Below are 57,671 nucleotides of genomic sequence, written 5' to 3'. Positions count from 1 at the left end.
ACGCAGCCAACGACCAGAACCTGGATCCGGACTACGCCATGCTGGACGCCATCGCCAGCTTTATCATTGAAGGTATTTCCGACCGTGAATGGACCGAAAATACCGGCAAGCGTACCCCGATTGGTGGCCTTGGTACCTTCTGGGATGACGCTGCCAAGTCCGGCCCCGCTGTAGACATTAACGATTTGCTGTAACTGTTTTGACTTTTTGCGGCCTTCGGGCCGCTTTTGATTATTTTAATAAGTAGTAACCAGGAGACCGAGCATGCACTATTTCAAGGCATTGGCCACGGCCGCAACTGCGGCGCTGGCTCTGAGTATTTCCCCGGCCCAGGCCGCCGAAAAACGCACCATGTGCGTGTTTGACATCATCGGCGCCAATGGCGACATCTATAACATCATGAAGGACTACAAGACCGCTGCCCTGGGTTGGGGCGTGGACCTTGAGCTCAAGCCCTACACCGATGAAAAAATCGCGTCCGAAGACCTGAAAGCCGGCCAATGCGACGCCGCCGTGCTGACCGGTATTCGTGGCCGCCAGTTCAATAACTACACGGGCAGCATGGATTCCATCGGCGCTATCCCCAGCTATGACGCCATGAAGACCGTGATCACCGTGCTGGCCAGCGGTAACGCTGCCATCAACCAGCATCTGGTTTCTGGCCCCTACGAAATCGGCGGTGTTGCCCCCATGGGTGCCGCCTACCTGTTCGTGAAAGACCGCACCATCGACACTGTCGGGGAACTGTCGGGCAAGTCCATCGCCGTACTGGAATATGATACCGCTCAGGCCAGCATGGCATCGCGAGTGGGCATGTCTCCGGTAATGTCAGACATCACCAACTTCTCCGGCCGTTTCAACAACGGTTCCGTAGACATCTGCTTCGCGCCCATCGCTGCCTACTCAGCGCTGGAACTGTACAAGGGCATGCAGCCGGATGGCGGCATCGTGGATTACGTGCTGGGCCAGCTGACTGCTCAGGTGGTACTGCGCAAGGACAAATTCCCCGCTGACTTCGCTCAACAGTCCCGCACTTACATGCTGGGCCAGTTCGATCGTGCCATGCGCGTGATCGAAAATGCCAACAGCGAAGTGAACAAGAAGTGGTGGATCCGTATCCCCGAGGCCGACAAGCTGCGCTATGACGAAATGATGCGCGAAGCCCGTATCGCCCTCACCAAGGACGGCGTCTATAACAAGGACATGATGACCCTGCTGCGCAAGGTACGCTGCAAGGAAGAGCCCTCCCGCGCCGAGTGCGTGAATCCGGTCGAGTAACCAAATTACAACGATCCAACGGGGCCAATCGGCCCCGTTTTTTCCTAAACTACCTGTTTATGTCAATCCCGGCCAATCCGGCGGGTAGGCAAGGTGTTTTCGCTGTCCTAGAATGCTGGGTTTAAACAAGTCTTACCCCCAGTCTTTCCCGCATTCCAAGGCGGTATAACAACAACCGGGTGCACAATGGACAAACCTTCTAGTTTTACTGTGGCCAATCGCTCCATCGGCGAATGGTTTTCATCGCTTCCCACCCTGATTCTTCTGCTGCTGACCATTTTTCTGTCTTCCGGCGAAGTCATCCATTCCCAGCTGCTGAAAATCGGCGAAAACACCTGGGAGGGTTACTTCCTTCTCCGTGGTGCCGGCATGGTGGAACAACCCACCTGTAACCGTGACCCGGATCTGGACAAGGAACTGGAAGCCGCCGTTGCCAAGAAGAAGCAACAGATGGCGGATGACCCGCTGGCAGGCATCTTCGGCACCGAGGTGGACGAAGGCGCCCTGCGCACCTCGCTGGAGGCATCCCGCGAGATCTGTCGTGACAGGTGGGATCGCTATGAAATGATCCAGGAGAAGGCGACTCCTGGTGTCATTGCCTTCCGCACCCTGGAAGGGGGCGTTGCCAAGATTGTGACCAGCCTGGGCAACTACAAGCGTCTGCTGCTGTGTCTGCTGGTCATCATCTGTGCCGCGACGGCCACCCTGACCCGCCACCATATTTCCCTGCGCCCACCACGCACCCGCAAGGACCACCTGGTAGCCACTGGGGGCCAGCTTGCCGCCAACGTAATGCTGCTGATGTCTGCCTGGATTTATCGCGGCGAAGAAGTCAGCGCCATGGCGGACGGGGTACAGGTCAACCACTTCTACCTGCATCAATTCTGGATTGCTGGCTTCATCATCTTGTCCCTGGCCGCACTGTACCAGCTGGTGCGTCCGCCCAAGGATCTTGAAGAAGGCGGCACCTGGGGCAAAGCCCTGCTGACCATCCCGCTGTACAGCTTCATGTGTCTTACCGCTGGCGCCCAATTTGTTAGCCAGGGTTACTACCACGGTATCAGCGTGTACCTGGGCATGATGATGGAGCTGTCTACCCTGTTCCTGAGCCTGGCCCTGTATATCTGGATCGGTATGATGCTGCGCCAGACCAAGATGGCCCATCTGGTCTTTGATGTGCTGCGTCCGTGGAAAATGTCCCCGGAACTGATGTGCTTTGTGGTACTGGCCGTAGCGGCCGTTCCCACCGCCTACACTGGCGCTTCCGGCATCTTCGTTATTGCCGCCGGTGCCACCATCTACAACGAGCTGGTGCGTGCTGGCGCCCGCAAGCAATTGGCCCTGGCCGCCACCGCCATGTCCGGCTCCATGGGTGTGGTGCTACGCCCCTGTCTGCTGGTGGTTATCATCGCCGCCCTGAACAACAGCGTGACCACCGACGAACTGTTCACCTCCGGCCTGAAGATCTTCTTCCTGTCGCTGGGTCTGTTCTTCCTGTACAGCCAGTTTGCCCGCACCGCCCCGGCGCGAATTGCCCCGTTCTCTGAAGCGGTTCCGGCCAGTATCAAGCGACTGGTACCGCTGCTGCCCTACGTGATCATCATGGGCACAGTGATTGTGGTCTTCCGTGATCTGCTGGACACGCACCTGAACGAAAACTACGCACCGATCATTCTGCCGGTGATGCTGCTGTCGATTCTCGCTTACGAAAAACTCAGCGAAAAAACACTGCACGTCTTCACCCTGATCCTGGTGCCACTGATTATCTACTCCTGCTACAACCTGTGGCTGATCAACGGCGCCCTGAACGCAGGCCACATTCCCACCGGCACTTCCGAAGCCGAGCTGCAAGGCATCATGTGGGGGCTGTTCTGGCGTAATGCGGTGCTGATTGCCGCGATGGTGATCCACTACCTGGTCAAAACCCCGGACATGGATCCGCACTACCAGCCAGAGCCTGGCGTGGGCGAAAAACTGGAAACGTCCCTGCGTTTTGCCACCAATGAGACTACCGGCCACATCGGTGCCCTGCTGATGCTGATGGCCCTGTCCGTGAGTGTGGGCGGCATTATCGAGCGCTCGGGTCTGATGGAAATGCTGCCAGAGACCTTCCCGAACATCTGGATTGCCATGAGCATTCTGGTGGTCACCATGGTCATCATCGGCATGATCATGGACCCCTATGGGGCGGTCATCCTGGTGAACGCCACGATTGCCCAGATCGCCTTTGATAACGGCATTGCACCATTGCACTTCTGGATGATCACGCTGGTGGCCTTCGAGCTGGGGTATCTGTCCCCGCCCGTAGCGTTGAATCACTTGTTAACCCGGCAGGTGGTCGGCGACGAGGAAGTGGAATCTGCCAAGGTTCACGGTGGCAGCTTCTACCGTCGCTATGAGAAATACATTCTGCCCATTGCCGTGATGCTGACCGCTCTGCTGATGGTGTCGTACTTGCCGTTGCTGTCCGACTCCCTGCATGAGTACTTGTTCCAGAAAATCCAGGTAGGCGGCTGATCCATCAGCTGACAATCTGTGACAACGAAGGGGCCGCAAGGCCCCTTTTTTGTGCTCCATCGCAGAGCACCAGGATAAGCGACAGGATCGGACGTCCAAGACCTCGACACACGCTTGTCAGCCCCGTGGCAAACTGCATTGCCCTGACCAGTTAACCCCGGTTCACGAAACATGACAAAAGGGTGTGAACCCGTTCTGTCACACCGGTTTCTTAATGCTGTGGAATAGCGGATACTGTAGTTACTGGCTATTTCAGGGAGCTGGCTGATGAGTGAACACCCACAACCCCAATCACCTCGCGAAACAGAACCACTGCCCACCACAGTGAAACCGGCATTGCGTTTTCTGTTGTTCCTTGCGGGCGTGGTCGGGTTTATTGCCCTGTCTGCCTATGCGGTTGACCGGATGATCTACGGGTAACGCGCATGGCTACCGCAATGGAAAACCGGCGCCACCCCCGCATTCACCGGGAAGAAAGCCTTTCACTCACCCTGCTTCCCAGCGGCTCGCTCTCTGTCAGCCCGGATGACCGCCTTTACCTGACCACCCATGACGTCTCGCTGGCAGGCATCAGCGTGGAACTCCCCGCCCCCATCAAGCCCAATACCGATGTAGAGCTGTGGGTTGCCCTGCTGGAAGAACATGGCACCTACCATCTGTACGGCACAATTGCCTGGTGTGCCGCACCAGAAGGCCAGCTGTTGGCCGGCATTGCACTGGATCTGGAGCGTGCCGACGGCCGTTTGTGGGCGGCTCACTTCGACAACGACGGTTTCTTCAATGACTGATCCCCTGTTTCAACGGGGAATCCAGTATCAGCAATACCGCCCGACCTATCCGCCTTCGCTGTTTCAATGGCTGGCTGACTGCTGCCGTGATGCCTCGCAGGCGCGAGCGCTGGACCTGGGCTGTGGGACAGGACAGGCTGCCCGGGCACTTGAGCCCCACTTCAAACAGGTGATTGGCGCCGATATCAGTCTGAAGCAACTGCAGGCGGCCCCTGCATCGAAAACCCACTTTCTGGCCTGCCAGGCCCATCAACTGCCTCTGGCCGCCAACTCTGTGGCGCTGATTACGGTGGCTCAGGCATTTCACTGGTTTGAGCAGGAAGGCTTCTTCACAGAGGCGGAGCGCTGTCTGCGCCCCGGCGGGGTGCTTGCTCTAATCAGCTATGGGGTCTGTGAGGTCGAGGGGCTGGGAGCACTGATCCGTGACTTTCACGACAGTCTGCTGGCACGCTGGTGGCCTGCCGAACGAACCCAGGTGGTGAGCGGTTATGCCGGCACAGAGCACCACTGGCCAGCCCTGCCCTTTCCTGACGACGCCATTACACGACAATGGTCCGCCACGGACATGCTCGGCTATCTGGATACCTGGTCAGCCTTGGTGAATGCCCGCAAGGCGGGAGAAGACCCGCTTGGGGAATTCCGGGAAACACTGCTCACTGCATGGGGCGAGCAGCAACGTACCGTACGCTGGCCGTTGAGAGTGAAGGCCTGGCGTAAGCCATAGCGCATCAAGCTGTCTCCGAATAACGCCTTGCATGCTCAGTCTTCCAGGGTCACCCCCTCTAGGGCCAAAAGGTAAAGAGGGGCGCACTTTTGAAGGCATGCTGGTTGCCTGTCGAGAAAGTGCAACAACGAGTGTGGATCAGCCTGGAAGACCCGAAGGGCGTGCAAGGCGTTATTCGGAGACACCTAGGGAAAATGCTCTGCCAGCAGGCCAGCCAAGCGATCCAGTTTCTGGCGACGTTTGGCCATGCCGAAAATATTGACCAGCCGGGTGGCCCAGGTGAATGCCGTTGCCAGAGTATCCCCACCCCGCCGGGGTATCACATGCAGATGCACATGGGGAACATGCTGATTGGCTTCCCGGCCATCATTGATGACCAGATTATGGGCCCGCACGGGCAAGCCAGCGCGTTTCTGGGCGCGAATCGTGCGCCGCGCCAGATCCATCAGATGGTAAGACATGGCGTCATCGAGCTGCTCTACCAGTGGCGCATGGGTCTTTGGAATCACCAGACAGTGCCCTTCGCGAACCGGAAACAGATCCAGAATGACCATCGCCTGCTCATCCTCATAGACCACGCTGGCCGGAAGCTTGCCAGCCTGGATCTGACAGAACACACAGTCTTTCATGACTACTGCACCGCAATCTTGCGTCGCTGACGCCAGACTTCCAGGCACGCCACCACCAGCGCCACGGCAAGCATGCCGAGCAAAGGACCGCCCGCGCGCCACAGGCTGATATCTTCCTGGGCGAGACCATCAAACAGGCTGACAACCCAGGCCGGCGCCCATTCATCGTGCTCAGGCGACACAGACCAGGGCGTCACCAGCAAGGCCGCCAGCACGATGCGTAACGGCACCTTGGCCCACACGGCTAACGGGCGGGTCAACCACCACCAGACAAACAGAACACCGGCACAGCCAAGAAGGTAGGCAAACCAGCCCCACAGATATGCATTCGTTGTCACAACGACTCCTGACGACTTTCGGGCAGCACGTTAGTCTACCCAGTGAATAATATGGTCTTCCCAATTGTCTTCGGGTACAAGCTGCTCGGACACCACCTGGCCGGCCACGCTGATCCCTGCCTTGGCGACACTGGCACGATCACCGCTCAGTAGCGGATGCCATTCTGCCAGAGGCAGGCCCAGGGCGCGCAAGCGATAGGCACAGGTTGACGGCAACCAGTCCGTATTGCGGGCAATGTTTTCGGTAACCCGGATACAGTCGGGCACCTTGCTGAAACGGTTGCTGTAAACCCGGCACTGGCATCGTCCGGCATCGAGATACCGGCACGCCAGATTGGTGAACACCAGCTCTTCGGTGTCTTCATCCTGCAATTTGACCAGACAGCACCGCCCGCAACCGTCGCACAGGGCTTCCCACTCCGGCGCCGACAGCTCCGCCAGAGGCAATTCCCAGAAACGGTCACGCAACCCGGCGTCAGGCATCCAGCCCCCGGGGCCGATCCGGATGCCCCTCGGCCAGATACAGGTCTTCATCTGGCGGCGGTGGCATTTGCAGGTAAAAGCCCTGCTCGCGGATCTTGTCCATCACCTGTTGCACATCAGCACGGGCCAGCGGCCGGTCCGGGGAGAGAATCATGTCGTTAACATGGATCGGCGCACCAAACTGCTGCAGCAGTACTTCCGGCAGATCCTTGAGACCTTTCTGGCGGTCGACAAACAGGTACATCCCGGTCTTCTTGCGGGTCTTGTAGATCGAGCAAAACAACTTGCCCTGCAACATCAGAGTAACTCCAGCAACGGCTTGGTAATAATGTCCTCGCGCCAGCCAGTGAGGGGCTCCGGGACGCGCTCCGGGTGACGGATCAGTGCCTCCAGCCAACGCCGGCGCATCAACACATCCGGCTTCAGCCCCACCTGTTCGGCCACCTGCCCCACTTTGCCACGCAGGGTCTTGGCCAGCTTTTTCTCGCGGGCATCCGGCGGCCCGGGCAACGGTGGGGGCGGCGTCACGGTACGCCCCTCTTCCAGCAGGGCCAGCAGGGCATCGCCATCCCGGCGGATGCATTTCGGGTGCAACCCCACGTCCGCCAGCATTCCCCGGTCGGTACGATTGGCACGGGCCAGATCCAACAGCTGGGCATCCTTGATCACGAAGCTCTTGGGCAGGTTGCGCTCGCGGGCCATGCGGTTTCGCCACGGCGCCAGTACTGACAGGGCCGCCCGGGCGTGATCCGGCAATAACGCCGCCCCTTTGACACTGCGCCAGGCTTTTTCCGGCTTTTCTTCCTTGCTGGCCTGTGCCAGCAGGCGATCGCACTCTTCCTGCCACCAGGGCAACCGGCCCAGTTCCGCAAGACGATCATGCAACTGAGCCGCCACCTCCGGCAGGTATTTCACATCATCTTCTGCGTAATGCAGTTGTTCGTCGCTCAGGGGGCGCTTCAGCCAGTTGGTACGGGTGGCGCCTTTCGGCAGCTCAACCCCCATGAGCATCTGGACAATCTTCTGATAGCCCAGCTGCATGTCCTCACCACCAAGGGCAGCAGCGATCTGGGTATCTTCAATGCGGGCGGGATAATGACCGGTAAAGGCCGCCACCGCCTCCAGATCTTCCGAGCAGGCATGCATCACCAGCGTGTGCGCCTGGAACAATGGTGACAGCGCCTCGGCACTGACCCGGGTGGTATCAATGAGACGGATGCTCTGCCCGTCATGCACCTGAACCAGTGCCAACTGGGGCCAGTAAGTCCGCTCACGCATGAATTCGGTGTCCAGATACACCGGGCTGCCCGGGGCCAGATCGGCCAACCAGGAGCGAATTGCGTCGTCTGTGTCACACCAGAGATAAGCCATGAAACCGCCTGAAACTGAATTCGCGACGATTATACGACCTGTGGAACTCAATTTCCCGGCGGTTTTCTGCTACGCTTTGCGCCGCACTGAAAACCCGCACAGGAATGACCGAATGAGCACGAAACTGGTACTGGTCCGCCATGGCCAGAGCGTTTGGAACAAGGAAAACCGCTTTACCGGCTGGAAAGACGTGGATCTGACCGAGCAAGGCCGTGAGGAAGCCCGTACCGCTGGCGAGCTGCTGAAGGAAGCCGGCTTCGAATTCGACGTGGCCTACACCTCCGTGCTCAAGCGCGCTATCCGCACACTGTGGACCATCATGGACACCATGGACCAGATGTGGATCCCGGTCATCCGTGACTACCGCCTCAACGAGCGTCACTACGGCGCCCTGCAGGGCCTGAACAAGGCGGAAACCGCGGCCAAGTACGGTGATGACCAGGTGCATATCTGGCGTCGCAGCTACGACACCCCGCCGCCGAAGATGGAGCGTGATGACGAGCGTTACGCTGGCAACTTCCGTGTCTATCAAGGCCTCAACGAAGAGCAGATTCCGTTGTCCGAAAGCCTCAAGGACACCGTCGACCGCTTCGTGCCCTACTTCGAAAGCGAGATCAAACCGCAAATCGAAGCGGGCAAGCAGGTACTGATCTGCGCCCACGGCAACAGCCTGCGCGCATTGGTGAAGTATCTCGGCGACATCTCCGACGAGGAAATCGTCAAGCTCAACATCCCTACCGGAGTGCCCATGGTCTACGAGCTGGACGACAACCTGAAAGCCGTGAAGAACTACTACCTGGGCGACGCCGAGGCAGTGGCAGCAGCGGCGGAAGCAGTTGCCAACCAGGGCAAGGCATAACAATTAGGCATTGCCTCATCACAAAAAGCCCGCCCCGGGAAGCCGGGGCGGGCTTTTTTGTGGACATCCATCCCTGGCTACCCGAAACGCATTTCGCGTTGCGAAAAATAGCCCAATCCGGCTTTCCGCCACAGAACCGCCTCAAGTCTGCCCGTGCTGAGGCATCTCGCTTTCACTTCCGTGATCCTGATGTCCGGCCTCCCAGGCAGAACGCAGTACCGGGTCATGATAGGGATTACTGGCGCCCCACCAGGCGGTGAGCTGCCCCCGTTCATAGGCCACCTCCACCGTATCCGCTTCCGATGCCTCCGGAGCCTGCCAGCGTGCCATCCAGCGACGCACGGCCACGCGCGCATCATGGCCAATCACTAACAGGCACGGGACCAGCAACAGGCTGACCAGCGTGGCGAACAGCACGCCAAATGCCAACGCCACTGCCATAGGGATCAGAAAGCGGGCCTGCACACTGGTTTCCAGCATCAGTGGCGCGACACCGGCAAACGTGGTGATGGACGTCAACATCACCGGCCGTAAACGGCCACTGACGCCTTCCACCACCGCATCACGCAGTCCCTTGCCCTTTGCCTTGAGCTCATTAATAGCATCAATCAGCACAAGATTGTCGTTGACCACGACCCCGCTCACCGCAATCACGCCCACCAGCGACCACAGGGTAAGGCTGTAACCCAGCAGAAAATGCCCCAGGAAAGCCCCGACCATGCCAAACGGAATCGCTGCCATCACCAGCAGGGGCTGGCCGTAACCGCCAAACAGCACGGTCAGGAGAAAGAAAATCGCCGCCAGGGCAATGACATAACTGATCGACAAATGGTCCAGAAAATCTTTCACCGCCGCCTGTTTGCCTGCCACGGTCCAACCCGCCGCACTGTCGTTAGCCATCATCGGGTCGAGCAAGTTGCCTCTCAGGCGTTGCATGACCAACGCCGGAGAGGTGGTGTGCTCATCGACAAACGCACTGACAGTGGCACTGCGGCGCCCATCGTAGTGACTGATCATGGCCGGCGCCTGACGACGGGACAGGTCTGCCACAGCAGCCAACACCGTCATATCGCCACCGGGCATCTGCACCGGCAGTTTTTCCAGGTCCACCAGATGGCGGCTGTCTGGCTGGGCAAGCCTCAACATGACCGGGACTTCCTGATCCTGTTCAAACCAGCGATCCAGCTCAATCCCGTGAAAGGCATTACGCACCTGCTTGCCTACTTCTTCTGCCCGCAAGCCGGCCTGCTTTCCTGCCTCGTTCAGAGAAATATCCACGATGGTGCGCTTGGCATGAAGGTTATTGGCGACCTCGTGCACCCCCTCCATACGCGCCAGCGCCAGCGCCGCCTGTTCACTCATTTGCTGGAGGGTGGCCAGATCCGGATGGAACAGATTGATATGGATATCCGGTTTGACCTGCATCTGGCTGGCATGGAATTTCACCGACAAGGCATCCGGTATCGCCCCATGGGCATCACGCCATCGGGCGGCCAGTTCCCGCGGCGTCAGCGCGCCAGTATCCCCGCTGATTGCCAGGGTGACCCTGACCCGAAAACGGGCGCCAGGATCACGGGCATTGGACGTTTTCTGGCGTACCCCCTGCTCGGCAAACACCGCATCTATGCTCACCGGAGCACTGGCGTCGTTCAGCCCCTTCGCCAGTTCACGGGCCGAAGATTCCAGCGACTGCACTTCACGAAACAGACGGGCATCGCCGGTGCCTTGCGGAAACACCACTTCGGCCATGACCCGATCACCTTCCACTCGCGAGAACAGCACCATGGTAAGCCAACCGCTGTTCACCAACGTGCAGCAAAACAGGAACAGCCCAACAAACACCACCACCAACACATAGCGCCAATGCAGCGCTTGTCGCAGCAATGGGCGAGCACGGACATCCAGCCACCGTTCCAGGCCAGCATTAATACGGTTAGCCAGTACCTCCGACTTCAACCAGATCCCCCGGGGAGCGCGGCTATGACTAAGGTGCGCCGGCAAAATCCATAGCGATTCCACCAGTGACAACACCAGAATGGCAATGGAGACCACCGGGATCACCCGCATCAAGGCCCCTTCCGGCCCGGGTAGGAACAACAAAGGAGCAAAGGCAAACAAGGTCGTCAGCACGGCAAACAACAGCGGTTTGGCCACGCGCTGAGCCCCGCTAATGGCGGCCTGGGAAGGCGTCATCCCCTGGCGCCGCTGATGGTCGATGCTTTCACCGACAATTACCGCGTCATCCACCACGATGCCGAGCACCAGAATAAAAGCGAACAGGGAAATCGTGTTGAAAGATTCCCCCAATAACGGCAACAGGGCACAGGCCCCGAGCATACAAACCGGGATGCCCAATGCCACCCAACCTGCCAGCCGCAGGGTCAGGAAAATTGCCAGCACGACCGTTAGCAACACCAACCCTTGCAGAGCATTGCGCCACAACAGATTGGAGCGCTCCTGGAATTGACGGGCATCGTCACTCCAGATTCTTACGCTGACCCCCTGGGGCAAGTCCGTGTCATGCATCCACTGCTTCACGGCATCGGCCACCGCAAGCACATTCTGGTCGCCAACCCGGTACACATCCAGAGCTACCGCTGGCTGGCCGTCCAGCCATGCCGCCTGGTTATCCCTCGAGAAACCGTCTTCCACATGGGCGACCTGCCCCAGCCGCAACAAATCCCCCTGATCCGACTGGCGAATCACCAACGCTTCGTAGGCCTGGGCATCGCCCGGCTGTTGTCCAGTCTGTAGCAGCCAGTCGCCACGCTCGCTACGTAGCAACCCTCCCGCCACCCTCTGGACATTCTGCGACGCCGCCACGGCCATCCCTTCCAGGGTCAACTGATAGCGATAGAGATCATCACGAGAGACCTGCAAGGCCATTTCCCGTTCGGGAAGGTTCTCGATATCCACACTGGAAATCGCGTCATGGTTGAGCAATTGGCGCCGGGCCTGCTGGGCCAGCTGATAAATATCCTTGCGTGACAACGATCCACTCATCAGCAACCGCACCACCCGGTTACGCACGATCAGTTCCTGGACACGCGGGCGGTCGGCTCCCTGCGGTAAGCTATCCAGCCCTTCCAGACGAGTGCGAATCTGCTCCAGTACCGTGCGGGTGTCGTGACCCTCCAACACATCCAGTTGCACGGAGCACAAGCCTTCGCGGGATTCACTGATCAGATCGGTGCCGCCCTCCACATCATCAATGGCGGTTTCCACTGGGGTACAAACGAGGGCTTCCACATTTTCAGGCGTGGCCTGGGGCCAGGCCACGTAAATGCCAATGCGATCCAGCGGGACGTTAGGGAGGGTCTCCTGACGGGTGTGGGGGATGGCTAACACCCCCGCCAGCAGCAGGGTCATCATCAACAGGTTGGCGACCGCCCCATTATTGGCAAACCATGCGATCGCGCGGTTCATTGACGCGTCCCATCCACCGTGGCCAGACCCGCCGGCGGTGGATTGGGATGAATACGCATCCCTTCGAGAAGTTGCAGATCGCCCGCCAGTACCGCCTGAGTGTCGGTCGTCACACCATCATGAACATAGAGGCTCTCGTTATCGTAGTGCAGGATCGCCACAGACTGGCGCCGCAGACGCTTCTCGTCATCCAGCACCCAGATACTGTCTTCACCGGCCTGGGCAGACCGTGGCAGCACGGCCACCGCCGAGGTAGGCGCGCCTCGCAACTCTGCCTGCACCAGCACCCCGGGCTCCAACGGCAGATCCTGTTCAAAATTTGCCACCTGGACGATCAGGTGCATCATTTGATTGCGGTTTAGCCCGCCTTCCCGGCGTACCACCTTGCCCTCCCACTGCCCCTGACGGCCGGCAAATCGTCCACTCAACCGGGCGCTCACCGTATCCAGACTGGCATCATCTCCGGGCACAATGCCCAGCAACGCCAGCCAGTCATCGCGCACCGGCAAGCGCACCTCCACGAGATCTTCCTGATACAGCTGCCCCAGTACCGCCCCTGCTTGCAGGTGCTGCCCGGGCATTACCTGAACCCCTTTCAGGCGACCACTGATCGACGCCACCAGTTCGGTCTGTTCGAGTTGACGCTGGGCCTGACGCAGCCCTGCCTGCGCGGCAGCCAACCGGCTACGCGCTTCATCCATCTGCGGCTCGAAGCGACCCAGCGCCGAGGAACGACTGGAGCCCCCCGCCACCCGGGCGCGAGCCTTGGTCTCTGCCACGTGCAAGCGTGCGGCATGGACGGCATTCTGCTGGGAAACCACTTCCAGTTCGAAAGGCTCAGGATCCAGACGAAGCAACACATCACCCGCCATGACCCGGCCGCCATCTGCAAACGCCGGGGACACCTCTTCGACTCGTCCGGAGACTTCCAGACTCAGCGGCAATTCATGTCGCGCCCGCACCATGCCTTGTGTGTGCACGGGGATCACCACGTCGCTCCACTTCACCGACCAGGTATCCAGCGATAGCACATTGTCTTGCTGCCGGATATCCGGCTGGGCGGGTGGCACCATGTACAACGACACCACCGCAAGAACCATGACCCCGGCAGCCACCAGGGCGACCAGCGTTCGCAAACTGAAAGGTACTTTCATGCATCAGCTCCCAGCCAGTTGATCCAGCGTTGCAGGCACTGTTCGGCCTGGGCATGGCCAGCGCCCAGAGAAGGATGAAGTTTCAGTGCCAGACTCATACAACCGTTAACCACGGTCACACCATTGGCGACAGGGTGATTGGGACTACCCGGGCCACAGCAGGCAAACACGGTATCCGGAGCCATGCCTGCCGACATAAAATCCATTTGCCATTCGCCCAGACTGGAAAACGATCCACAATGCTGCGGACCGTTCAGCAACCTGCTGCACACCCAGTTCACTCCGCGCTGACCGATCCAGCGCCCAATACGGGCCAGATGCCAGTAGCGCCAGTGCACGTTGGCTTTCAGGTTCTGGCGTATGGTGCGGTCGATGCGCGAAGGGGTGTCGTTTTCGTCCACGGTTAAATAGAACGCGCTGGAGAGATTCATTTCCTGACGGGGAACAGTGACCGCATTGCGCATGTTCACCGGAAAGCACCAGCTGCCAGGCTGCCCTTTCACCAACAAGGTATCGGAGACTGCACGGTGAAGCGCCAGCAACAGCAAGCTGTTTACCGACACCTTCTGTTGATGCGCACGTTGGTACAGTGCCCGGGTCTGCTGCGGGTTAAGCCATTGCACCAACGGCGCATTGTTCTCGCCATCAGCCACCCCGAAACGCCGCCATTCCAGCACGGCAGGTTCGCGGGATTCAGCCGGTGACTGCCAGCGCTGCCAGAAGGGCGGCGCCTTGCGTCGCTTTCCTGAGGGCACCATGGGCATTCGCATGCCGACCTCCCGGGCCGCCACCAGAATCCCCGCCACGCCATCATAGTCACGATGTCGCAGGGCCACGGTTCGCCGTTGCCCAGAGGCCGGATCGATGAAGATGAACTCGATGCGGTCATCCACGCCCAGACGCGCCCGGGCGCGATACCACATCCCGATATAATCGGTTGCTGCAGCACTCACAGTCGCGCCACCTCGACATACCAGGGGCGGTCACTGTCCAGTTGCTCACGGGGGTCGCCATCAAAGCTCACCAGAAAATGTTCGCTTAGCAACAATCGCCGGCGGTAACGCGCCGGGACCTTCGCCAACGGATCATTGGCAAAAAAACCGCACACCAGGGCATCAAAACGGCCATGGAAAAAACTCACTGCATGATCGAGTAACAACCGCAACAGTTCCGGGTCATCGTTCTCGACGACCAGACTGTGCAGCGTCAGGTAAGACAGCACTCCACCAGGTGCAGGCAAACGCATGCCACCACGCAACATACTGTGCGAGTTATACAAATGACGCATTAGCCCCATGCCTTTGGCATAACCCAGTACACGGGTCTGCTTGATGGCTTTCTGGTCCCAGAAACCCAACAAGCCTTTCAATTCCCCCTTGACCCACAAGCCCAGAAAATTGCCAGGGCCCATGCCGTAAAAGTAGTCATCACCACGCACCCGCTGGACATCCCAGTACGGGAAGAACTGTTTTTGCCGGCCCTGACGATTCAGCAGTGTCGCCATCTCTGGCAAATCCACTTCGTTGGTCTGGCGAAGGGTGATATCCGCCGGTAAGCGAGCTTTGCGGGCGCGGGTATACAGCATGCTGGTTTCAATGGTGCCGGCCGGGTAATACACCGGTAGGCCGGCACGCCCACTGGCGACAGTGGACAGGGACGCCTGGTTATCGTGAAGTACGGTGGTCTGCATCCACTCCCCTTCAGCAAGCTGTTTGCGCAGTTGCCGAAACAGGCGATGCAAAATCATGCCATTACGGTATTCCGGATCGATACGCAGATCGTGGGCATAGCGCACCCGGCGAACCTCGCCATTGATCCACAGGCTCCGCCAACCCACGTTATAAACAGCACTGACCTTGCCGCGGGCATCGCGGGGTTCGGCCACCCACACATCCGGCTGTTCACAGGTGACTTTGGCGCCACGAAAATAATCCGGCTGCCGCTCAAAATTCAGGGTAACTGCGCCTTGCTGGGGCGTGCCTTGCAGCAGGGAGAGAATCGCTTCATTGTCCGCGGCGCGGGCAGGACGAATCTGGTAGCTCATCAGACAGTCTCCTGCTCAGCACCGGATTCACTCGCTGCCCGTGCCAGCCACAAAGGCAAGGCGCCAGGCCAGTGCTGCAGGGACTCCATCTTGATATTGCCTTCGATCATGCCCCGTTGCCTACACTGATGCAGATAACGCTCGCGCATGTTCGCGTGCACGATGCAGCGCACCGGCGCCAGTTGTCCGAGGTTACGGGCCAGCTGGTAATGGAAGTGCTCCTGAAGCGCGGCATCCAGTTGGCGCGCCAGCGCCGGGCCATCACAGCCATACCCCTCGAGCAGCAGCAAGTAGCCCGGCTTACCCTCACCGGCATCTTCCACACCCACGGTACACACCGGGGTCGCCGTCGGCGGCAGCGCAAGACCGGCAATGGCAGATTCCACCACAGGAGCCGTCAGCTTCTCTCCTACCAGGTCGGTTGTGCCCGCCCGTCCAAGGAAGGTCAGCACCGGTACGCCCTGGCTCAACGCCTCCACCTTGACCAGGTCTTTCAGCCGATAACGCAACAACCCGCTGCCCGTGCTCAGCAGCGGCATCACCTGCTGACCTGGCTCCAGCTCCCAGGGCGCATAAATACAGCCATCCTCCGGGTCCTGGAATTCGTACACATGGCTTCGATAAGCCAGTGTGTGCTGGCCCTGATAAGGAATCGTCACCACCCCTTCGGTGGCCCACAAGCCCTTGCCCTGAAACGCCGCCTGAGGAAGGAGCCCGTGAAGCTGCTTGGCCCAGGGCGCAGAAGCCGCCGTGTCCCAGGCACTGACCAACGCCAGTCGCGGCCATAGCGCCATGAAAAAGTCAGCCCCAAGGCGGCCATCCCATTGCCTCAGCAAACTGGCTGCTCGGTGAGAAACCGGACACCCGGCCCCCTCCACGCCCAGCATGCGAGTGCCCCACTTCCCGGTGGCAAGCACCTCGGCCAGCTCCTCACGCCACTGGGCCATGGCCTTGAGCATGCCCAGACCAAAAGTCGGGCTCCAGATAGACATCATGGACAGCGACTCATCTGCCGCCAGATAAGCCAGTGTCGAGAACAACGAATCGTCAGAGGTGCGCGCCAGCGATACCTCTTGCGGTACCGACTGCGTTGCCCCTGCCAGCAGACGTTTGCCCAGCGACATCAACTGCAGGTCATCATTGATCTCATCACTCATGGACTCGCGCAGTGCCGTGGGCACCCAGGACATGGACCAATAATGGCGGCCACGCTTGAGACCCGGAAACTGACGATAGAGGTCTACCACCCATGGACTGATGGCGTTGTCCAGTTCTGCCAGGAACTGGCGGGTGTAGGGCACCCATTTGATGGCTGAGGTGGAGCCGCTGGTAGGCTGATAACGACTGACCGGCGAGGCCGTGAGCCCTGGCCCACCCTGTAGACGGCTATGCTCGATAGCCTCACGCCAATGGTCGTAATCGGTCACCGGCTGACGGGCAGCAAACTGCTCCCAGCTCATATCCGCCTGCAACGTTCCATCGGCGTGACGCGCAGAAGCACAAACCTGTTTCAGCAGTGCTGCCAGATTATGGCGTTGCACCTGTTCCATGTTTTCACGGGAATGGGCGAAACGCCGCTCGCCGGGCCAGGTGGCCAGCTTGAGCAGTTGATGTCCGAGCATGGGAGCCCCCGTTTTTTAATTATTGGCCGGGACCGCAGAGATCGTTTCGCTGGTTTTGCGGCGCAGTTTTTTCCACAACGAAAAGGGGTAATGCAGAATCAGCGAATAGCTGACTTCACCAATACAGGGCAGCTCCGTTCCCCGTTCCCAGGTCGGGTTACGCTGCTCAAAGAAACTGATTTTTACGTTACGCTGACGCATGTCATCGGTAATGCCTGCCACGTCGGATTTGAGGTGGGTATAGCCATCACCAAAATCGAGAATTTTCTGTTCAGCACGATAATAATCGCTAAAAAGTCTCTCGCAGTAATTATCCACCAAGCCTTCCAGTTTCTCGCAGTGACGCTCTGGGCTTGGATAATAATTGTGGAAATTATTTGCCATCAGCAAATAGGTTTTGTAGCCCTTGGAAATCAACAACCAGAACAACGGCTGAAAAGGATGACGAAGTTTTTCGCGAATCATGCGGAAGAAAAAGGCAACATGCAGCGCCTTGTTACCCCAGTATTCCTTTTCGAGAATTGTGTCACCGCTGAACACCCCTTTCACCACGCGGTTGCCCGCCTTCATGTGCAGGGTCTTCATGGTAGAAAAACCTACCACGCGCTTGGTAGAGCGATCCTCCACCAAAAACACGCCATTTTTTTCTCCCAAATCCTGGCAAAACAGTTCCAGACTTATATTTTCGTAGTATCCAGAATATATCTCATACATTCTTCTCACTATCGGAACTGATACTTTAGAAATAGGTACATAACGTGCCTTAAGACAAGCAGCTTTTTCCCTTTTCATTTTCTCGCTCCATGTTTATTTTTATGCGATAAAAGCGGGCGGACATCATGGCCATCTATGGTCAATGGCTTAATAGTTAAAGCGGCCAGTTTTTTGTTAAAAAAGGCAATCATCCTTTTTGGTTTTTGTTAAAAGCGACATAGTGAGACCCGGTTCTCACCCATAACAACAACAGGTTCCAGGGAGCCTCCGCAAAACTCCCAGGTAAAAAAGTCGGGTAAAAAAATGAAGAACAATGGAATGGCTCTCGACGTTCCGCTGATTTCCGTTCGTTATGCCCGCCGGTATTTACGGTTTGTCCAGAAACGCGGAATTAATGGAACGATCGTACTCGAAAATGCCGGGATTGATTCCGCCACTCTTGAGAATCCTGATGCCTACCTTTCGGTTAAACAGATTTGCCAGTTACTGGGTCAAGGCGAAAAACTCCTGGATGATGTGACCTCCAGCTTTCGCTTTGGGCAGGAACTGGATCTGCAAGGGCATGGCCTTTTCGGTTTTGCCTTGCTCGGCCAGCAGGATTTTCGCAAGCTGGTGAACATGGTGGTTCAGTACCTGCGTGTGTCCCTGCCCTTGATGGACATGGAAATTCACTGCTCCGGGGACCTGATTTCCATCCGCCTGCACGACAACTGGGATTTCGGGGAGCTCAAACCCACCATCGCCAATATCTACATGGGCAGCATCCATGCCCTGGCCTCATTGGTATGCCGCCGCTTCACCTTCGAATTCGACTTCCCCTGCCCGGGCAAATCCCTTGGCTGGCAGCAACTGGCCAAAGATGTCGCCGTGCGCTTCAACTGTCCGGCTAACCGTGTGCTGATGCCCCTGTCCGGGCGCCAGATCCGCGACGACGATGCCAGTGTGGCAGGCTACCTGGCTGCCGCCCGCTCCCGGGAAGACCTCGAAAAAACCGACAGTCTGCGCGTTGCCACTCTGGTACGTCAGGAAATCATGCGCGAACCCGGCCGCAACAGCAGCCTGGAACGTATCGCCCAGAAACTGGGAATGAGCCCCCGCTCTGTCCGCCGCCACCTGGGCCTGGCGGATCAGGCCTTCAGTGCCATACGCAATGAGGTGCGCGAGACCTTTGCCACTCGCTATCTGGAAGAAACCGACATGCCGCTGGAAAAAATCGCCGAGCATCTGGGCTACAGTGACCAGGCCAGTTTCAGCAAGGCCTACCGGAGCTGGACCGGCCAGACCCCCGGTGAAATACGCAGGTCAAGACGCGGCTGAAAGGTTCCCTGACCGGATTGACCCAAATGCTCCACAATCTGACGCAAGGGGTTTTTGCTTTCCTTGTACTTGTCTCTAGTATCGAAGCCAACCGCTGCACATCAGCAGACATACCAGTAATAACAAGCAGGAAATACTGATGAAGAAGCTGTTCACCTCTCTCGTGGCCGTCTGTGCCCTGACGCTGCCGTTCTCAGCCCAGGCCGCCACCAAGACCAAGATCTGTGTTTTCGATATCGTCGGTAATGTGGGGCCCATGATGGGCGCCATGAAAGACTGGCAGGCCGCCGCTCTGGGCTGGGGCCTGGAAGCCGAACTGATTCCTTACACCAATGAAGCTATCGCCGCCGAAGACCTGAAGGCGGGTGTCTGTGAAGCCGCCCTGATCACCGGTATCCGTGGCCGCGGCTTCAACAAGTATGCCGGTACCGTGGATTCCATCGGTGCAATCCCGACCATGGACCACATGCGTCTGGTGCTGCAGGTGCTGTCTCACCCGCAAAGCGCCGGCAAACTGTCACAGGGCTCCTACCAGGTGATGGGTATCGCCCCCGCAGGTGCAGCGTATGTCTTCGTTAACGACAAGGAAGTGAACACCCTGGCCAAGGCAGCGGGCAAGCGCGTAGCGGTACTCGAATATGACGAAACCCAGGCCAAGCTGGTCTCACAGGTGGGTGCGACCCCGGTGGCCTCGGACATCACCAACTTCTCCACCAAGTTCAACAATGGCGTGGTGGACGTGATCGCTGCACCACTGGCTGCCTACGAGGCACTGGAGCTGTACAAGGGGCTGTCTCCTGACGGTGGCATCATCAACTATCCGCTGGTTCAGCTCACTATCCAGCTGATTGCCAAGAAAGAGGCCTTCCCGGCAGAAACTGCGCAGAAATCCCGTGAGTATTTCTACAACAACCTGGACCGCATCCTGGATCAGCTGAAGAAAGAAGAATCCAAGGTCGATCAGCGCTGGTGGGTCGAGATTCCGGATGCCGACAAACAGGAATACGAAGTGCTGATGCAGGAAGCCCGCGACCAGCTGCGTACCGAAGGCTACTATGACCCGACCATGCTCGACATGCTGCGCAAGGTTCGCTGCAAGCTGGATCAGAGCCGTGCCGAGTGTACCTGACAGCTACAAGCTGCAAGCTGCAAGCTGCAAGCTGCAACACGATTAAAGTGTATCAGTGACTGAAAGCAAAGAGGCCGCGCCCAAACCCTGGGCGCGGCCTCTTTCGTTGTAGGATCAAACGCGCGCTATGAGCTATGAGCTATGAGCTATGAAAAGCAAAATCGCGTAACTCTGGTTTTGCAACGGCTTTTGACTTCCACAACTCACCGCTGACGGCTGATAGCTGATAGCTCACAACCCCATCTGCTTGGCAATCACCTCATTCATGATTTCGTGCGTGCCGCCGCCAATGGACAGAATGCGATTGTCCCGGTAGAGGCGCTCAACGATGGTGCCGCGCATATAGCCGCTTCCACCGAACAGCTGAACGGCGTCATAGGTCACCCGGTCTGCACAACGGGTCGCCACATTCTTGGCCATGGACACATCCAGAACACAGTTTTCCCCGGCCGCAATGCGTGCCGCCACCCGATAGGTGAACTCCGTACTGGCACGAATATCTGTGGCCATTTCCGCCAGCTTGTGGCGGGTCACCTGAAAGCCCGCCAGCGGACGACCAAAGGCCTCACGCTCTTTCACGTAGCGCAGGCATTCATCCAATGCCAGCTGGGCGGTGCTATTGGCGGTTACCGCCAGAATCAAGCGCTCCATCTGGAAGTTGCTCATGATGCAATAGAAGCCGCCATTCTCTGGCCCGATCAGGTTTTCTGCCGGGACCCGACAGTCTTCAAAGAACAGCTCGGCCGTATCGGATGCCCACCAACCCATCTTCTTTAGCTTGCGTCCCACAGTGAAGCCGGGAGTGCCTTTTTCGATCAGCAGCAGGCTGATGCCTCCGTACCCCTTGTCACCGGTACGCACCGCCACAGTGTAGTAATCCGCCCTGACACCACTGGTAATGAATGTCTTGGCACCGTTCACCACATAGTGGTCGCCCTCGCGCACCGCACGGGTTCGAAGGTTGGCCACGTCCGAGCCGCCATTGGGTTCCGTGATTGCCAGTGCCGAGATCTTTTCACCGCCAAGCACCTCGGGCACCACCTTCTGCTTCATGGCCTCACTGCCCCACTTCCAGACCGGCGGCAGACCGATATCCAGGGAACCGAGGCTGGCACACAGGCCACCGGAAGAACTGCGCACCAGCTCCTCACAGGCGGCAATCTTCATGAACACATCCTCACCGGTGCCCCCCAGTTCCTCGGGCGCATTGATGCCCAGAATCCCGGCCTCTGCCGCCTTGCCATAAAGCTCGCGGGGAAACTCCCCCGCCTCTTCCCAGTCATCTACATGGGGAAGAATTTCACGTTCCACGAACTTGCGTACGGTGTCGCGCACCATCTGGTGAGTTTCATTGAAATAGTCCAGTGCGCTCATAGGGCCTCCCTCGCTGAAAAGATATAAACCAAGCGCTTGCTTGGCTGAAACCTTAACAGAGAATAACGGACAAGGGCAGTTACGCGCTTTCAACTGCGAGGAAAAGCCGGGGCGGTGCCAAGCTGAGCCTTGCCGCAGGAGCGTTCGCCTACGGCACGATTGTTCTGGAGGGGTGGTCTCTCAGGTGCCTGCACAGAGAGAGTCTGGTAGCCATGCGCCGCTCCCCCTTCCGGCCACACAGCGTGCGATGCTTCTCTCCGGCTGCGGCCTCACCCGTAGGGCGGAAATCGCTCAGGCGATCTCCGCCACCATCATCGCGGTGGAACCACCGCTCCTACGGAGTGCTCGGGTTATTTATTGGCGCCGAACTCAACGACCTGACAGGCGTTTCCGTTCTTAAAAAGCCGGGAACTATTTTGGGTTTTCCATTCCAATCGAGCGTAGCTCGTAGCTCGTAGCTCGTAGCTCGTAGCTCGTAGCTCGTAGCTCGTAGCTCGTAGCTCGTAGCTCGTAGCTCGTAGCTCGTAGCTCGTAGCTCGTAGCTCGTAGCTCGTAGCTCGTAGCTCGTAGCTCGTAGCTCGTAGCTCGTAGCTCGTAGCTCGTAGCTCGTAGCTCGTAGCTCGTAGCTCGTAGCTCGTAGCTCGTAGCTCGTAGCTCGTAGCTCGTAGCTCGTAGCTCGTAGCTCGTAGCTCGTAGCTCGTAGCTCGTAGCTCGTAGCTCGTAGCTCGTAGCTCGTAGCTCGTAGCTCGTAGCTCGTAGCTCGTAGCTCGTAGCTCGTAGCTCGTAGCTCGTAGCTCGTAGCTCGTAGCTCGTAGCTCGTAGCTCGTAGCTCGTAGCTCGTAGCTCGTAGCTCGTAGCTCGTAGCTCGTAGCTCGTAGCTCGTAGCTCGTAACTGCTAGCTACCGAAAGGGCGGCGGGCTTTGAGCGCCTGAGCGAGGGTGGCGCCGTCGACGAACTCCAGGTCTCCCCCCATGGGCACGCCCTGGGCGATACGGGTCACCTGCACACCGGCATCCTGGGCGATATCCAGCACATAGTGAGCGGTGGCCTCTCCCTCCACGGTGGTCCCCGTTGCCAAAATCAGCTCGCGGATTTCTCCACCCTGCAGGCGCTGTTCCAGCACATCCAGGCCCAACTCTCGAGGGCCAATCCCGTCCAGCGGCGACAGCTCGCCCATCAGTACGAAATACTGTCCCAAATACTCTCCGGACTGCTCGAAAGCCAGGACATCGGCCGGCGTGGCCACAATGCAGATCAGCGAACTATCCCGCTTGGGGCTTTCGCAAATGGGGCACAACTCGGCTTCGGCATAATTGCGACACCGCTGGCAATGCTGCACCCCGTCCATGGCGGCATGCAGGGCATCGCCCAAACGGCGGCCCTGTTCTCGGCCGCGATCGAGCAAGGCATAGGCCATACGCTGTGCAGAACGCGGCCCCACGCCGGGCAGGCAAGTGAAGGCATGTATCAGCTGATCGACCAGCGGTGCGTGTTTCACTTGGCCGCCTTACAGCTTGAAGCCTGGCGGAAACGGAAAGCCCCCCGCCATGTTCTGCATATTGTCCTGCTGCTGCTTTTCCACCCGGCGTACCGCATCGTTCACCGCGGCTGCCAACAGGTCTTCCAGCAGTTCCTTGTCCTCACTCATCAGGGAATCATCCACGCTCACCGACTTCACGTCGTGGCGCCCATTCATGATCACCTTGACCAGGCCCGCGCCCGCTTCGCCGGTCACTTCGGCGTTGGCGGCTTCGTCCTGCATTTTCTTCATTTTCTCTTGCATGGCCTGAGCCTGTTGCATGAGAGAGTTGATATCGAAATCCATGGTTATCTCCTCCCCGTTACGGGTTATTCCACCGTTTCTTTCGGGGTGACGCTGTCTTCATCCAGCCGACCGCCAAAACGACCAACCAGCTGTTGCACCACTGGATCCTGGTGCAGGGTTTGGGTGGCCTCGACAAGCAGTTCCTGCCGTCTGGCCTCGGCCATGGCCTCCGGGGTATCCCCGGCTTGCTGCTCATATTCTACCTGTACCTGGATGCGACGCTGAAAGTAGTTACCCAGTGCCGCAGACAGTTCATCCAGCCGTTCCCGGTTCACCAACACCTGGTGCCCGGTGCTGATTCGCAAGGTCCAGTGAGGATCATCCCGACTGACGAGCACAGCATTACGGGCAATGTGACGCACCGTGCCATCGAGATCGAGGCGTTGCAGTAACGACGCCCACCAGGGGGCCACGTCGCTTGGCGACGACGGCTCCGGCAACGGCGCCAGAGGCTCCGCCTCGGGTTCTGGCTCGGAAGTGGCCGAGGGGTCAGACGCTGTGGGGTTGGGCTTCGGCATCTCTGCGGGTGCAGGTGCGTCATCCTCCCAGGGTGGCGGTTCGTCCTCCCAGGGCGGCACCTCTTGCTCCGCGGTGGAAACGGCATTCCCCGGTGACGGCTGACTCGCTGAGGCAGAGTCTGCAGGGGTAGCAGGAATCGCTTCTGGCGATGGCGTCACCGCGGGTTCCGGCACGGGCGGCGCGGCCTGAGCCTCTGCCGGTGTTGTCACTGTCGCTGAGGCGGGCGCATCCAGCAAGGCACGCAGGTCCGGACGCCCGTCAGCCGTGGCTGACGCTACCGCCGCTTCAGGCTTTTTTGCCGGAGTGCCGCCCCCCTGGGCAGGCAGCACACCTTTGGGGGTGAACAGCACCATGCGCAGCAACAGCATTTCCAGTGCCGCACGGGTATCCGGTGCATCCTGCAAGTCACGCCGGCCACGCAAGGCAACGTCGTAATAAAGTTGTACCTGTTCTGCGGTGAGCGCCGCGGCCAATTGCGATACGGCCTCATCATGGTTGCCCGGCACCGCCTGGCACACGGCGATCTGATGGAGCTGGGTGATCAACTCATCCAGCAATGCCAGCTCACCGGGGCTGTGCTCACACACTGATGCCAGTGCAGCCAGCACCCCTGCAGGCTCCTGCTCGGCCAGCGCGACCAGCAAGGTGAGTACATGATTGCGATCCACCGTGCCCAGCATGGCGTTGACCGCCTCACTGCTGAGCTGTTCGCTGCCAAACGCAATGGCCTGGTCCGTCAAGCTCAGGGCATCACGCATGGAGCCTTGAGCCGCCTTGCCCAATGACAACAAGGCCGGTTCGTCGTAGCGAATCATTTCCTTGTCGAGCAGCGCCTTCAAATGGCCTGCGATCTGCTCTGCAGGCAGCGCCTTGAGGCTGAACTGCAAACAGCGGGACAACACGGTAACCGGCAGCTTCTGCGGATCCGTGGTGGCCAGCAGGAATTTCACATGGGGAGGCGGCTCTTCCAGGGTCTTGAGCAGCGCATTGAACGAATGCGCTGACAGCATGTGCACCTCATCGATCAGGTACACCTTGTATCGGCCACGGGTCGGTGCGTATTGCACGTTATCCAGCAGCTCGCGGGTGTCTTCTACCTTGGTGCGGCTGGCCGCATCCACTTCAATCAAATCGACAAAGCGGCCGTCAGTAATTTCCTGACAGGTCGGGCACACACCGCAGGGCCGGGCACTGACGCCCTGCTCACAGTTCAGGCAGCGCGACAGAATACGGGCAATGGTGGTCTTGCCCACCCCGCGGGTCCCCGTGAAAAGGTAGGCGTGGTGCAAACGGTCCTGATCCAGTGCATGCATCAGTGCCCGCGAGACATGCTCCTGCCCCACCAGTTCATCGAAGGTACGGGGGCGGTATTTCCGGGCAAGGACCTGATAACTCATAGCACTCCAGCAGCTTTCGCAGCCACCACGACAAAGGAATTGAAATTCAGTCGCTTATGCTAACGAAGTTCCCGAAGCGAGGACAGTGCGAGCAACGGTTTTGGGAAGCGTGTTTGGGGAGTGTATTTGCGAGAAGCGGTGAAGCGGGATTAGGAGGTCTTCCCGCCAGCCACACCCCGGCACACGAGTCCACTGCTACCGTTGCTCCCTTCCGGGCCTGGCGGGGTTTACAGCTTGTCGTTGCGGGGGGACCGACGGGTCGACCATAACGCGCGCGCAGCGTGACAGCCGCACAGCGAGCGCGCATTGTGGCCAAAGCCTTGTGGCTTTGCAAGGGCGTCTCGGCAAAACACCGGTTCCTGCCGTCCATCTGAACAAAGCTTGATCAGACTGGCGGCAAAATGGTGCCCGGGTCTACACTGGAAACGGATGGTAGACGGAGCCTGAACGATGAATACAAACAGGACATTTCGTATTGCTATCAATGGCTTTGGACGCATTGGCCGCTGCATTGTCCGCGCCCTGCAGGATCACCCGGCCGGCCACCGCTTTGAGCTGGTGGCCATCAATGACCTGGCCGACTTTACCGTGCTGGCGCACCTGCTGGCCTTCGACAGCACCCACGGGCGCTGGGCTCACTCGGTTCACTATGACGGCAGTCATCTGGAAATTGACGGCCACCGCATCCCCTGTTTCTCTCGTGCGGAACTCTCCACCCTGCCGTGGGCCAGCCTGAAACCGGATCTGGTGATTGAAGCCGCGGGCAAGTTCAAGCATCGCGCCGAGCTCCAGCACCACCTGGACGCTGGCGCACCACGGGTGCTGGCCAGTTATCCTGTGGACGATGCCGATGCCATGGTGGTCTACGGGGTCAATCATGAGCAGCTGACGGCAAGCCAGCAGATTGTCTCCAATGCGTCCTGTACCACGAATTGTCTGGCGCCATTGGTCGAGGTACTGGACCGGGCCTTTACCGTACGCCAAGGCCTGATGACCACCGTACACAGCTACACCAATGACCAGAATCTGGTGGACAAGGCCCATGGCGACCTGCTGCGCGCCCGCGCCGCCGCAGTCAACATGATTCCTACCAGCACCGGGGCCGCCCGCGCGGTGGGCAAGGTATTGCCGCATCTGGCCGGCAAGCTGGACGGGCTGGCGGTCAGGGTCCCCACATTGAACGTGTCGCTGGTGGACCTGACCGTTACCCTCGAGAAACCCGCCACGATCGACGCCGTGCACGAAGCCCTGAGCAATGCCGCCCACGGCCCGTTACAGGGTGTGCTGGCGATCAATCACCTGCCGCTGGTGTCCGGGGATTTCAATCACCAGCCCTATTCCTGCATCGTGGACATCAATCACACCCAGCAGATTGGCCAGCAGTTCAAACTGCTTGCCTGGTATGACAACGAATGGGGATTCAGTCAGCGCATGCTGGATGTGGCAGCCACCTGGCTGGAAACGGCATAAAGGCGCCCAGGCTTCTCCCACAGGAGGAGGACAGTGGAGGCCCCGAACTGCGGGCGTCAACCGCAGAGAGAACCTCCCACAAACCGTTCCTGTGTTTCCAGACGAAACACACTCAATCGAACGGGCTGAAATGCTCCTCACGGCCGGCTTCTTCGGCTTCGTGGCGGTGGTTTTTCATCACCTTTTCCACCCTGCCCGCCTGTTGGTCGTCATCGGCATCCACCATCATCAGGTAGTCTCCCTGCTCCACCCGATCCAGATAAGGCGTCAGATGGTGATTCTGGGAAGACACCCCACGCAACCCTCCCAACCAGGCACCAAAACAGGTACCAAACAGGGTGGCGCCAATGATGGCCCCGCTTTCCAGTTGCATGCCCCAGGGGTCTGCCCCGGCGATCAGGAATCCGGCCAGCAAACCGACGCCCATACCGATCAGCGCGCCCATAAACCCGGAATGCATTATGTCGGTTTCTTCCCAGGTGGTCGTGCCATGCACGTGGGCCTGGGCAATGGCCATGGTATCGGTGCCCATGACATGCATGCGATTTTCGCCGATACCGACTTGTTGAAGATCACGGGTGATCCCCTGAACGGACGTCAGGGACTTGGTGAAGTAATAAAGACGTTTCATTGCATGCCTCTCCCTGTGGCTGACAATGTTCGGACCGCACGGCCTTCCTGGCCGTCCCACAAGGTGGACTGCGGTACATACCCTGGCACCCCAATCCAGCAGTTGTTCAGCGACTCCTTGCAGAAAACCACTGAAATGGCGGATCGGCGCCTGAGCTACCCTTCCGACGCTAACAAAAAGGGGCCTTACCGGCCCCTTTACTGTGTCACAAAATCCGCGTCACAGACTGTTAGCGATCAATTACTTTTTGTAGGCGATGGCGCGCCATCCACCTGAATCACCCGGGGCTTTTTCTCCTCGGGAATAATACGGTTGAGAGTGACCGTCAGCAGCCCATCTTCAAGGCCTGCGCCATCCACTTCCACATGGTCGGCCAGCTTGAAAGTGCGCTCGAAGGCGCGGCGGGCAATGCCACGGTGCAGCCAGGTCCGTTCGCTGTCATCCTGGCTGGCCAAGTTACCGCGAATCTTCAGCTCGTTTTCCTTTACCGTGATTTCGATATCACTGCGGGCAAACCCCGCCACCGCCATCACAATGCGGTAACGCCCATCACTTTCGCGGATGATGTCGTAGGGAGGAAAACCGTTGGACTGATCCGCACGCAGCGCGGCATCCAGCAGCTCATCAAAACGGTCGAAGCCCACCGAATGGCGAAACAAAGGGGCAAGAGAAAATCCGGTATTCATACACACTATCCTCATTCCATCGTCAGCAGCAGACCCCGCAGGCATCCACTGATTCACGGTTTAACGTACAGGTTTGTGTGTGACAGACATGCACTCTCAGAGCAGAGCACAGTGTCAGACCGGTCTGTTGTCACAATTCAGAAAATGGGGATAGCCAACCGGCTTTCAAGAGGCATCCGTCGAACTTTTGTCGCGCGACGGACAGACGGTCAGTGAGCAGGACTGAGCTGTGTGGACGCTCGCTGTGTCGGCAGCGAGAAGCCCTGTGGCGCACCAGCAGGCTGAGTACGGGCAATGACGGTGACGGTGCGTTTGCTGCCGTCAAATGCCACCGGCACCCGCACGCATAACAACTCTCCGGCCACCACGTTCCAGCCCGGGCTACTGCCGGTTTGCCAACGCTCACTGTCGCCGGAACATTCCCGGTCCATGAGCAGCCCACTGACCGCCTCGCTATCACTGGTAAAGTGCACCTGCCCACTCACCGAGGCATGGTAGCGGAAGGTCAGCACCGCCTTGCCACCCACGGGCACGGACTGGGAGGCCGCGCCCTGCCACTGCGGCAAGGTCACCAGCCCTATCGCCAACGGGCCGGAATGCTGGTCCGGGGTCGCCGTCAGCGACCACTCAAGCTGTTTCCCCTGTTGTTGTGCAGGCGTGCGATTCAACACCGGCAGCGCCGGCAAGCGCTCTTCGTCCGCCAGGCTCAAGGACAATCGCAAGGACTGACCGCGACTCTCCGCCTCCGACAAACGCAGGCTGAACTGTCCCTGTCTGTCCGTAGAAACGGCCTGCGGGCGCACACCGGCCCCGGTCAATCGCAGCTGCCGGTCAACGACCGGTTGTTCGCCATCGTCAAACCGGGCATTGAAGGCCTGGGCAGGATCCGCCGCGCCGTTATCTAGAAACAGTCTGCCGGAAATCCAGTGTCCGGCCGGACGACAACGGAAACCGGCCTGAGCGCCTGACAATGGAAAGGCGGGAAAACCTTCCCGGCCATCCGCGGACAAGCTCTGCCCTTCACCGCCGTTGCCGCCACCCGCGGCTCCGCCCCCCCCGGACACATCCGCTTTCAGCGACAACGACACGTCAGAGGGCATATCCAGCCACAGGGTGCCGCCGCTGCCACCACCGCCTCCGGCCTTGCCCGCTGCACTGCCGGGATTCCCCCGCAAGGTCAGAGCGCCAGGGCCGGTCACCGCCGCCGCCCGAATCAGTATCAGGCCGCCACCGCTACCGCCATCGCCACCCGTGCCCGCTGAACGGGCTGCGGCGCCACCGCCACTGCCCAACCAGGGGCCTGGTGGAGCCTTGTGACCGCCCAGGCCGCCCCCTGACTGGGGCTGGCCCGCCTGACCGGGTTGACCGTTCCCCCCCCCGCCACCACTGGCGAGCAACCGATGGGACACATCCATGGCGTTACCGCCGCCACCTGCGGTGGCTGGCGCGCCTCGCGCCATGCCTCCCTCCGGGTAGCCAGGCTGTTGCGGATCGATCATGACCGGGGTCCCGGCGATCCCTTCCCCCTTGCTGCCATGGTGACCATAGCCCAGCGCCTGATCCTCCGGGTTAGGCGCGCTGTAGCGCCAATCGTCCGGATTCCCCAACGCACCCTGCAACGACACCGCCGGCGCCCCTCGCAAACCTGCCCCGTCCACATTCAGGGCATGGCCTGCCAGGGCCAGGCCGCGACGCACATCCAGTGCCAGCACACCGCCGGTAAAACCATCCCACGGCAACGCCCGTACATCCTGATCCAGGGTGAGGGAATCAAATTGGGGCACCCGCACAAGCTGCCAGCGGGCACGCCCATGATCCGGACCGGCGGGCTGGTTGTGATAGGCATGCAGTAATCCACCGCCTGCCCCGGCGCCCTTTACCTGCACCCGCCCCCCGTCAACCCTGTCGATACGCAGCCATTCCGCCTTCAGCGTGTGGGAGGCCAGCACGCCATAGCGACGGTCATTACGGGTACTGATGGTCGCCCCTTGCACCTGCATCAACAAGGCAAGATCGCCGGGAAGCAGCGGATGGGAACCACGGGCGCGAGTCAACACCAGCTCACGGCTTCCCGCCGCCAGTGAGGCGTCATCACTTCCCGTGAAATAACTGTTGAGGATGGGGTCGGAAATCGCCTGACCGTCTCGACCCGGTTCACCACAGAGCTGGGCATGGACAGGCGCAGCCCCCAGCAGGAAAGCCAGGATCAGCGCGGTGGATCGAGCCAGTCGGCAGTAGTGTTGTTGCAGCGAAACCATCCGGCAATACTGTATCGTTCCCGGGTAGCTGCCAAGACTTCGTGGGGAATTTTCTCGCTCAGGAAGGCCACCAGCGTCCCGGCACGGGGCTCTACCTCCGTGGCCACCACGGTGTCATCAGGGCTCGCCCAGATACGCAAGCGTCCGCCCCACTCGCTCTGCCAGCCTTCGTTGAGGTAAAGCACCACGGACAGCAAGCGCCCGTTGTTGCCATTGAACGCATCCATATGGCGCTGGTAATAATCGCCAGGCCCATAGATGGCAAAGTGGGATTCCAGTTCGAACAGGCCCATGAACAGGGCGCGATTGACCTGCAGACGCAGCTGCTCCATGGCTTCCAGCCACTGGCACTGCGCCAGGGTATTGCCTTTCAGCCAACAGGTACGGTCGCTGCGAATCCGGGTGTCTTGCTGGTGCTCCTGGCGACGGCCGATGCCGGCCAACCGGAACTCGCCCAGTCCGTCCCGTTCCATGGCTTCGTTACGCAGGGCCTGCACCACCGGTAAGGAGAAATAACCCGGCATGACGGCATAACCGTCAGCCAGCAGACGACCTATCAGGCCATCGAGCTGATCTCCACCCATGCCACCCAACAGGTCCTCATTGTCGCGCACACCGTGCTCCTAGTGCAGCGCCTCGCCCGGGGCGCTTTCGCTATCGATCTCATCCGGCCAGATCAGCCAGTGAAATTGCTGACATTCATCCATCAGTTGCAGGGTGGCATCCACCGTGGCCTGCACAAAGTAAATGAACTGATCAAAGGTAATCCCCCGGCGCCCCAGCAGCAGATCGCAGGCAACCAGCCGAGGCAGGGAATCGTCGTTGACATCAAGGAACAGCTTGATGGACGGGAAGGCCATGTTCAAACGACTCAGCTCAGCCTGCACCGCAAACAGAGCTGCCGGGCGCACTTCCAGTTCGGTGGTCAGCAACACGCCATCGTCTTCCACAAACAGCCGTGCATCCACGACACCTTCACGCCCCTGCAATTCCGACAGGTGCAGGCCATGGCAGTGCTCACAGATGTAATGCTGAATATTCGCCTGTTGCAGCCATTGCTTGATCTGGTCTGCATCCGCGTGGATGACGCCTAACATGTTTTCTCCTCACCCCGGCAAACCCGACAATGGCCGCGAATCATCAGCCATTGCGCCACAAAAAGAAATAGAAACCCGGCAATTTTGGTCATTGGGTCGGCAAATACCCATGGGTATCATCCTTTCCTCCAGTCATCGGGAGCCGAATAATGACAAATCCTCATGTGGCCTTTCAGTCCAGCGAGACTCTCCACACCAAAACCGACGCTTTTATCCGCGATATGCAGGGTGGTGCCAGCAAGCCGCAACCCAAGGAAATCGAGGAAATCATGGCCATCTTCATTGATGAGGCACTGCAGGCATTCATGCTGCGCGCCTCGGAAGCCGCCAATCTGTCTTCCGGCATGCTCAAGGTGGTCAACATGACCTGTTCCACCATCAGCAAAGCGACCTCGCTGGTGGTCGGCCGTAGCGCTCGCAAGATGGACCTGAAACAGAATCAGGACTCTGCCAGCTACATGGACCAGGTGCGCCAACCTGGAGAAGACGGAAAGGCCTGGTACGTGGCATTTCCGGTTAACGAAGGGCTCGCCATGAAGGGCGCCAACCTGCCCAACCTGTGTGAAAACGGGGATTTCGAAGAAGCCCGCCGGGAACTGGAAGAATACCTGCTGGAAGTCACCGACGAATCCATTCACTGGTACTTCGAAAAGCCCATGGCGCTGCTGAAATTCGGTCCGGTGCTGCGCAAGATTGCCAGCGTGGGGGTAGAAACCACGCGCAAGGCCTCGCGCAGCCTGATTCACAATTTGATCCCCAAACTGACCGAAGAGCAGCTCACCGCCTCTTGTCGCTATCAGGCCAGCATGCTGATGGATTTCCCCTCTCGGCATTGATGACAGCAGCGCGACACCGGTTTCGTTTCAAGACCACTTGGCCAACATAGTGCATGCCTTTTAATAACAAATACTTACACTGGCGCGCTCTTGTTGGCTAACTTCACCAAGTTTTTACAAAACTACTTATTCAACGGATTGCGCTGCAATAACACGGCTCTCTACTATCAATCTGGTATCACAACAATTAAAGAGATTGCCGAGGAGTCAGCCGTGTCATTGCGCCATGCCATACTTGTATTGCTACAAGATCAGGAAGCCAGCGGTTACGACCTCGCTCGCGAATTTGCCAACAGTATCGGGCTGGTATGGAACGCCACCCACCAACAGATTTACCTGGAGCTGGGTAAACTGAATGAGAAGGACATGGTGAAGTTTCGCCATATTCCCCAGGATGGCAAACCGGACAAGAAAATGTACCGGATCACGGAAGAAGGTCGAGACGAGTTAATCAGGTGGCTGCGAAAACCGGCCGCCCCGCCCCGTATCCGGGATGCCTTCATGGTCAAGATCGCCGGGGGAGCGCTCAGCGACCCCTCCTCCATCCTGCGGGAACTGGAGGATCAGGCCGACCTTCGTCGTGAACGGCTAACCACCTTCGAGGATCTGGCGCGCAAGCTGGATGACCGCAACGGTGACAAGGACATGTACACCTACCTGACCCTGCGCCGCGGCATTCTTGACCAGCAGGCGTGGCTCAACTGGGCCGAGGAAGTCCGGTCTGAACTGCGACGACGTGAAGACCTGACCACCTCGGTATGATGGCCGCCCCGGCGGGCGGGACGCTGGCAACCCAGCTGACCTGGCTGGTTCAGGCCCCGCCACTGCTGCCCCCAGCCCCCTGGGAGGATGCCGGGCTCTGGCTGCACAGGGAATGGCAACGAGATCCCGCGTTGCCCTCCCGGGCTGCAGAGTCGCTCCGCGGCCAGCAACAACCCGGCCGCATCGGTCTGCAGTTTGAGAACCAGGTCGCCGCCCTGGTTGAGCACAGCGCCGGTTTGGCACTCGTGGCGCGCAACTTTCCCATCCGCGATGAACACCGCACCCTCGGTGAGCTGGACATGTTGGTCCGCGATCTTGATAGCGGAAAACTGTGGCACTGGGAGCTGGCCCTGAAATTCTATCTGGGTACGCCAGACCACTGGTACGGCCCCAACAGCCGTGACACCCTGGCCCGGAAGTTTACCCATCTGCACGAGCAGCAACTGCCCCGCAGCCAGAGCACCCAGGCCCGTCGCACCCTGGCCGCAGAAGGCTGGAAGGTAGACGGACGTGCGCTGCTGACCCGGGGCCGTTTGTTCTACCGTAACAGCCACCCTGAACAACCGGAACGTCATCCCCGTCATGAGCGTGGCTGGTGGCTTCCCGCCCGGGGGCTGCCTAGCCAGCAGTGGCAACGGGTGCCACGGGCATGCTGGGCCTGCCCGTCCATGTCGGACAAAAGTACTAACACCATTGATACCGCCACGCTCATTGACTATGTTGAGGAGCATTCTCGCCCGGTCATGGTGCTGTCTGATTTGCGCCCGGAGCCGGGCTTTATTGTTCCTGTCACTTGGCCCAACACATGAATTTCCAGCCACAGCCACCCACTCTGGTCGATGATCAGGGCCAGGTCGCCTTGGGCGTTTTTCCGCATACCGTTGCCCATATCAACGGCAGGGAAGCGGACTATCGCACCCCCATGGGCAAACCGGCCTCGCGTTTCGCCCGGCATTTTCATTACAAGCAGTTCCAGTATTTCGGCATCATCAGCAACGAGCTGCTGGCCGGTTGCGCCTTTGCCCATACCGCCTATCTGGGAATGGCCTTCTTCTATATTTTCGAACCGAAAACCGGCGAATTGAAGGAATACACTTGGCGCTCGCCCCTGGGACGCGATCTGAGCATGTCCACCTCACCCCGGGTGGGCGAAAGTCATTTCAAACAAAAAGGGGTGGATATCCGACTCGGCTACCAGGACAACCAGGGTTCACTGACCAAAACCCTGAGCATCGCTCTCGATGGCCTGTCACTGGAAGCTGTGCTCAGTGAGGGTAACCAGTATCAACCCATGTCCCTGTGCACCCGAACCGGCGTCAATGGCTGGGTGTATGCCAACAAGGTTGCCGGTCGCACCGTAACCGGCAACCTCACTCGCAACGGCCACCGTCAGGATCTGTCTGAACTGGGAGCCTGCGGTCACCATGACTTTTCCGCCGGTTACATGCGCAGGGAAACCTTCTGGAACTGGGCCTGCCTGTCCAGCAAGGTCGGTGACACCCGTATTGGCCTGAACCTGTCTTGCGGTGTCAATGAGACGACCTTTTCCGAAAACTGCCTGTGGGTAGATGACGTCATGGTACCTACCGCTGGCGTGATATTTGATTACCAACGCGATGACCTGATGCAACCCTGGCAAATTCGCAGCCTGTGTGGTCAGGTCAATCTGCGCTTTACCCCCAGCGGCAACCACAAAGAGCGCCTCGATCTTGGCCTCTTTGCCAGTAATTTTAATCAGCTGTTTGGCCGTTTCGATGGTGAATTGACACTCAAGGACGGTCGCTCTATTCCCATCCAGGCACACTACGGTTTTGTCGAGGAGCAGTACGCAAAATGGTAGATAAAAAAGAGAATGCGGCGCCGGAAGTGGCACCGAAGAAAGTGAATGTAAAGCTGCGCCGCGGTTTTTTCTGGATCGTTCAGTACTGGCGCGAACTGTTTAACTTTCGCTTTGATAAATACATGATCATCCAGGTGTTGCCGGGGGTGTATGGTATCGCCCTGTTCGGTATCGGCCTCGGCCTGTTATACCTTTGTGTGGAAGCCTTCATGGCATCTACCTGGCGTGGTCTTTTCTATTTTTTCGTGGCAGCGCCGATCACCTTCCTGGTACTGGCTTCCGTGCTGCGAGCTCTGCTTGAGTTCTACATGGTGGTGTTCAAGATTTCCGAACACGTGGATGAACTGGTAGGCCTGCGCGATACCGTGGATCGACTGTCCGGCATTGGCGACACGGTAGATGAAATGGTCTCTGTCACCCGCCGCATTCCTTTCTGGCGAGTACTCTCAGGCCGCTCCGGCCCTGCTGCGCGCAAACCGGTAAAACCGGAAGAGCGCAAAAAAGACAAACCGGAATAATCGCGCCCTGCACCGCCCCGTCGAGAGGCCATGTTCGCAGGACATCCTTGTCCTGTGAACAGGATAACTGACCGTCAGCTGTCAGTGGCTGACCGCCTCAAGTGCGGTGAGCAATAATCGCTGGTAAACATGTTCACGGACCCCCTCCGGCGTTTTCATGTCCATCCGCTCCAACTCGCGCTCAAATTCAGCCTCACTGCCTTCGTTGAACAGCGCGTCGCGTCCCAGCTCCAAATATTCCTTGTGGCTGACTTTTTCCTTGAGCCATGTCAGCGCCTTGAGCAAGCGCTGCTCTGTATCGGTAAAGTCACTCCCCAACGGGAACAAGGGGAAACTCTGCTCACCGTTGTCTGCTGCAATCTCATGCAGGTGTTCGGGGTTGTTACGGCGATAGGGCTCGGGTATCTGATAGTCCTTGCGCAATTTGCCCGCGGCCTGGGCCTGCTCCATCAGTTCAATCTGGAAGCGACTGTCAGCCACATTGAGCATGGCCATGATCACTTCCTCATCGGTCTTGCCACGCAGATCCGCCACCCCATATTCGGTCACGACGATATCACGCAGGTGACGGGGAATGGTGTTATGGCCATAGGAGAACACCACATTACTCATGGCCTCACCGCCCCGCTCTCGCCAGGCGCGTACCATGATCACAGAACGCGCACCCTCCAGTTCATGAGCCTGACTGACAAAGTTGTACTGCCCGCCAACCCCGCTGAGCACACGGCCATCATCAATCTGATCCGCCACCGCGGCGCCCAGCAAGGTCACCGTAAAGGCGGTATTCACAAAGCGCGCATCCTGGCGCTGCAGACGTTTGAGCGTCTCATCACCGTACAGATGATTGACATAACTGATGCGGGTCATGTTGATGGCCGCCCGTTCCGCGTCATCCAACCCGCGCAGCCGGTCGTAAAATGCCTTTGGCCCGAGGAAGAAGCCTCCATGCATGACCATGCCCCCTTTGAGCCGGTCGCCAAACACGGCTTTCAGCGCCTCGCGAGTGGCACGATCATCCAGATCATTGGCCACCGCAACCTCATTGGGCAGCAACAGTTGCTCGCCCTTCTTGGTCACGCCCTCACGGAAAATCCCGAAGCGTTTCAACAACCGTAACTGGGCGCGATCCAGACGACGACTGATCGCAGACTGCTCACGCAGCGCATCCAGCAGGGCCAAGCCGGGTTCGGCCGGGTTATGCATTTCCAGCTGTTGCAGGGGGGCCCAGTCATACACCGGCCGGCGAATAATCTTGTCGTCTACCAGCTGCAACAGACCGTGGGTCACCATTTCACTACAACCGTACAGGCCTTCCTGAAAGCGTGCGGTACCCCCCTCCTGATCAATCAGAGCCTGATGCTCCCCGGGAATCTGCCAGGCTTTCAAGGGAGACAGGTAACGTTGGTTATCCTGTTCGCGCAGACGAAGATGGTGCACCAGGGCATCACCCAATGCACCGATGCCAATCTGTAACGTGCCACCATCCTTGACCAGCGTGGACGCATGCAGTCCAACAAAATGATCCTGAATATTCACCGGCATGTTCGGGGTGCTGAACAGGCAGCGATGGCCATCAGGGTCATCCACCAGCAAGTCCATTTCCGGCAGCCAGTCACCCACCATGGCATCGTTTTCCATAAACGGCAGATCACGATGCAACTGGCCCACCGCCACGATCGTCTCTCCGGCCTCCCGGCGCGCCTTGAGCAAAGGCAGCAAATCCAGCGTCACCTCAGGGTTGCAGGAAAAGCTGTACTGGTCCTCACCGTCCACCACGCGGTGCGCCAGCATTTGCGCCACCACATTGATCTTGCGGGCATTGAGGTCTCGGGCCACGTGGGTGTAGTTACTGCTGATGTAATGCTGCTGCGCCACATCGCTGCCCAGCATGCTGCCGGGCTGCACAAAGAATTCGAACACCCGGATATTGGCGGGCAACGCCCCCTTCTTCTGGGGTTTCAGGTAGGCAAGGGGCTCGTAATCCGCAAAGATCCGCTCGGCGAAAGGGTCGAGAAACCGTTTTTCCAGATCACTGCCCGCACCAGGCTTGCCCAGTGACAGCGCCGTGAAAATATCCAGCGACAGAGCAGGATCGTGTTCAACACGCTGATAAAGGGCATTCAAAAAACGGTTGGGCTTGCCCAGTCCCAAGGGCATGGCCAGGCGAATCTCCCCGCCGGACTTCTCAATGACGTAATCGACCGCCTTCTCAACGCTATCCATTCGCTCTGTCACGGCTGCTCCTTATGTTGTCGCGGTGTATTGGGGTTCCGGCTGAGGACACAATTCAGTGGGCGCCGGTACGGGACACAAACGTCACCAGCACCACCCCAACGATGATAAACGCCATCCCGATCATCGCTGGCAAATCAGGTTGCTGTTTCAGAAACACCGCCCCGACCAGCGCAATCAACACAATACCAACCCCCGCCCAGACGGCATAGGCGATTCCCATGGGAACGGTGCGCAGCGTTAGCGACAACGCATAGAAAGCAATCCCGTAGCCCAGCACAGTGATCACCGAAGGCCACAGGCGGGTAAAACCCTGCGACGCATTCAGCGCCGTGGTCGCCACGACTTCGGCAAGAATCGCAATGGAGAGGAAGAGATAACCCATGGAGAGAGCGTCCTGTGTCAACCCAGCTGTTGCAGCAATGCCTGCCAGTGTGCCACCTGTTCATGAACAAAGTCAGGATTATCGTGACGCACAATCACCACCAGCCGGGTGGTGGTATCCCCGTCCGGCCACGCGTTCATCGGTGATAACGCCGGCTCCCCTTGTCCGGTCCACTGCACCAGCAAGGGCCCATCAAGGCCTTCTACCTTGAGCAGCCCTTTGAGACGGACCAGAGATTCACCACACTGGTTCCCAAGTTGTTGCAACGCCGCCTGCCAGTGGGGCCAGGACAAGCGCCCCTCCCAACGCAATGAGGCACTGTGGAGTTGATGTCGAGACACCGACACTGACGACAACTGCGGCTGCAGGCTAACGCCGGTGGACAACGTCAGGGGCCCCGTGATCCGGCAACGGCGCGGGAAAACCTGATCGAGCAAGGACGTCGGTCCGGGTGACAACAGAACGCTTGCGTCAGGGTTCAGAAGGGCAAGCTGCGCTTTCAACTCGGCCAGAGAGTCGGGTGTGCACAGATCGGACTTGCTGATGAGCAGTTGATCCGCCCCTTGCACCTGCTCCAGACACTCAGGATGACGCTCCAGTGCCGCGACACCGGCCTGGGCATCCACCAGCGTGATCACCGACTGGCAGACAAACCGTTTTCGCAGCCACGGATCCTGTTGCAAGGGAGCGACCACGCCAGAAGGTTCTGCCGCACCAGTGGTTTCCAGCACCAGCTTGTTGAACGGCGGGATCTCGCCATTTTTGCGCGCCATGAACAGATTGCGCAGGGTGGAGGAAAGCGAGCCCTGCACCACACAACAAACACAGCCACCGGCCAGCAGTGTCACGGGGACGCCCTGAGCCTCAGTCAGATGCTGATCAATGCCGATATCGCCCAGCTCATTGATCACCACGGCAAGGTCTTGCCGTTGCGATAGCCAGTGGTTCAGCTGGGTCGTCTTGCCACTCCCCAGAAAGCCGCTCAGGACAATCACCGGCAGGCGATCATCCTGAATGTCAGGAGAATGCGTTACCTGAGACATTACGCCAGAGACCAGGGCAGCTCCTGACCGGCATAAAACGGCACCATGGCTTCCCCGGCGGCATCAATTACCTCCGGCACCAACCAGGGCTTGCGCACCAGGGTGACGGTATCGGTGTGACGCGGCAGCCGATAAAAATCTGCCCCGAAATGGCTGGCAAACCCTTCCAGCTTGTCCAGCGCATTGTGCTGTTCCAGGAAAGAGGCATACAGCGGCAACGCCGCGCGAGCGGAATAGCAACCGGCGCAACCACAGGCCGCTTCTTTTTTGTTACGGGCATGGGGAGCGGAATCGGTGCCCAGGAAAAAGCGCTCATGGCCTTCCAGTACGGCTTTCTGGATGGTTTCCTGATGCTGACGACGCTTGAGAATCGGCAGGCAATAGTTATGCGGACGCACGCCACCGACCAGCAGGTCGTTGCGGTTCATCAGCAGGTGCTGCGGCGTCACCGTGGCGGCCGTCAACGCACTGGCCTCACGCACAAAATTCACGCCCTCAGCAGTCGTGACATGCTCAAAGACAATCCGCAGGCCCGGGAATTGCTGGCGAATCTCGTTGAGGTAGCGGTCGATAAACACCTTTTCGCGGTCAAAGATATCGATCTCTGCATCCGTCACTTCGCCATGAACCAGCAGCGGCACATCGTGCTTTTCCATGGCCTCGTATAGATGCATGATCTTGCCCGGATCAGTGACCCCGCTGTCGGAATTGGTTGTTGCCCCGGCGGGATACAGCTTGAAGGCATGCACAAAATCACTTTGTGCTGCGCGCGCGACTTCCTCCACCGGCGTGCTGTCGGTGAGATACAAGACCATCAACGGCTCAAAGGTTACCCCGGCCGGGACCTGCGCCATGATGCGTTCACGGTACTCGGCCGCCTGGGCCACCGTGTTCACCGGCGGCGTCAGGTTCGGCATGACAATGGCGCGACCGAAGACATTGGCCGTGGCCGGCACCGTTTCCGCCAGCAATTCACCGTCACGAAAATGCAGATGCCAGTCGTCCGGGCGGGCAATGGTCAGGGTATCGGTCATGGGGTCACCTTAAGCCGTAAAAATTCGGGGACGTAGTGTAGCGCATGTTGGCGCACAGGCGCAGGGATCAGCTGCCGGGCGACCACTGAGGGAAAAGCCATCGCCCCAAACGAAAAACGCCCCGCGATGCGGGGCGTTTTGGAATATGGCGGAGAGGGCGGGATTCGAACCCGCGATACGGTAACCCGTATGGTTCCTTAGCAGGGAACTGGTTTCAGCCACTCACCCACCTCTCCGGAATGCGGAACTGCATGTTGTCAGGAAATTGGTCGCTCTTGGTTGGCGCTGTTTCCCGACACGCCGCGCATCATAACGATTTTACGGAGAAAATACAGCCCAAAAATCAGGCAGACTCACCGTCTGTTGATTTTTCGTGCTGAATCCGCTGATAGATTTCTTCTCGATGCACCGCAACTTCTTTCGGAGCGTTAACACCGATGCGGACCTGGTTGCCTTTGACGCCCAGAACAGTCACGGTGACTTCGTCACCGACCATCAGGGTCTCTCCAACTCGACGCGTAAGAATAAGCATAATGATCCCTCCTGGGGTCCTTGGTTTCCGTGAGCGCAATCCGTACCCGAAGTTACCGGGCTGCCGTCCATGACGACTCCTTGGTGCGAGGACCATTCGCCCACCGCAGGCACGGGGGCGTAAGTATGCATGAATCAGATTCTCAAGTCTTGCCGCAGGACGGGGCGGAACCTACCGGTCGTCGCCCCATCCTTCCGAACAGTATGTCCGTTATGCGACAGGCTGGTCCAGCTCGAACGCGGAATGGAGGGCACGAACGGCCAGCTCCAGATACTTCTCGGCGATGACCACAGACACCTTGATTTCCGAGGTAGAGATCATCTCGATGTTAACGCCTTCTTTGGCCAGGGCTTCGAACATCTTGGAAGCAACGCCCGCGTGGGAACGCATGCCCACACCCACCAGAGAGACCTTGGCAATCTTGTCATCGCCAATGATTTCCGGCTGACCCAGTTCTTCAGACGCATTGCGCAGGGCTTCCTGAGCACGACCGAAATCGTTGCGGTGAACGGTAAAGGTGAAGTCGGCAGCACCGTCCTTGCCCACGTTCTGCACGATCATGTCCACTTCAATATTGGCTGCACTTACCGGGCCGAGGATCTTGTAGGCAATGCCCGGGGTATCCGGGGCGCCACGCACGATGATCTTGGCTTCATCACGGGTAAAGGCAATTCCGGAGATTACCGGCTTTTCCATATCAACCTCGTCGTCGACGGTAATTAGGGTTCCAGGACCATCCTGGAAGCTGGAGAGAACACGCAGCGGCACATTGTATTTGCCGGCGAATTCCACAGAACGGATCTGCAGGACCTTGGAGCCCTGACTGGCCATTTCCAGCATTTCTTCAAAGGTAATCGTGTCCAGCCGGCGAGCATTGTCCACCACGCGAGGGTCGGTGGTGTATACGCCATCCACGTCAGTGTAGATCTGGCATTCATCCGCCTTCAGCGCGGCCGCCAGAGCAACGGCAGTGGTGTCAGAACCGCCACGACCCAGGGTGGTAATGTTGCCGTCCGCGTCCACGCCCTGAAAACCGGCCACCACGACCACACGGCCAGCATTGAGATCGGCGCGCATTTTCTTGTCGTCGATTTCTTCGATACGGGCTTTGGAGTAGGAATTGTCCGTACGCAGGGGAATCTGGGAGCCGGTGTAGGAACGGGCATCCAGACCCAGTTTCTGCAAGGCCATGGACAACAGGGAGATCGTCACCTGCTCACCGGTAGAGACCAGCACGTCCATTTCCCGCGGAGAAGGGCTTTCGCTGATGCCTTTGGCCAGCTCGATCAGTCGGTTGGTTTCGCCGCTCATGGCAGAGACCACCACCACAACCTGATCACCCCGTTTATGGAAGCCGGCTACCTTGTCGGCAACGGCTTGTATGCGTTCGACCGTACCTACCGAGGTACCGCCGTATTTCTGCACGATAAGAGCCATATAGTCGCTTTGTCTGCAAAAAAGAGCGCGTTACTTTAGCAGAAACGCGCCCGGATTTCATGTTGGGGTGGCGGGAGAGCCTGCCAGAGAGCCTGTAAGTACCGTAACCGACGGGGCTGACCGCCCCGTCACGACACCGCAGAATCAGCCGGCCACCCAGTCCTTCACACTCTCCAGTGCTGCGGGCAGGGCCGCAGGGTTGTTGCCACCGCCCTGCGCCATATCCGGACGACCGCCGCCACGACCATCGACCTGCTCGGCCACATGCTTGAGCAAATCTCCCGCCTTGAAACGATCGGTCAGGTCTTTGGTAACACCGGCCACCAGGGCCACCTTGTCACCCTCTACTGCCGCCAGCAGAATCACCGCCGAACCGAGCTTGTCTTTCAGCTTGTCCATGGTGACCCGCAGGGTCTTGCCATCGGCACCGTCCACCTGGGTGGCCAGCACCTTCACGCCATTGATGTCCTGCACGCTGTCGGTAAGGTCGCTACCCGCCCCACTGGCCAGCTTTTGCTTCAGGCGTTCAATTTCCTTTTCCAGCTCACGCACTTTTTGCGCCTGGTTGCGGACCCGCTCTGCGGCATTATCCGGCGTGCTTTTTACCGTGGCGGCAATGTCACTGAGGGCCTGCTCCTGCTTGCGCATGGCGGCAAGCGCATTTTCACCGGTGACCGCTTCGATACGACGCACCCCGGCAGCTGCCGAGGCTTCCAGAGTAATGCGGAACAACCCGATGTCGCCGGTGCGGCTCACGTGCGTTCCACCACACAGTTCCTTCGAGAAGCCATCGCTGCCCATGGTGAGGACACGCACCTGATCGTCGTACTTCTCACCAAACAGCGCCATGGCGCCGGCGTCACGGGCGGCGTCAATATCCATCAACTCAGTGGACACCGCAGTGTTGGCCAGAATCTGGCGATTGACGATGGTTTCGATCTGCTCACGCTGGGCGTCGCTAACCGCTTCGCCGTGAGAGAAATCGAAACGCAGATAGTCTTCGGCGACCAGCGAGCCCTTCTGCTGTACATGCTCGCCCAGCACGTCACGCAGCGCAGCATGCATCAGGTGAGTTGCAGAGTGATTGCGCATGATGGCCTTGCGACGCTCCACATCGACGTAGGCCGATACCTTGTCGCCCACGTTGAGGGAACCACTTTCCATGCTGCCCAAATGCACATGCGCCGCCTGACGCTTTTTGGTGTCGGCCACAGCAAAACGGCTGTCGCCCTTCACCAGAAAACCGGTATCGCCGACCTGGCCACCGGACTCGGCATAGAACGGCGTGCTGGCCAGTACTACCATGCCCTCTTCGCCCGCTGCCAGGCTGTCCACCGCTTCACCATCGCGGTAGAGACCGACGATTTCATCGTCATCGGCCAGTTTTTCGTAACCGGAGAAGCCGGTTTCCGCCTCGATATTCAGACGATCGCTGTAATCGTTGGCAAAGCTGCCGGCACCACGGGCGCGCTCACGCTGGGCTTCCATCGCTTTCTCGAAGCCGGCCATATCCACTTCCAGGTCCCGTTCCCGCGCCACGTCGGCGGTGAGATCCGGCGGGAAACCGTGGGTGTCGTACAGGTTGAACAGCACCTCGCCGGACAGGGTCTTGCCCTGCAGCTCGGCAATGGCCGCTTCCAGTACCTTCATGCCTGCGGCCAGCGTGCGACCAAACTGCTCTTCCTCTGCCAGCAGGGCCTTTTCGATACGGGCCTGCTCCCGTGCCAGTTCCGGGTACGCCTCACCCATCTGCTCGACGAGGGCTGTTACCAGGGTAGAGAAAAACGGCTTGTCCTGACCCAGCTTATGGCCATGACGCAGCGCGCGGCGAATGATCCGCCGCAGCACATAGCCGCGGCCTTCATTGGACGGGATCACCCCGTCGCAAATCAGGAAGCTGGAGGAGCGGATGTGATCGGCGATCACGCGCAGGGACTTCTCTTCCAAATCATTGCAGCCGGTGGCCTTGGCCGCGGCCTGCAGCAACGCCTGGAACATGTCGATTTCGTAGTTGGAATGGACGCCCTGCAGCACTGCGGCAATACGCTCAAGCCCCATGCCGGTATCGACACTGGGCTTGGGCAGCGGTTTCAGTTCGCCGTCTTCCTGACGGTCGTACTGCATGAACACCAGGTTCCAGATCTCGATGTAGCGGTCCAGGTCATCGTTTTCCGAGCCAGGTGGGCCGCCGGGGACATCTGCCCCGTGATCGTAGAAGATTTCCGAACAGGGACCACAGGGACCGGTGTCCCCCATCTGCCAGAAATTATCTTCATCAAGACGGGAGAACCGTTCGGCACTCACGCCCATTTCTTTCAGCCAGATATCCGCGGCTTCATCATCAGAAATATGCACCGTGACCCACAGCCGCTCTTCCGGCAGGCCCAGGGTGCCCGTCAGGAATTCCCAGGCGAACTTGATGGCTTCGCGCTTGAAGTAGTCACCGAAGCTGAAGTTACCCAGCATTTCAAAGAAGGTGTGGTGACGGGCGGTATAACCCACATTTTCCAGATCGTTGTGCTTGCCACCGGCGCGAACACAGCGTTGTGAGCTGGTGGCACGGGTGTAATCGCGGCTTTCACGGCCCAGGAACACGTCCTTGAACTGGTTCATGCCTGCATTGGTGAACAGCAGGGTCGGGTCGTTATGAGGCACCAGAGAGGAAGACGGCACCTTGGTGTGTCCCTGGCTGGCGAAGTAATCCAGAAAGGCCTGGCGTAGTTCAGCACTCTTCATAGGAAAAACGGTATCTTGGCTGGCTATCGGAAAGCGCCGAGTATAGCGCCCATGGGGCGCAGTTGCGATGGGAATAGAAGACAGGGGGAGTTCAACGTCCAACGTTGAAAGTTCAAACGCGGGTGAGGTCGAGGGAGGTTGCGAAGCCTTGCCCGCGGCCCCGGGATATCGGCGCGGGCACGACCGATCCGGGCCAGACATAACCGGCCCGCGCTTTTCAGCTTTGAACTTTAAACTTTCAACTCAGCCCTTGATCGCGGCGGCCAGACAGACAGTCAGCACCATCACCAACAACAGGCGCTTGAGCACCACCGGGGATACCCGATGGGCAAATCCCACGCCCAGCCGAACCCCCACCAGCGTCCCGGCAGCCACCACCAGGCCAGGCAACCAGGCTACCTGATCCCGCCACATGAAGATGCCCAGCGCCAACACCGTGAAGCTACCGGTTATCGCCAGTTTCAGGGCATTACCCCGTAGCAGGTCATAGCGCATCTGGCCGACCAACACCGCGATCAGCACAAAACCCACCCCCGCCTGCACAAATCCCCCGTACACCCCGGCGAAGAACAGGCCGAGCCAGGCAGGCAGGGATTCCCCTGGCACCTGCGGCACCTCATCAGGACCGGGGGTCATCTGGTTGGGTTTCAGGACCATCAACAACGCCACCACCACCAGGGTACCCAGCAATACTGGCTTGAGGATGGTTTCGGGCAGGTAAGCTGCTGCCAGGGCGCCGACCAGGGTTCCCAGCAGACACGGGACCAGGATCGCAGGTAACGGCTTGAACGGCATGGTGCCACGCTTGTTGAACTGGCGGACCGCCTCAATGCTTTGGATCAGCACACCGACCCGCATGGTGCCGTTGGCCAGCGCCGCCCCCATACCACTGAGCATCAGCAGCGGCAGAATCAGCAACCCGCCCCCGCCCGCCAGCGTGTTGATAAACCCCGCCAACACACCGGCCCCCAACAAGGCAGCCACCAACCAAGGGTCAGAAAGGTATTCCATGGACATTCTCACGCAAGCCGAAAAGCCGCAGGATACGCCGCGAACCAAATTCAGGCCACTGCCCCACAGAACCACAACGCAGCCTGGGCCACAGGACTACACTCCTGCGTGGGCGCACCCGCTTCTGTGGGAGGCCCTGAGTGTTGGCAGCACTGGACAGCAAGTGATTCGCCACCCTGCATACGCCCATAGACGACAGGCAATAGCGTGGGAGCGGTCGTCCGACCGCGATGGCCTCGCCCGATCCTTCATTCGCGGTGGAACCACCACTCCCAAAGTGTAGCTGGCCTAGAGCGGGAAATTGCACCCCGTGGGAGCTTGCCTGCAAGCGATTTGCCCTGACCAACCGCATCATCGCTTTCAGACATGCCCCTAACACTCCCTGGCGGACAAGGGGCCACGCCGGGGGGCACACAGAGCCCAACGTGGCAAGGCTCTCTTTGCTTCATCGTGGATTAACGGGAGTTTGGGATCGCGCCGCCACCGAGCGCAGCGAAGGAACGCCCGCAGGGCGGCCCCGAAGGGGTGAGCAGAGCGAATAACCGACGCTACGGCAAGGGAGGGGATTAAATCAGGCCTTTCCCGGAAATCCGCGATGAGCCTCTATTTTCAGGGCCTGACTACGCCATCTCCTCGTCGCCCGGTACCAACGCGGCAAAGCTTTGTTCGGCGTCAAAGCCGCGCCCTTGCAGGAAACGCAATTGTCTGGCTTTTTCTTTCTGGTCCTGGGGATATTGCCGAAAGCGGCGGGTGCGCACTTCCCGGGCCAGGGCAAACCAGTCCACCTCGGTATCCTGCAAAGCGGACTCGATCAGCTCGCTGGCAACCCCGCGTTGCTGCAACTCCTGACGGATACGCAACACCCCCTGGCCCCGGTCGATGCGCGAGCGCACAAAAAAACCGGCAAAGCGCCGGTCATCGATGAAGCCATGTTCTTCACACCACTCGATCACCGCCGCCAAGGCCGGATGATCGCCCACCTTGCTGCGCAGCTTGGTTTCCAGCTCGCGGCGGGCGTGATCCCGACGCGCCAGCAGGCTCACCGCCCGCTGGCGCAACTCGGATTCCGTGAGCGGTTTATTCATCGCCCAGTTCAGCTTCCTCTTCCGCTTCTACCGGTGCGTCACCCGGTACGGCCAGCAGCCGTGCACGGATTTCTTTCTCGATTTCCTGGGCAATGGCCGGGTTTTCACGCAAGTAGTCACAGGCGTTCTGCTTGCCCTGGCCAATCTTGTCGCCCTTGTAGGCATACCAGGCACCGGATTTGTCCACCAGACCCTGCTGCACACCCAGATCCAGAACCTCGCCGAGCTGGTTAATGCCCTGCCCATAGAGAATCTGGAATTCGGCCTGACGGAACGGCGGCGACACCTTGTTCTTCACCACCTTCACCCGGGTTTCGTTACCGGTGACTTCGTCGCCCTGTTTCACTGCACCGATACGACGGATATCCAGACGTACAGAGGAATAGAACTTGAGCGCATTACCGCCGGTGGTGGTTTCCGGGTTGCCAAACATCACACCGATCTTCATGCGGATCTGGTTGATGAACACCACCAGACAGTTGGCATTTTTCACGTTACCGGTAATTTTCCGCAGCGCCTGGCTCATCAAACGAGCCTGCAGGCCCACGTGGGCATCGCCCATTTCACCTTCGATTTCTGCCTTCGGCACCAACGCCGCCACGGAGTCAACAATGATCACATCTACCGCACCGGAACGTACCAGCATGTCGGTGATTTCCAGCGCCTGTTCACCGGTATCCGGCTGAGAGACGATCAGGTCGTCCACGTTCACGCCCAGCTTCTCGGCGTAGTCCGGGTCCAGCGCGTGCTCTGCATCCACGAAGGCACAGGTCGCGCCTTTTTTCTGGGCTTCGGCGATCACGCTCAGGGTCAGGGTGGTTTTACCGGAGGATTCCGGACCGTAGATTTCCACGATACGGCCTTTCGGCAAACCGCCAATGCCCAGGGCGATGTCCAGGCCCAGGGAGCCGGTGGAAATGGCCGGAATCCGCTCACGCTTCTGGTCGCCCATACGCATGACAGAACCTTTACCGAACTGGCGTTCGATCTGGGACAGTGCGGCGGACAACGCCTTGGATTTATCGCTCATTGTGACCCCTCTCCTGTGTCGGCGTGACAGTCATTGCATCGCCGGTATCTGTGTCGTCGAAACTGACCTTTCAGTCAGCACTGACAATATGGACAGTATTATGAACAGGTATTCCTGTCCTTTGCAACCCTGTTTGTCAGATCCAGGGATGCGTACGATAAAGTCCGTCTGATTGTGGCTACTGGAGGCGCGCGATCAAGCCCTTGAGGGCTTCCAGAATGGTCTGCTGACGAACGGCATTGCGGTCACCCTCAAACTGGAAACAGCGGGCCTCGGCATACCCCAGCTTCTGACCCCAGGCGATCCACACCGTGCCCACGGGCTTGTCAGCGGTGCCGCCATCCGGCCCGGCCACGCCGGTCACAGCCACACTGATATGGCCGCGGGAATGCTCGATGGCACCGCGTGCCATCTCCAGCGCCACCGCTTCACTGACCGCTCCGTGGCTGGCCAGTGTCTGCGCCTGCACACCCAGCAGGTCCTGCTTGGCGTCATTGGAATAGGACACCATGCCGCGCTCGAACCAGGCAGACGAGCCAGGCATGGCCGTCATGGCCTGGGCGATACCGCCGCCGGTGCAGGATTCCGCCGTCACCACCATCAGGCGCTGGCGGGTCAATTGAAGGGCCAGGGATTCAACCGCGTTGGGAATGTCTTGCGGGTTCACGCATCGCTCCAGTGAGGATTCTGGAACGCACTGTAGCATTTTCAGAGCAACGCAAAACGCTCTTCTGTTGTATATCGCTCGGGACGATACCCCCACACCTCTTCGATTCGGTGCGGGGTGAGTACAGCTTCCGGCTCTCCATCCGCCACCAGCTCTCCCTCTGCCAGCACCAGACAGCGCATGCCGTAGCGAAGCACCTGATTCAGGTCGTGCAACACCGCCAGGACGGTAATGCGGCGCTGCTGCGCCAGCCGCACTGCCAACCGCAAAATATTGTGTTGCTGCCCCAGATCCTGTGCAGACACGGGTTCATCCAGTAACAACAGTGGCGTCTTCTCGGCCTGCACCAACTGCACCAACACCCGAGCCAGGTGCACCCGCTGCTTTTCACCACCGGACAGGCCGGGAAAGCTGCGCGCAGCCAGGTGCAGGCAATCCGCATCGATCATGGCGGCCCGCACCACATCGGCGCCGGCCTGGCGCGACAACGACAACGGCATCAGCCCCATCTCGACCACTTCACGGGCACTGAACGGGAACGTCAGGCTGCTGGCCTGGGGTAGCACTGCCACATGTCGGGCCCGCTCCTGAGTGTTCCAGTGTCGCAGTGATTGACCATGAAAAAGCAACTCGCCACGACAAGCCGCCTCGCCACTGATGGCCTTGAGCAAGGAAGATTTCCCCGCACCATTGGGCCCCAGCAATGCCACAAACTGCCCCGCGGGCAAGGTCAGATTGTCCAGTTGCAGCAAACGCCGACCACCGGCTTCAACAAGCAGATCACAAAGCTCAAGCACCGGACAGACTCCATTGCTTACGCTGTTGCAGCAGCAGGATCAGAAAGAACGGCGCACCCAACAAGGCGGTCAACAATCCCACGGGCAATTCAGCCGGGCTCACCAGGGTGCGCGCCGCCAGGTCCGAGAGCATCAGCAGCACGGCCCCGGTCAGTGCCGACAGCGGTAACAGGCGGCGGTGATCCGGGCCGCAGGACAAGCGCACCAGATGCGGCACCACCAGCCCTACAAAGCCGATAATGCCGCTGCACGCCACCGCAATGCCCACCCCCAGCGCCGCCAGCACAATCAACTCCAGTTTCATGCGCTCCACCGGCACCCCCAGATGGCGCGCCTCGGATTCCCCCAACAAAAAAGCATTGAGCGGCCCGGCCCGGCGCTGAAACCAGGTCGCCAGCATCACAAACGCCACCAACGCCAGTAGCACCTGCTGATGATTGGCCCCATTCAGCGAGCCCATCTGCCAGACGCTGAGCTCCCGCAGCCGGGTATCGTCGGTGAAATAACTGAGAAAGCCGATCCCTGCCCCAGCGAACGCCGCCACCGCCACCCCGGCCAGCAGCAGCATCACCACTGAGGTCCCAGCCGAAGAACGCGCCAGCGAATACACCAGTAACGTGGTCAGCAGCCCGGCGACAAAAGCCGAAGACGGTACCGCCCATATCTGCCAGGCGACCGGCAGCACCACGATCTCCAACACCGCACCCACCGCCGCCCCGGAGGACACCCCGATGATGCCAGGGTCTGCCAGAGGATTACGAAACAACCCCTGCATTACCGCACCGCACTGAGCCAGAATCGCCCCGACCAGCATGGCCAGCAACAAACGTGGCAAGCGGAGCTCCAGTACAATGACCTTCTCGTGGCTGAGTAACCCGGAGCGGTCGCTGCTAAACACCGCATCCCAGATGGCGGTCAGGCTGCCAGAGGCAGGCATCGACACGGCCCCCTGAGTCAGGGACAACACCACACCCACCATCAGCAAACTGATGAGAACGGCGGCGGCAGGAATCGCCGGCAATCGGTTCATACTTCGCCCATATTCAGTGGCTGGAAGGATCCGGATTGCCCACCGCGTTGGCGACCCGTTCTGCCTCATCCAGCGCTGCCAGGCTCAAACCCGCCACAAGGCTGGCACCATCCACACTGTAAATATGCCCGCGTTTGCCTGCCGGCGTGTGCGCCAACAAGGGCTGGCTGTCCAGCAGTGCCGCGGCCGGATCTCCGCTCATCTCTCCGGCCACCAAAATCACATCCGGCTCCATAGCCAGCAGGGACTCCATGGACACAGTGCGATAGTTCTCGAAATCCGCCACGTTATCCGCCCCCAGCAGGTCAATCATTGCCTGCCCGGCATTACTGCCCGCGCCAGCGAGACGGAATCCGCCCCGCGCACTGAGAATGAACGCCACCTTATTGCCCTTCAGGGAATGGGTCTGTAACTCGGCAGTCTGGGCGGCAAAACGGTCCAGCAGACTCTGCGCCTGCGCCTCTCGACCCAGCGCCTCTGCCATCGTCTTCAAATTGCTTTCCAGGGCTGGCAAGGAATAGGCTGCCGGCAGCCGGATCAGCTCGATCCCGGCCCCTTCCAGCACGCTCAGGGTGGTGTCAGGGCCCATGTGATCGGTACCCACCAGATGGGTCGGTGACAGACTCAACAAGCCCTCGGCAGACAGGTTGCGGTGGTAGCCAATGCGCGGCAATTCGGCAAGATCGCCAGACGCCGGGCTGGTCACATCCACTGCCACCAGCGAATCTGCCAGTCCCAGCGCCACAATCATGTTGGTGGCGCCGGCATCCGCACTGATCAATCGCATGGGTTCGGCAGCCTGTACCTGCAACGCCAGCATCAGGCCCGCCAACAGACTCCCGGTCATTTTCACAATTCGCACAACGGCTCCCCTGTCCAACGAATAAACATCCCGGACTCATCCGGTACGAAATACGGTTGCGGGTGTCAGCAATACCCACACCCATCAAGGGTGCAAATACTGGCAGCCTGAGCCACAAACGTCAATGGGAATGATTCCTGTTTACAGCCGACAATCAAATGCATATGCTTGCGCCCCAATCCTGATTCCTGCCAAGCCAGCCCTCGCACGCCAAGCAGATTCGCTGTCCTTTTTGGCTTGTGAGGAAACCCACATGTATTTGCGCAAACGTGCTCTGTCTCTGGCAATCGCACTGGCAGCCAGCCCGGTTATGGCTGACTCCCCTGCAGAAGAACCTATCGTGCTGGCCGAGCTGGCGCCGGTCACCGTCACCGCAACCCGTGATAACAAAACCGAAAAAGAGGCCACCCGCTCCGTGGCCACCGTCAGCCCGGAAAGCATCGAGAGCCGTCAGGCCAGCTCGGCGCCGGAGCTCGTCAAAGACATTCCCAATGTCACCACCGTGGGCGGCCCCCGTTCTGAAAATCAGCGCATCAATATCCGTGGTCTGGAAGGCGCGCGGGTACTGCAACTGGTGGATGGCGCACGTCAGGTCTTTGAATCCGGTCACCGCCCCAGTTACTTCATCGAGCCCGAGCTGATTCGCTCCGCCGAGGTAATTCGTGGCCCGGCCAGCAACCTGTGGGGCTCTGGCGCGGTCGGCGGTGTCGCCTCTTTCAACACCGTGGATCCCACCGACCTGATCCAGCCCGATGCCAGCGTCGGCGGTTTCCTGAAAGGCACCTACAACGACAACAACAATGACAAACGTGGCAGCGCCGCCATTGCAGGCACCACCAAGCATGTGGATTGGCTGGTCAGTGGTTACAACCGCGAGAGTGACGACATGGAAGTGTCCCACGACCAGAACCTGGCCAACTCCGCCAGCCGCGAAGATGGCGGCATGGGCAAACTGGTCTGGCATCTGGCCGACAACCAGAACATTGCCTTTACCGCGCGGCAGGCAGACTTCTCCGGCGGTGTGCCTTCCAATGGCAGCGCTCCCGCCAATGGCACCAGCAACTTCCTGATCCAGCGCGACCAGACCACCCGCAATGCGGCCATCGACTACCGCCATCTGGGCAACGGTGACGGCACCAACAGCCAGGCCATGTTCTACTGGAATGGCGTGGAGATGGATGAAACCCGCGAAAGTGATGGCCGCCCGGACAGCACCCAGCTGGACCTGTATGGCATCAACCTGAACCACACCGCCATGCTCGGCAAACTGGAATTGCTGATGGGGGTCGACGGCTACCAGGAACAATTCAGTGCAGAGCGAGGCGGCAGCAACCGGCCCACCCCGCCAGACGCCACCACCGATGTCTGGGGCGTCTTTGCCCAGGGTACCTACCCGCTCACCGGCGCACTGGATCTGGAGCTCGGCGTGCGCTATGACGACTTCGCCACCAAGGCCGACAACCTCAGCGAAGACCGCAGCGACAGTGCCGTCTCCCCTTCTGCCGCGCTGAGCTGGCAAGCGGCCGAGTGGGCCCGTGTCACCCTTCGTCACGATCAGGCCTTCCGGGCCCCAAGCGCCGAAGAGCTGTACAGCACCGGCACCCATTTCTGCATGGGCCCGGGGTTCTGCAACACCTTTGTTTCCAACCCGGATCTGGACCCGGAACAGGCCGCCAACAACGAACTGTTGGTGCGCATGGACTGGAACGAGCTGGCCGGGGGCGACAGCCTCACCGTCAAGGCGGCTATCTTCCAGAACAAAGTGGACAACTTCATCGAACAAATCGTGACCCCGCCTGTGTTCTTCCCGCCGCCGGCCATGGACCCGGGCAACACCTACTGGGTCAACGTGGACAAGGCCACCCTGGAAGGCTTCGAGCTGGAGGCGGAATACCGTCTTGAGGCGCTTGGTGTTCGACTCGGCTATGGCCAGACCCGCGGCGAAGATGAAGATACCGGTGAAGACCTGACCAACATCCCGGCAGACACCCTGAACGCCGACCTGTTCTACGGCTTCTGGGATAGCCAGTTCACCGCCGGTGTGCGCATGATCCACGCCCGTGAACAGGACCTGACCGATTACGCCACCAATACCGGCAACACCACCTACGACGGCTACACCGTCACCGACCTGTATGCCAGCTGGACCCCGAAAGCCTGGCCGGCCATCCGTGCCGATGTGACCGTGAACAACATCACCGACCGCAGCTACCGGGTAGCCTGGTCCGAACTGGACAGCCCCGGCCGCGCGATCATTTCCTCACTGCGCTATCAATTCTGATAGCGCCCGGAGACGCTCATGACCCAGCCACAACTTTCGTTGCCAGGCAGTGACGCCAAAGCCTTGATGCAGCTGCTCGCCACCTGGGACAACACCACCACCATCGTGCTGCACGGCGGCTGTGTGTTCGAATTCAAGGGCCCCTTCCCCGCCGGCAAGGAAGGGGAAGGTTATTTCAACCTGGATGGCCCGGTTCCCGGCTTCCACGGCCATATCCGCCTGGATGCCGTCGACCATATCTATTTGCAGAGCCGCCAGCACCGTGGCCGTGACAGCCATGCGTTCTGTTTTCAGGACAAGCAGGGCGACAATATCTTCAAGGTATTTCTCGGCCGCGACAGCAATGGCCAACTGCTGGAGAACCAACTGAAAACCTACCTGAACATTCGTGACACCCTCAGCCTGCCCAACACCGGAGCCGACCAATGAGTAGTGAAGGTTTTACCCGCAAGATCAACCAGGAAGTGGTCGACTTCATCCTCAGCCGGCGCAGCTTGCAACTGGCCAGCATCCGCGACGACGGCGCGCCCTTTGCGTCCTATGCACCCTTCGCCATCGGCGACGAGTGCCTCTATGTGTTGATCAGCGAAATTGCCGTGCACGCACGCAACCTGCAGGCCAATCCCCTGGCCTCTGTGCTGATCGTGGAAGATGAAAACAGTGCAGAAGAACTGTTTGCCCGCAAGCGGGTGAACTATTTGATGGATGCCGAAAAGCTGCAGGAAGACAGCCCGGAATGGAAAACCGGTGTAGACACTCTTCACCAACGTCTGGGCGAGCGCATTCTCAACCTGAGCACCCTGGGGGATTTCAAGCTGTTCCGCCTGATCCCACGCGAAGGTCGCTACGTAAAAGGGTTCGCTCGCGCCTATCAACTGGAAGGCAAAACCCTGGCCGGTGAAGCGGTCAACCACATGCGCGATGGACACCGCAAACGCAAAGCATAACCCGGACACGGGGCCAGATGACTGAAGTCTGGCCCTCCGTTGTTGATCTACTTCCCTTCCAGCTCTGCCAGCGACTCTTCCAGATAATCCAGCATGCGCTGAATCCGGGGCAGGGTTTCGCGGCAGGCGATGATGCCGAATTCCAGGCTGTCGCAGTAGCTGAACACGGTGATGTTGAGCGCATAACCGTGCATCACCAGCGACACCGGATACGACGCCAGCATTTTCGCATCGCCCATGTACAAGGGTTGCTTCGGCCCCGGCACATTGGAAATCACCAGATTGAACAGCGGATTGATACGCCCGGAGATCCCGGTCATCTGCCCCACCGACAACGGCAGGTTGGAGATCATGGTGAAGATATCGATCTCCGCTTTTTCCATGGATTTGAGCCGGCCCTTCACGCCGTTCATGGAATCCTTGATGGCTTCCAGCCGCTCCAGCGGATCATGCAGGTGGGTGCCCAGACTCACCTGCACCGCGGTAATGGCATTGCCGCCATCACCCGCCTCCTCTGCCGAACGCAGCGCCACCGGCACCTGAGCCACCAGCGGATCATGGGGAAGCTTGTCCAGTGACAGCAGGTAGCGGCGCATGGCACCCCCACACATGGCCAGGAAGATATCGTTGACCGTCCCGTCGTGCTTCTCGGCGGCCACCTTGATGCGCTCCAGCGACCAGGACTGGGCGGCGAAGCGTCGCGCCCCGGTGACCCGGTGATTGAAAACGGTCTTGGGGGCCTGATAGATGGTTTTGATATTGCTTTCTTTGGGCTGGCGCATCAGGTCCACAAACTGCCCGGTACCGCGCTGCAGATTACGCAGGGATTTCACCAGCCCGGCCGGCGCCGGCCCCTTCTTTTTGCGCTTGTGCGGCAGTCGGGTATTCCACTCGGAAGACCAGGGCGGCGGGAAGTGATCGTCCGGACTGGTGGCCATGCGCGACTGCAGCAAGTTCATGCCGCCAGCACCGTCCATCATGGAATGGTGCATCTTGTTGTAGACCGCAAAGCGATTCCCTTCCAGCCCTTCGATCAGATAGGTTTCCCACAGCGGCCGGCTGGGATCGAGACGCTGGGCGTGCAGGCGGGAGACCAGCGCCAGCAGCTCACGCACCCGCCCAGGTCGCGGCAGTGCCGAATGGCGAACATGGTAGTCAATGTCGAAATTGGGGTCGGTAATCCAGCTGGAGTCCAGCCCGCCCGGGATGCGCGAATGCAACTTCTGGTTGAACGGCCGGCAGATCCCTTCCACATCCACCATGCGCCGGTACACCTGCTCCATGTAGTCCGCCTGGGCATCATCCGGCAAACCATACAGCTGCAACATGCCAATATGCATGGGGGTTTCACGGGTTTCCATTAACAGGAAACCCGCATCAAAAATGGATAGTTTCTTGCCCAAGGTGTGCACTCCTGCGCGCATTCATCAACGAAGGGTTATGCACGCCACGTTACGCACCGCGCAGGCAAGTCACCATGACACTGAAAGGAACCTCGTGATCAAAACGGACAAAATATACAATTTGTCTCAATTTGGTTGCACGAGGGCTACGCCTGGCTCTCCAGCTCCGCCAGCGAGGCCTCGAAATAATCCAGAAAGCGCTGAATATGCGGCAGCGTGTCGCGGCACCCGATCACCCCGAACTCCAGGCTGTCCTTGTAACTCACTACCGTGATGTTCAGGGCATAGCCGTGCAACACCAGCGAGACCGGATAGGTGGCAAGCATCTCGGCGCCATTCAGGTAAAGCGTCTCTTTGGGGCCTGGCACATTGGAAATCACCAGATTGAACATGGGGCTCACCCGCCCGGAAAGTCCGGTCACCTGCCCCAACGACAGCGGGACATTGGTGAGCACCGTATAGACATCAATTTCCGCCTTCTGCATGTCTCCCAGACGGGATTTGACCCCTTTCATGGAATCCTGAATGGCATCCAGGCGCGCCTGGGGATCGTCGATATGGGTCCCCAGACTGACCTGCACCGTGGTAATCGCGTTGCCGCCATCCGCCGCCTGGTCTGCGCTACGCAACGCAACCGGCACCTGCGCCACCAGCGGATCATCCGGCAGGGAATCCTGACTCAGCAGGTAGCGGCGCAGGGCGCCACCGCACATGGCAAGAAAGATGTCGTTTACGGTACCGCCATGCTGTTTTGCCACCGCCTTGATGCGAGGTAGCGACCAGGATTGCGCAGCAAACCGTCGTGCCCCGGTGACACGTCGGTTCAACTGGGTTTTGGGTGCACGGTAGATGGTTTTCACATTGCCATCGCGGGGCTGACGCAACAGATCGACCAGCTGGCCACTGCCCCGGCGCAGATTATTAACGGTGTTTTTCATCCCGCTCACGCCCGACACCGCAGGGGCACCACTACTCTTGCGTGGCTTGCGCTCGGCCTCCCACTTGCCTGACCAGGGCACCGGCAGGCGGTCCTGCGCGCTGGTGGCCAGCCGCGACTGCATCAGGTACATCCCGGCCACGCCGTCCACCATGGAATGGTGCATCTTGGTGTAGAGCGCAAACCGGTTCCCTTCCAGCCCCTCAATCAGGTAGCTCTCCCACAACGGCCGGCTGGGGTCCAGACGCTGGGCATGCAACCGCGACACCAGCGCCAGCAACTCGCGCACTCGCCCTGGCCGCGGCAAGGCAGAATGACGGACGTGGTAATCAATATCGAACGAGGTATCTTCCACCCAACCGGCATCCATTCGCAGCGGCAAGTGAGACTGGATCTTCTGGTTAAACGGACGACAGATACCCTCCACATCCACCAGATAACGGTAAATGCTTTCCATGTAATCCGCCGGCGCCTCCTCGGGGATGGCAAACAAGGCCAGCCCACCCACATGCATGGGCGTCTCCCGGGTTTCCATCATCAGCCAGCCGGAATCCATGATGGACAGTTTCTTGGCCATTAACAGGCTCCTTATTGTTATGAATACACACCGATCACC

54 protein-coding genes, 1 tRNA gene and 1 other RNA gene (1 of these 56 running past the window's edge) are annotated in these 57,671 nt (G+C 59.3%); 18 read left to right on the top strand and 38 right to left on the bottom strand.

The annotated features are described in order from the left end of the window. The 6 genes from A15D_RS00985 to A15D_RS00965 all read left to right on the top strand — a co-directional run. Positions 1-194, top strand: partial view of a hypothetical protein gene (locus A15D_RS00985; RefSeq protein ID WP_102790407.1) — the final stretch only. The gene continues 835 nt to the left of window position 1, outside the view; only the last 194 of its 1,029 coding nucleotides appear in the window; its start codon lies off the left edge, out of view; its stop codon occupies positions 192-194. 70 nt (positions 195-264) lie between these two features. Next, complete coding sequence (locus tag A15D_RS00980; RefSeq protein WP_102790406.1) at positions 265-1,278, top strand: putative solute-binding protein; 1,014 nt, start codon at positions 265-267, stop codon at positions 1,276-1,278. A gap of 186 nt (positions 1,279-1,464) precedes the next feature. Continuing rightward, positions 1,465-3,795: a TRAP transporter large permease subunit gene (locus A15D_RS00975; RefSeq protein WP_102790405.1), complete on the top strand. Its 2,331-nt coding sequence runs from the start codon at positions 1,465-1,467 to the stop codon at positions 3,793-3,795. A 267-nt stretch (positions 3,796-4,062) separates the two neighbouring features. After that, positions 4,063-4,215 carry a hypothetical protein gene (locus tag A15D_RS17220; RefSeq protein ID WP_158245770.1) on the top strand — a complete coding sequence of 51 codons (153 nt, stop codon included), beginning with the start codon at positions 4,063-4,065 and terminating at the stop codon, positions 4,213-4,215. Positions 4,216-4,220: 5 nt separating this feature from the next. Further along, the gene (locus A15D_RS00970; RefSeq protein WP_102790404.1) at positions 4,221-4,583 is read left to right on the top strand and encodes a PilZ domain-containing protein; all 363 of its coding nucleotides are present in this window, start codon (positions 4,221-4,223) and stop codon (positions 4,581-4,583) included. Further along, on the top strand, positions 4,576-5,307 hold the full coding sequence (locus A15D_RS00965; protein WP_102790403.1) for a class I SAM-dependent methyltransferase: 732 nt from the start codon (positions 4,576-4,578) through the stop codon (positions 5,305-5,307). Before A15D_RS00970 ends, A15D_RS00965 begins: the two co-directional genes overlap by 8 nt. A gap of 185 nt (positions 5,308-5,492) precedes the next feature. On the opposite strand, the gene A15D_RS00960 is transcribed toward A15D_RS00965, so the two are convergent. Genes A15D_RS00960 through rnd form a run of 5 tightly spaced genes read right to left on the bottom strand, consistent with a single transcriptional unit; the run spans position 5,493 to position 8,128 of the window. Next, entirely contained in the window at positions 5,493-5,936 is a 444-nt protein-coding gene (locus tag A15D_RS00960) for an HIT family protein (protein WP_022983843.1), read from the bottom strand. Positions 5,937-5,938: 2 nt separating this feature from the next. Next, positions 5,939-6,274 carry a hypothetical protein gene (locus A15D_RS00955; protein WP_022983844.1) on the bottom strand — a complete coding sequence of 112 codons (336 nt, stop codon included), beginning with the start codon at positions 6,272-6,274 and terminating at the stop codon, positions 5,939-5,941. 30 nt (positions 6,275-6,304) lie between these two features. Beyond that, positions 6,305-6,757, bottom strand: a complete 453-nt coding sequence (locus A15D_RS00950; protein WP_102790402.1) for a YcgN family cysteine cluster protein — start codon at positions 6,755-6,757, stop codon at positions 6,305-6,307. Then, positions 6,750-7,055 (bottom strand): YcgL domain-containing protein, encoded by a 306-nt coding sequence (locus tag A15D_RS00945; RefSeq protein ID WP_022983846.1) that lies wholly within the window; start codon positions 7,053-7,055, stop codon positions 6,750-6,752. The genes A15D_RS00950 and A15D_RS00945 overlap by 8 nt, the downstream gene beginning before the upstream one ends. Next, positions 7,055-8,128, bottom strand: a complete 1,074-nt coding sequence (gene rnd / locus A15D_RS00940; RefSeq protein ID WP_102790401.1) for a ribonuclease D — start codon at positions 8,126-8,128, stop codon at positions 7,055-7,057. The genes A15D_RS00945 and rnd overlap by 1 nt, the downstream gene beginning before the upstream one ends. Positions 8,129-8,240: 112 nt before the next feature. Between rnd and gpmA the strand changes: the two genes are divergently transcribed. Then, positions 8,241-8,987, top strand: a complete 747-nt coding sequence (gene gpmA, locus A15D_RS00935; protein WP_022983848.1) for a 2,3-diphosphoglycerate-dependent phosphoglycerate mutase — start codon at positions 8,241-8,243, stop codon at positions 8,985-8,987. Positions 8,988-9,128: 141 nt separating this feature from the next. On the opposite strand, the gene A15D_RS00930 is transcribed toward gpmA, so the two are convergent. Genes A15D_RS00930 through A15D_RS00905 form a run of 6 tightly spaced genes read right to left on the bottom strand, consistent with a single transcriptional unit; the run spans position 9,129 to position 18,025 of the window. Then, on the bottom strand, positions 9,129-12,413 hold the full coding sequence (locus A15D_RS00930) for an efflux RND transporter permease subunit (protein ID WP_102790400.1): 3,285 nt from the start codon (positions 12,411-12,413) through the stop codon (positions 9,129-9,131). Further along, entirely contained in the window at positions 12,410-13,567 is a 1,158-nt protein-coding gene (locus A15D_RS00925) for an efflux RND transporter periplasmic adaptor subunit (RefSeq protein WP_102790399.1), read from the bottom strand. The genes A15D_RS00930 and A15D_RS00925 overlap by 4 nt, the downstream gene beginning before the upstream one ends. Then, positions 13,564-14,520, bottom strand: coding sequence for a hypothetical protein (locus A15D_RS00920; RefSeq protein WP_102790398.1), 957 nt, complete (start codon positions 14,518-14,520; stop codon positions 13,564-13,566). Before A15D_RS00920 ends, A15D_RS00925 begins: the two co-directional genes overlap by 4 nt. Continuing rightward, the gene (locus A15D_RS00915) at positions 14,517-15,611 is read right to left on the bottom strand and encodes a GNAT family N-acetyltransferase (RefSeq protein ID WP_102790397.1); all 1,095 of its coding nucleotides are present in this window, start codon (positions 15,609-15,611) and stop codon (positions 14,517-14,519) included. The genes A15D_RS00920 and A15D_RS00915 overlap by 4 nt, the downstream gene beginning before the upstream one ends. Next, entirely contained in the window at positions 15,611-17,233 is a 1,623-nt protein-coding gene (locus A15D_RS00910) for a GH3 auxin-responsive promoter family protein (protein WP_102790396.1), read from the bottom strand. Before A15D_RS00910 ends, A15D_RS00915 begins: the two co-directional genes overlap by 1 nt. A 15-nt stretch (positions 17,234-17,248) precedes the next feature. Further along, a complete protein-coding gene (locus A15D_RS00905) occupies positions 17,249-18,025 on the bottom strand; it encodes a hypothetical protein (protein ID WP_233191992.1) in 777 nt (258 codons plus the stop codon). Positions 18,026-18,250: 225 nt separating this feature from the next. Between A15D_RS00905 and A15D_RS00900 the strand changes: the two genes are divergently transcribed. Both A15D_RS00900 and A15D_RS00895 read left to right on the top strand, forming a co-directional pair. Continuing rightward, positions 18,251-19,264 (top strand): AraC family transcriptional regulator, encoded by a 1,014-nt coding sequence (locus tag A15D_RS00900; RefSeq protein ID WP_102790394.1) that lies wholly within the window; start codon positions 18,251-18,253, stop codon positions 19,262-19,264. A 139-nt stretch (positions 19,265-19,403) separates the two neighbouring features. Next, a complete protein-coding gene (locus A15D_RS00895; protein WP_102790393.1) occupies positions 19,404-20,393 on the top strand; it encodes a putative solute-binding protein in 990 nt (329 codons plus the stop codon). Between the two features lie 231 nt (positions 20,394-20,624). Here the strand turns inward: A15D_RS00895 and A15D_RS00890 are convergent, their stop codons facing one another. From A15D_RS00890 to ffs, 5 genes are all read right to left on the bottom strand, one after another. Then, on the bottom strand, positions 20,625-21,767 hold the full coding sequence (locus tag A15D_RS00890) for an acyl-CoA dehydrogenase family protein (RefSeq protein ID WP_022983857.1): 1,143 nt from the start codon (positions 21,765-21,767) through the stop codon (positions 20,625-20,627). Between the two features lie 895 nt (positions 21,768-22,662). After that, positions 22,663-23,265, bottom strand: a complete 603-nt coding sequence (gene recR, locus A15D_RS00880) for a recombination mediator RecR (protein ID WP_022983858.1) — start codon at positions 23,263-23,265, stop codon at positions 22,663-22,665. 9 nt (positions 23,266-23,274) lie between these two features. Further along, on the bottom strand, positions 23,275-23,592 hold the full coding sequence (locus A15D_RS00875) for a YbaB/EbfC family nucleoid-associated protein (protein WP_022983859.1): 318 nt from the start codon (positions 23,590-23,592) through the stop codon (positions 23,275-23,277). A 23-nt stretch (positions 23,593-23,615) separates the two neighbouring features. Then, entirely contained in the window at positions 23,616-25,508 is a 1,893-nt protein-coding gene (gene dnaX / locus A15D_RS00870) for a DNA polymerase III subunit gamma/tau (protein ID WP_102790392.1), read from the bottom strand. A gap of 160 nt (positions 25,509-25,668) precedes the next feature. After that, an RNA gene (ffs, locus tag A15D_RS00865) (signal recognition particle sRNA small type) lies at positions 25,669-25,765 on the bottom strand. A gap of 193 nt (positions 25,766-25,958) precedes the next feature. Here ffs and gap point away from each other — a divergent pair. After that, the gene (gap, locus tag A15D_RS00860; protein ID WP_102790391.1) at positions 25,959-26,978 is read left to right on the top strand and encodes a type I glyceraldehyde-3-phosphate dehydrogenase; all 1,020 of its coding nucleotides are present in this window, start codon (positions 25,959-25,961) and stop codon (positions 26,976-26,978) included. Positions 26,979-27,090: 112 nt separating this feature from the next. Here the strand turns inward: gap and A15D_RS00855 are convergent, their stop codons facing one another. From A15D_RS00855 to A15D_RS00835, 5 genes are all read right to left on the bottom strand, one after another. After that, positions 27,091-27,609 (bottom strand): hypothetical protein, encoded by a 519-nt coding sequence (locus A15D_RS00855; RefSeq protein WP_022983862.1) that lies wholly within the window; start codon positions 27,607-27,609, stop codon positions 27,091-27,093. Positions 27,610-27,845: 236 nt separating this feature from the next. Then, a complete protein-coding gene (locus tag A15D_RS00850) occupies positions 27,846-28,295 on the bottom strand; it encodes an Hsp20 family protein (RefSeq protein ID WP_022983863.1) in 450 nt (149 codons plus the stop codon). 209 nt (positions 28,296-28,504) lie between these two features. Next, on the bottom strand, positions 28,505-30,553 hold the full coding sequence (locus A15D_RS00845) for a hypothetical protein (protein ID WP_102790390.1): 2,049 nt from the start codon (positions 30,551-30,553) through the stop codon (positions 28,505-28,507). Beyond that, entirely contained in the window at positions 30,502-31,167 is a 666-nt protein-coding gene (locus A15D_RS00840) for a 2OG-Fe(II) oxygenase (protein ID WP_102790389.1), read from the bottom strand. Before A15D_RS00840 ends, A15D_RS00845 begins: the two co-directional genes overlap by 52 nt. Positions 31,168-31,176: 9 nt before the next feature. Further along, positions 31,177-31,650: a YbjN domain-containing protein gene (locus tag A15D_RS00835; RefSeq protein ID WP_102790388.1), complete on the bottom strand. Its 474-nt coding sequence runs from the start codon at positions 31,648-31,650 to the stop codon at positions 31,177-31,179. A 149-nt stretch (positions 31,651-31,799) separates the two neighbouring features. On the opposite strand from A15D_RS00835, the gene A15D_RS00830 reads away from it, so the two are divergent. The 5 genes from A15D_RS00830 to A15D_RS00810 all read left to right on the top strand — a co-directional run bounded on the left by A15D_RS00830 (position 31,800) and on the right by A15D_RS00810 (position 35,606). Then, positions 31,800-32,486 carry a hypothetical protein gene (locus A15D_RS00830; RefSeq protein ID WP_102790387.1) on the top strand — a complete coding sequence of 229 codons (687 nt, stop codon included), beginning with the start codon at positions 31,800-31,802 and terminating at the stop codon, positions 32,484-32,486. Positions 32,487-32,699: 213 nt separating this feature from the next. Continuing rightward, positions 32,700-33,248, top strand: a complete 549-nt coding sequence (locus tag A15D_RS00825; protein WP_102790386.1) for a PadR family transcriptional regulator — start codon at positions 32,700-32,702, stop codon at positions 33,246-33,248. Continuing rightward, positions 33,245-34,057 (top strand): DUF1853 family protein, encoded by an 813-nt coding sequence (locus A15D_RS00820; protein WP_102790385.1) that lies wholly within the window; start codon positions 33,245-33,247, stop codon positions 34,055-34,057. The genes A15D_RS00825 and A15D_RS00820 overlap by 4 nt, the downstream gene beginning before the upstream one ends. Continuing rightward, the gene (locus A15D_RS00815) at positions 34,054-35,088 is read left to right on the top strand and encodes a DUF2804 domain-containing protein (protein WP_102790384.1); all 1,035 of its coding nucleotides are present in this window, start codon (positions 34,054-34,056) and stop codon (positions 35,086-35,088) included. Before A15D_RS00820 ends, A15D_RS00815 begins: the two co-directional genes overlap by 4 nt. Beyond that, entirely contained in the window at positions 35,082-35,606 is a 525-nt protein-coding gene (locus A15D_RS00810; protein WP_022983871.1) for a DUF4282 domain-containing protein, read from the top strand. The genes A15D_RS00815 and A15D_RS00810 overlap by 7 nt, the downstream gene beginning before the upstream one ends. A gap of 81 nt (positions 35,607-35,687) precedes the next feature. On the opposite strand, the gene A15D_RS00805 is transcribed toward A15D_RS00810, so the two are convergent. From A15D_RS00805 to A15D_RS00735, 15 genes are all read right to left on the bottom strand, one after another. Then, the gene (locus A15D_RS00805) at positions 35,688-37,841 is read right to left on the bottom strand and encodes an acetyl-CoA hydrolase/transferase C-terminal domain-containing protein (protein WP_102790383.1); all 2,154 of its coding nucleotides are present in this window, start codon (positions 37,839-37,841) and stop codon (positions 35,688-35,690) included. 52 nt (positions 37,842-37,893) lie between these two features. Continuing rightward, positions 37,894-38,223 carry a multidrug efflux SMR transporter gene (locus A15D_RS00800; RefSeq protein ID WP_102790382.1) on the bottom strand — a complete coding sequence of 110 codons (330 nt, stop codon included), beginning with the start codon at positions 38,221-38,223 and terminating at the stop codon, positions 37,894-37,896. Positions 38,224-38,240: 17 nt separating this feature from the next. Beyond that, positions 38,241-39,266: a GTP-binding protein gene (locus tag A15D_RS00795; RefSeq protein ID WP_102790381.1), complete on the bottom strand. Its 1,026-nt coding sequence runs from the start codon at positions 39,264-39,266 to the stop codon at positions 38,241-38,243. Then, positions 39,266-40,300, bottom strand: a complete 1,035-nt coding sequence (pyrC, locus tag A15D_RS00790; protein ID WP_102790380.1) for a dihydroorotase — start codon at positions 40,298-40,300, stop codon at positions 39,266-39,268. Before pyrC ends, A15D_RS00795 begins: the two co-directional genes overlap by 1 nt. A 146-nt stretch (positions 40,301-40,446) precedes the next feature. After that, a tRNA-Ser gene (locus tag A15D_RS00785) sits at positions 40,447-40,536 on the bottom strand. Positions 40,537-40,643: 107 nt separating this feature from the next. Next, complete coding sequence (gene csrA / locus A15D_RS00780; protein WP_022983876.1) at positions 40,644-40,832, bottom strand: carbon storage regulator CsrA; 189 nt, start codon at positions 40,830-40,832, stop codon at positions 40,644-40,646. A gap of 210 nt (positions 40,833-41,042) precedes the next feature. After that, entirely contained in the window at positions 41,043-42,269 is a 1,227-nt protein-coding gene (locus A15D_RS00775) for an aspartate kinase (RefSeq protein WP_102790379.1), read from the bottom strand. Positions 42,270-42,413: 144 nt separating this feature from the next. Further along, entirely contained in the window at positions 42,414-45,005 is a 2,592-nt protein-coding gene (gene alaS, locus A15D_RS00770; protein WP_102790378.1) for an alanine--tRNA ligase, read from the bottom strand. A 243-nt stretch (positions 45,006-45,248) separates the two neighbouring features. Next, complete coding sequence (locus A15D_RS00765) at positions 45,249-46,016, bottom strand: sulfite exporter TauE/SafE family protein (protein ID WP_102790377.1); 768 nt, start codon at positions 46,014-46,016, stop codon at positions 45,249-45,251. 620 nt (positions 46,017-46,636) lie between these two features. Further along, positions 46,637-47,101: a regulatory protein RecX gene (locus A15D_RS00760; RefSeq protein ID WP_102790376.1), complete on the bottom strand. Its 465-nt coding sequence runs from the start codon at positions 47,099-47,101 to the stop codon at positions 46,637-46,639. Next, positions 47,094-48,131, bottom strand: a complete 1,038-nt coding sequence (recA, locus tag A15D_RS00755; protein ID WP_102790375.1) for a recombinase RecA — start codon at positions 48,129-48,131, stop codon at positions 47,094-47,096. Before recA ends, A15D_RS00760 begins: the two co-directional genes overlap by 8 nt. A 178-nt stretch (positions 48,132-48,309) precedes the next feature. Beyond that, positions 48,310-48,798 carry a CinA family protein gene (locus A15D_RS00750; RefSeq protein WP_255407644.1) on the bottom strand — a complete coding sequence of 163 codons (489 nt, stop codon included), beginning with the start codon at positions 48,796-48,798 and terminating at the stop codon, positions 48,310-48,312. Positions 48,799-48,839: 41 nt separating this feature from the next. Beyond that, a complete protein-coding gene (locus A15D_RS00745; protein ID WP_102790373.1) occupies positions 48,840-49,595 on the bottom strand; it encodes a heme ABC transporter ATP-binding protein in 756 nt (251 codons plus the stop codon). After that, a complete protein-coding gene (locus tag A15D_RS00740) occupies positions 49,588-50,625 on the bottom strand; it encodes an iron ABC transporter permease (protein ID WP_199175722.1) in 1,038 nt (345 codons plus the stop codon). Before A15D_RS00740 ends, A15D_RS00745 begins: the two co-directional genes overlap by 8 nt. A gap of 13 nt (positions 50,626-50,638) precedes the next feature. After that, entirely contained in the window at positions 50,639-51,487 is an 849-nt protein-coding gene (locus A15D_RS00735) for a hemin ABC transporter substrate-binding protein (RefSeq protein WP_102790372.1), read from the bottom strand. Positions 51,488-51,740: 253 nt separating this feature from the next. Here A15D_RS00735 and A15D_RS00730 point away from each other — a divergent pair, with 253 nt between their 5' ends. Genes A15D_RS00730 through A15D_RS00720 form a run of 3 tightly spaced genes read left to right on the top strand, consistent with a single transcriptional unit; the run spans position 51,741 to position 54,715 of the window. Continuing rightward, the gene (locus A15D_RS00730; protein ID WP_199175720.1) at positions 51,741-53,768 is read left to right on the top strand and encodes a TonB-dependent hemoglobin/transferrin/lactoferrin family receptor; all 2,028 of its coding nucleotides are present in this window, start codon (positions 51,741-51,743) and stop codon (positions 53,766-53,768) included. Positions 53,769-53,786: 18 nt separating this feature from the next. Next, positions 53,787-54,197 carry a heme utilization cystosolic carrier protein HutX gene (hutX, locus tag A15D_RS00725; protein WP_102790371.1) on the top strand — a complete coding sequence of 137 codons (411 nt, stop codon included), beginning with the start codon at positions 53,787-53,789 and terminating at the stop codon, positions 54,195-54,197. Next, positions 54,194-54,715, top strand: a complete 522-nt coding sequence (locus A15D_RS00720; protein WP_102790370.1) for a HugZ family protein — start codon at positions 54,194-54,196, stop codon at positions 54,713-54,715. The genes hutX and A15D_RS00720 overlap by 4 nt, the downstream gene beginning before the upstream one ends. Before the next feature lie 47 nt (positions 54,716-54,762). Here A15D_RS00720 and A15D_RS00715 read toward each other — a convergent pair whose 3' ends face one another. Both A15D_RS00715 and A15D_RS00710 read right to left on the bottom strand, forming a co-directional pair. Beyond that, positions 54,763-56,118, bottom strand: coding sequence for a wax ester/triacylglycerol synthase family O-acyltransferase (locus A15D_RS00715; protein ID WP_102790369.1), 1,356 nt, complete (start codon positions 56,116-56,118; stop codon positions 54,763-54,765). 146 nt (positions 56,119-56,264) lie between these two features. Next, the gene (locus A15D_RS00710; protein WP_102790368.1) at positions 56,265-57,632 is read right to left on the bottom strand and encodes a wax ester/triacylglycerol synthase family O-acyltransferase; all 1,368 of its coding nucleotides are present in this window, start codon (positions 57,630-57,632) and stop codon (positions 56,265-56,267) included. Positions 57,633-57,671: the final 39 nt, after the last annotated feature.

Origin of the sequence: Alcanivorax sp. MD8A (genome assembly GCF_002888555.1) — a bacterium.
Classification (GTDB): Bacteria; Pseudomonadota; Gammaproteobacteria; order Pseudomonadales; family Alcanivoracaceae; genus Alcanivorax.
Note: the sequence above shows the minus strand (reverse complement) of the source record. Positions and strands in the feature narration are given on the sequence as shown.

Coding starts and splice junctions, on each gene's coding strand:
- A15D_RS00980 (WP_102790406.1), top strand. CDS start 265: ATGCACTATTTCAAGGCATTGGCCACGGCCGCAACTGCGGCGCTGGCT.
- A15D_RS00925 (WP_102790399.1), bottom strand. CDS start 13,567: ATGAAAGTACCTTTCAGTTTGCGAACGCTGGTCGCCCTGGTGGCTGCC.
- A15D_RS00895 (WP_102790393.1), top strand. CDS start 19,404: ATGAAGAAGCTGTTCACCTCTCTCGTGGCCGTCTGTGCCCTGACGCTG.
- A15D_RS00845 (WP_102790390.1), bottom strand. CDS start 30,553: ATGGTTTCGCTGCAACAACACTACTGCCGACTGGCTCGATCCACCGCG.
- A15D_RS00915 (WP_102790397.1), bottom strand. CDS start 15,611: ATGAGCTACCAGATTCGTCCTGCCCGCGCCGCGGACAATGAAGCGATT.
- A15D_RS00875 (WP_022983859.1), bottom strand. CDS start 23,592: ATGGATTTCGATATCAACTCTCTCATGCAACAGGCTCAGGCCATGCAA.
- dnaX (WP_102790392.1), bottom strand. CDS start 25,508: ATGAGTTATCAGGTCCTTGCCCGGAAATACCGCCCCCGTACCTTCGAT.
- A15D_RS00970 (WP_102790404.1), top strand. CDS start 4,221: ATGGCTACCGCAATGGAAAACCGGCGCCACCCCCGCATTCACCGGGAA.
- A15D_RS00960 (WP_022983843.1), bottom strand. CDS start 5,936: ATGAAAGACTGTGTGTTCTGTCAGATCCAGGCTGGCAAGCTTCCGGCC.
- A15D_RS00890 (WP_022983857.1), bottom strand. CDS start 21,767: ATGAGCGCACTGGACTATTTCAATGAAACTCACCAGATGGTGCGCGAC.
- A15D_RS00760 (WP_102790376.1), bottom strand. CDS start 47,101: ATGAATAAACCGCTCACGGAATCCGAGTTGCGCCAGCGGGCGGTGAGC.
- A15D_RS00740 (WP_199175722.1), bottom strand. CDS start 50,625: ATGAACCGATTGCCGGCGATTCCTGCCGCCGCCGTTCTCATCAGTTTG.
- A15D_RS00800 (WP_102790382.1), bottom strand. CDS start 38,223: ATGGGTTATCTCTTCCTCTCCATTGCGATTCTTGCCGAAGTCGTGGCG.
- A15D_RS00900 (WP_102790394.1), top strand. CDS start 18,251: ATGAAGAACAATGGAATGGCTCTCGACGTTCCGCTGATTTCCGTTCGT.
- recA (WP_102790375.1), bottom strand. CDS start 48,131: ATGAGCGATAAATCCAAGGCGTTGTCCGCCGCACTGTCCCAGATCGAA.
- gap (WP_102790391.1), top strand. CDS start 25,959: ATGAATACAAACAGGACATTTCGTATTGCTATCAATGGCTTTGGACGC.
- gpmA (WP_022983848.1), top strand. CDS start 8,241: ATGAGCACGAAACTGGTACTGGTCCGCCATGGCCAGAGCGTTTGGAAC.
- A15D_RS00710 (WP_102790368.1), bottom strand. CDS start 57,632: ATGGCCAAGAAACTGTCCATCATGGATTCCGGCTGGCTGATGATGGAA.
- A15D_RS00810 (WP_022983871.1), top strand. CDS start 35,082: ATGGTAGATAAAAAAGAGAATGCGGCGCCGGAAGTGGCACCGAAGAAA.
- A15D_RS00730 (WP_199175720.1), top strand. CDS start 51,741: ATGTATTTGCGCAAACGTGCTCTGTCTCTGGCAATCGCACTGGCAGCC.
- A15D_RS00830 (WP_102790387.1), top strand. CDS start 31,800: ATGACAAATCCTCATGTGGCCTTTCAGTCCAGCGAGACTCTCCACACC.
- A15D_RS00855 (WP_022983862.1), bottom strand. CDS start 27,609: ATGAAACGTCTTTATTACTTCACCAAGTCCCTGACGTCCGTTCAGGGG.
- A15D_RS00765 (WP_102790377.1), bottom strand. CDS start 46,016: ATGGAATACCTTTCTGACCCTTGGTTGGTGGCTGCCTTGTTGGGGGCC.
- A15D_RS00775 (WP_102790379.1), bottom strand. CDS start 42,269: ATGGCTCTTATCGTGCAGAAATACGGCGGTACCTCGGTAGGTACGGTC.
- A15D_RS00795 (WP_102790381.1), bottom strand. CDS start 39,266: ATGTCTCAGGTAACGCATTCTCCTGACATTCAGGATGATCGCCTGCCG.
- A15D_RS00910 (WP_102790396.1), bottom strand. CDS start 17,233: ATGCTCGGACATCAACTGCTCAAGCTGGCCACCTGGCCCGGCGAGCGG.
- A15D_RS00835 (WP_102790388.1), bottom strand. CDS start 31,650: ATGTTAGGCGTCATCCACGCGGATGCAGACCAGATCAAGCAATGGCTG.
- rnd (WP_102790401.1), bottom strand. CDS start 8,128: ATGGCTTATCTCTGGTGTGACACAGACGACGCAATTCGCTCCTGGTTG.
- A15D_RS00720 (WP_102790370.1), top strand. CDS start 54,194: ATGAGTAGTGAAGGTTTTACCCGCAAGATCAACCAGGAAGTGGTCGAC.
- A15D_RS00945 (WP_022983846.1), bottom strand. CDS start 7,055: ATGTTGCAGGGCAAGTTGTTTTGCTCGATCTACAAGACCCGCAAGAAG.
- A15D_RS00905 (WP_233191992.1), bottom strand. CDS start 18,025: ATGAAAAGGGAAAAAGCTGCTTGTCTTAAGGCACGTTATGTACCTATT.
- A15D_RS17220 (WP_158245770.1), top strand. CDS start 4,063: ATGAGTGAACACCCACAACCCCAATCACCTCGCGAAACAGAACCACTG.
- hutX (WP_102790371.1), top strand. CDS start 53,787: ATGACCCAGCCACAACTTTCGTTGCCAGGCAGTGACGCCAAAGCCTTG.
- alaS (WP_102790378.1), bottom strand. CDS start 45,005: ATGAAGAGTGCTGAACTACGCCAGGCCTTTCTGGATTACTTCGCCAGC.
- A15D_RS00815 (WP_102790384.1), top strand. CDS start 34,054: ATGAATTTCCAGCCACAGCCACCCACTCTGGTCGATGATCAGGGCCAG.
- A15D_RS00975 (WP_102790405.1), top strand. CDS start 1,465: ATGGACAAACCTTCTAGTTTTACTGTGGCCAATCGCTCCATCGGCGAA.
- A15D_RS00930 (WP_102790400.1), bottom strand. CDS start 12,413: ATGAACCGCGCGATCGCATGGTTTGCCAATAATGGGGCGGTCGCCAAC.
- A15D_RS00820 (WP_102790385.1), top strand. CDS start 33,245: ATGATGGCCGCCCCGGCGGGCGGGACGCTGGCAACCCAGCTGACCTGG.
- A15D_RS00950 (WP_102790402.1), bottom strand. CDS start 6,757: ATGCCTGACGCCGGGTTGCGTGACCGTTTCTGGGAATTGCCTCTGGCG.
- A15D_RS00965 (WP_102790403.1), top strand. CDS start 4,576: ATGACTGATCCCCTGTTTCAACGGGGAATCCAGTATCAGCAATACCGC.
- A15D_RS00850 (WP_022983863.1), bottom strand. CDS start 28,295: ATGAATACCGGATTTTCTCTTGCCCCTTTGTTTCGCCATTCGGTGGGC.
- pyrC (WP_102790380.1), bottom strand. CDS start 40,300: ATGACCGATACCCTGACCATTGCCCGCCCGGACGACTGGCATCTGCAT.
- csrA (WP_022983876.1), bottom strand. CDS start 40,832: ATGCTTATTCTTACGCGTCGAGTTGGAGAGACCCTGATGGTCGGTGAC.